General features: G+C 54.3%; 54 protein-coding genes, 4 tRNA genes and 3 rRNA genes (1 of these 61 cut by a window edge). 44 read left to right on the top strand and 17 right to left on the bottom strand.

Annotated elements, in window-relative coordinates; genetic code table 11:
• Positions 1-335: 335 nt before the first annotated feature.
• The 24 genes from O1V65_RS00215 to dkgB all read left to right on the top strand — a co-directional run bounded on the left by O1V65_RS00215 (position 336) and on the right by dkgB (position 21,511).
• A 16S ribosomal RNA gene (locus tag O1V65_RS00215) occupies positions 336-1,878 on the top strand.
• 72 nt (positions 1,879-1,950) lie between these two features.
• Positions 1,951-2,027: transfer RNA gene (locus tag O1V65_RS00220), tRNA-Ile, on the top strand.
• Between the two features lie 133 nt (positions 2,028-2,160).
• Positions 2,161-2,236, top strand: a tRNA-Ala gene (locus tag O1V65_RS00225).
• 228 nt (positions 2,237-2,464) lie between these two features.
• A 23S ribosomal RNA gene (locus tag O1V65_RS00230) occupies positions 2,465-5,370 on the top strand.
• Positions 5,371-5,491: 121 nt separating this feature from the next.
• Positions 5,492-5,607: ribosomal RNA gene (rrf, locus tag O1V65_RS00235) — 5S ribosomal RNA — on the top strand.
• The 16S, 23S and 5S rRNA genes sit together here with 3 tRNA genes alongside, the layout of an rRNA operon.
• Before the next feature lie 91 nt (positions 5,608-5,698).
• Positions 5,699-5,775: transfer RNA gene (locus O1V65_RS00240), tRNA-Asp, on the top strand.
• A 502-nt stretch (positions 5,776-6,277) separates the two neighbouring features.
• Positions 6,278-6,994, top strand: coding sequence for a beta-ketoacyl synthase chain length factor (locus O1V65_RS00245; protein WP_026110430.1), 717 nt, complete (start codon positions 6,278-6,280; stop codon positions 6,992-6,994).
• A complete protein-coding gene (locus O1V65_RS00250) occupies positions 6,970-7,794 on the top strand; it encodes a lysophospholipid acyltransferase family protein (protein WP_017491167.1) in 825 nt (274 codons plus the stop codon). The genes O1V65_RS00245 and O1V65_RS00250 overlap by 25 nt, the downstream gene beginning before the upstream one ends.
• Positions 7,795-7,797: 3 nt before the next feature.
• Positions 7,798-8,055, top strand: coding sequence for a phosphopantetheine-binding protein (locus O1V65_RS00255; protein WP_017491166.1), 258 nt, complete (start codon positions 7,798-7,800; stop codon positions 8,053-8,055).
• Between the two features lie 36 nt (positions 8,056-8,091).
• Complete coding sequence (locus tag O1V65_RS00260; protein ID WP_017491165.1) at positions 8,092-8,346, top strand: acyl carrier protein; 255 nt, start codon at positions 8,092-8,094, stop codon at positions 8,344-8,346.
• 4 nt (positions 8,347-8,350) lie between these two features.
• Positions 8,351-8,932, top strand: coding sequence for a COG4648 family protein (locus O1V65_RS00265; protein ID WP_165429265.1), 582 nt, complete (start codon positions 8,351-8,353; stop codon positions 8,930-8,932).
• Positions 8,899-10,278, top strand: coding sequence for an AMP-binding protein (locus tag O1V65_RS00270; protein WP_084912899.1), 1,380 nt, complete (start codon positions 8,899-8,901; stop codon positions 10,276-10,278). The genes O1V65_RS00265 and O1V65_RS00270 overlap by 34 nt, the downstream gene beginning before the upstream one ends.
• Positions 10,275-10,616 carry an ApeI family dehydratase gene (locus tag O1V65_RS00275; protein ID WP_084912898.1) on the top strand — a complete coding sequence of 114 codons (342 nt, stop codon included), beginning with the start codon at positions 10,275-10,277 and terminating at the stop codon, positions 10,614-10,616. Before O1V65_RS00270 ends, O1V65_RS00275 begins: the two co-directional genes overlap by 4 nt.
• Entirely contained in the window at positions 10,607-12,331 is a 1,725-nt protein-coding gene (locus O1V65_RS00280; RefSeq protein WP_269130071.1) for a glycosyltransferase family 2 protein, read from the top strand. Before O1V65_RS00275 ends, O1V65_RS00280 begins: the two co-directional genes overlap by 10 nt.
• Position 12,332: 1 nt before the next feature.
• Positions 12,333-12,776 carry an acyl-CoA thioesterase gene (locus O1V65_RS00285; RefSeq protein ID WP_026110428.1) on the top strand — a complete coding sequence of 148 codons (444 nt, stop codon included), beginning with the start codon at positions 12,333-12,335 and terminating at the stop codon, positions 12,774-12,776.
• Positions 12,773-13,378: a LolA family protein gene (locus O1V65_RS00290; protein ID WP_017491160.1), complete on the top strand. Its 606-nt coding sequence runs from the start codon at positions 12,773-12,775 to the stop codon at positions 13,376-13,378. The genes O1V65_RS00285 and O1V65_RS00290 overlap by 4 nt, the downstream gene beginning before the upstream one ends.
• Positions 13,350-15,677: an MMPL family transporter gene (locus O1V65_RS00295; RefSeq protein ID WP_017491159.1), complete on the top strand. Its 2,328-nt coding sequence runs from the start codon at positions 13,350-13,352 to the stop codon at positions 15,675-15,677. The genes O1V65_RS00290 and O1V65_RS00295 overlap by 29 nt, the downstream gene beginning before the upstream one ends.
• Complete coding sequence (locus O1V65_RS00300) at positions 15,674-16,252, top strand: DUF3261 domain-containing protein (protein WP_017491158.1); 579 nt, start codon at positions 15,674-15,676, stop codon at positions 16,250-16,252. The genes O1V65_RS00295 and O1V65_RS00300 overlap by 4 nt, the downstream gene beginning before the upstream one ends.
• Positions 16,249-17,421, top strand: a complete 1,173-nt coding sequence (locus tag O1V65_RS00305; RefSeq protein WP_192504077.1) for a beta-ketoacyl-[acyl-carrier-protein] synthase family protein — start codon at positions 16,249-16,251, stop codon at positions 17,419-17,421. Before O1V65_RS00300 ends, O1V65_RS00305 begins: the two co-directional genes overlap by 4 nt.
• Entirely contained in the window at positions 17,418-17,915 is a 498-nt protein-coding gene (locus O1V65_RS00310) for a hotdog family protein (protein ID WP_017491156.1), read from the top strand. Before O1V65_RS00305 ends, O1V65_RS00310 begins: the two co-directional genes overlap by 4 nt.
• Positions 17,912-18,643 (top strand): 3-ketoacyl-ACP reductase FabG2, encoded by a 732-nt coding sequence (locus O1V65_RS00315; RefSeq protein ID WP_017491155.1) that lies wholly within the window; start codon positions 17,912-17,914, stop codon positions 18,641-18,643. Before O1V65_RS00310 ends, O1V65_RS00315 begins: the two co-directional genes overlap by 4 nt.
• On the top strand, positions 18,640-19,872 hold the full coding sequence (locus O1V65_RS00320) for a beta-ketoacyl-ACP synthase (protein WP_017491154.1): 1,233 nt from the start codon (positions 18,640-18,642) through the stop codon (positions 19,870-19,872). The genes O1V65_RS00315 and O1V65_RS00320 overlap by 4 nt, the downstream gene beginning before the upstream one ends.
• 5 nt (positions 19,873-19,877) lie before the next feature.
• On the top strand, positions 19,878-20,570 hold the full coding sequence (locus tag O1V65_RS00325) for a 4'-phosphopantetheinyl transferase family protein (RefSeq protein WP_192504076.1): 693 nt from the start codon (positions 19,878-19,880) through the stop codon (positions 20,568-20,570).
• A 134-nt stretch (positions 20,571-20,704) separates the two neighbouring features.
• On the top strand, positions 20,705-21,511 hold the full coding sequence (dkgB, locus tag O1V65_RS00330; protein ID WP_269130072.1) for a 2,5-didehydrogluconate reductase DkgB: 807 nt from the start codon (positions 20,705-20,707) through the stop codon (positions 21,509-21,511).
• Here dkgB and yafC read toward each other — a convergent pair.
• Positions 21,508-22,407 carry a DNA-binding transcriptional regulator YafC gene (yafC, locus tag O1V65_RS00335; RefSeq protein WP_017491151.1) on the bottom strand — a complete coding sequence of 300 codons (900 nt, stop codon included), beginning with the start codon at positions 22,405-22,407 and terminating at the stop codon, positions 21,508-21,510. The two genes, dkgB and yafC, sit on opposite strands and share 4 nt — an antisense overlap.
• Before the next feature lie 261 nt (positions 22,408-22,668).
• Here yafC and O1V65_RS00340 point away from each other — a divergent pair, with 261 nt between their 5' ends.
• Entirely contained in the window at positions 22,669-23,463 is a 795-nt protein-coding gene (locus tag O1V65_RS00340) for an endonuclease/exonuclease/phosphatase family protein (RefSeq protein WP_017491150.1), read from the top strand.
• A gap of 44 nt (positions 23,464-23,507) precedes the next feature.
• Here the strand turns inward: O1V65_RS00340 and O1V65_RS00345 are convergent, their stop codons facing one another.
• The 3 genes from O1V65_RS00345 to gloB all read right to left on the bottom strand — a co-directional run bounded on the left by O1V65_RS00345 (position 23,508) and on the right by gloB (position 27,713).
• On the bottom strand, positions 23,508-25,019 hold the full coding sequence (locus O1V65_RS00345; protein WP_017491149.1) for a sugar porter family MFS transporter: 1,512 nt from the start codon (positions 25,017-25,019) through the stop codon (positions 23,508-23,510).
• A gap of 489 nt (positions 25,020-25,508) precedes the next feature.
• Positions 25,509-26,888: a murein transglycosylase D gene (gene mltD / locus O1V65_RS00350; protein ID WP_017491148.1), complete on the bottom strand. Its 1,380-nt coding sequence runs from the start codon at positions 26,886-26,888 to the stop codon at positions 25,509-25,511.
• A 69-nt stretch (positions 26,889-26,957) separates the two neighbouring features.
• A complete protein-coding gene (gene gloB / locus O1V65_RS00355) occupies positions 26,958-27,713 on the bottom strand; it encodes a hydroxyacylglutathione hydrolase (RefSeq protein ID WP_017491147.1) in 756 nt (251 codons plus the stop codon).
• 44 nt (positions 27,714-27,757) lie between these two features.
• Between gloB and O1V65_RS00360 the strand changes: the two genes are divergently transcribed.
• A complete protein-coding gene (locus O1V65_RS00360; RefSeq protein ID WP_017491146.1) occupies positions 27,758-28,483 on the top strand; it encodes a methyltransferase domain-containing protein in 726 nt (241 codons plus the stop codon).
• A 17-nt stretch (positions 28,484-28,500) separates the two neighbouring features.
• Here the strand turns inward: O1V65_RS00360 and rnhA are convergent, their stop codons facing one another.
• Positions 28,501-28,968 carry a ribonuclease HI gene (gene rnhA, locus O1V65_RS00365; RefSeq protein WP_017491145.1) on the bottom strand — a complete coding sequence of 156 codons (468 nt, stop codon included), beginning with the start codon at positions 28,966-28,968 and terminating at the stop codon, positions 28,501-28,503.
• Between the two features lie 70 nt (positions 28,969-29,038).
• Here rnhA and dnaQ point away from each other — a divergent pair, with 70 nt between their 5' ends.
• The gene (dnaQ, locus tag O1V65_RS00370) at positions 29,039-29,788 is read left to right on the top strand and encodes a DNA polymerase III subunit epsilon (RefSeq protein WP_017491144.1); all 750 of its coding nucleotides are present in this window, start codon (positions 29,039-29,041) and stop codon (positions 29,786-29,788) included.
• 152 nt (positions 29,789-29,940) lie between these two features.
• A tRNA-Asp gene (locus O1V65_RS00375) sits at positions 29,941-30,017 on the top strand.
• 62 nt (positions 30,018-30,079) lie between these two features.
• On the opposite strand, the gene O1V65_RS00380 is transcribed toward O1V65_RS00375, so the two are convergent.
• Positions 30,080-31,585, bottom strand: coding sequence for an NCS1 family nucleobase:cation symporter-1 (locus O1V65_RS00380; RefSeq protein WP_017491143.1), 1,506 nt, complete (start codon positions 31,583-31,585; stop codon positions 30,080-30,082).
• Positions 31,586-31,762: 177 nt separating this feature from the next.
• On the opposite strand from O1V65_RS00380, the gene O1V65_RS00385 reads away from it, so the two are divergent.
• Genes O1V65_RS00385 through puuE form a run of 3 tightly spaced genes read left to right on the top strand, consistent with a single transcriptional unit; the run spans position 31,763 to position 34,230 of the window.
• Positions 31,763-32,503 (top strand): GntR family transcriptional regulator, encoded by a 741-nt coding sequence (locus O1V65_RS00385; protein ID WP_017491142.1) that lies wholly within the window; start codon positions 31,763-31,765, stop codon positions 32,501-32,503.
• Complete coding sequence (locus O1V65_RS00390; RefSeq protein ID WP_084912892.1) at positions 32,503-33,270, top strand: aspartate/glutamate racemase family protein; 768 nt, start codon at positions 32,503-32,505, stop codon at positions 33,268-33,270. Before O1V65_RS00385 ends, O1V65_RS00390 begins: the two co-directional genes overlap by 1 nt.
• A gap of 18 nt (positions 33,271-33,288) precedes the next feature.
• Entirely contained in the window at positions 33,289-34,230 is a 942-nt protein-coding gene (puuE, locus tag O1V65_RS00395) for an allantoinase PuuE (protein WP_269130073.1), read from the top strand.
• A 160-nt stretch (positions 34,231-34,390) separates the two neighbouring features.
• Here puuE and celB read toward each other — a convergent pair whose 3' ends face one another.
• The 4 genes from celB to O1V65_RS00415 all read right to left on the bottom strand — a co-directional run bounded on the left by celB (position 34,391) and on the right by O1V65_RS00415 (position 37,818).
• Positions 34,391-35,761 carry a PTS cellobiose transporter subunit IIC gene (celB, locus tag O1V65_RS00400; RefSeq protein WP_084912891.1) on the bottom strand — a complete coding sequence of 457 codons (1,371 nt, stop codon included), beginning with the start codon at positions 35,759-35,761 and terminating at the stop codon, positions 34,391-34,393.
• 68 nt (positions 35,762-35,829) lie between these two features.
• Positions 35,830-37,131 (bottom strand): 6-phospho-beta-glucosidase, encoded by a 1,302-nt coding sequence (locus tag O1V65_RS00405; protein WP_017491138.1) that lies wholly within the window; start codon positions 37,129-37,131, stop codon positions 35,830-35,832.
• The gene (locus tag O1V65_RS00410; protein ID WP_017491137.1) at positions 37,124-37,477 is read right to left on the bottom strand and encodes a PTS lactose/cellobiose transporter subunit IIA; all 354 of its coding nucleotides are present in this window, start codon (positions 37,475-37,477) and stop codon (positions 37,124-37,126) included. Before O1V65_RS00410 ends, O1V65_RS00405 begins: the two co-directional genes overlap by 8 nt.
• A 35-nt stretch (positions 37,478-37,512) precedes the next feature.
• Positions 37,513-37,818, bottom strand: coding sequence for a PTS sugar transporter subunit IIB (locus O1V65_RS00415; protein ID WP_026110426.1), 306 nt, complete (start codon positions 37,816-37,818; stop codon positions 37,513-37,515).
• Between the two features lie 434 nt (positions 37,819-38,252).
• On the opposite strand from O1V65_RS00415, the gene O1V65_RS00420 reads away from it, so the two are divergent.
• Positions 38,253-39,395: a MurR/RpiR family transcriptional regulator gene (locus tag O1V65_RS00420; protein ID WP_165429270.1), complete on the top strand. Its 1,143-nt coding sequence runs from the start codon at positions 38,253-38,255 to the stop codon at positions 39,393-39,395.
• A 495-nt stretch (positions 39,396-39,890) separates the two neighbouring features.
• Here O1V65_RS00420 and hpxZ read toward each other — a convergent pair whose 3' ends face one another.
• From hpxZ to O1V65_RS00440, 4 genes are all read right to left on the bottom strand, one after another.
• A complete protein-coding gene (gene hpxZ, locus O1V65_RS00425) occupies positions 39,891-40,274 on the bottom strand; it encodes an oxalurate catabolism protein HpxZ (protein WP_017491133.1) in 384 nt (127 codons plus the stop codon).
• A 30-nt stretch (positions 40,275-40,304) separates the two neighbouring features.
• On the bottom strand, positions 40,305-41,702 hold the full coding sequence (locus O1V65_RS00430; protein ID WP_084912889.1) for an AtzE family amidohydrolase: 1,398 nt from the start codon (positions 41,700-41,702) through the stop codon (positions 40,305-40,307).
• Positions 41,699-41,899: an oxalurate catabolism protein HpxX gene (gene hpxX, locus O1V65_RS00435; RefSeq protein WP_017491131.1), complete on the bottom strand. Its 201-nt coding sequence runs from the start codon at positions 41,897-41,899 to the stop codon at positions 41,699-41,701. The genes O1V65_RS00430 and hpxX overlap by 4 nt, the downstream gene beginning before the upstream one ends.
• Positions 41,900-41,975: 76 nt before the next feature.
• Complete coding sequence (locus tag O1V65_RS00440) at positions 41,976-43,562, bottom strand: gamma-glutamyltransferase family protein (RefSeq protein WP_084912888.1); 1,587 nt, start codon at positions 43,560-43,562, stop codon at positions 41,976-41,978.
• Positions 43,563-43,754: 192 nt separating this feature from the next.
• Here O1V65_RS00440 and O1V65_RS00445 point away from each other — a divergent pair, with 192 nt between their 5' ends.
• The 10 genes from O1V65_RS00445 to O1V65_RS00490 all read left to right on the top strand — a co-directional run bounded on the left by O1V65_RS00445 (position 43,755) and on the right by O1V65_RS00490 (position 52,512).
• Complete coding sequence (locus tag O1V65_RS00445) at positions 43,755-44,594, top strand: MurR/RpiR family transcriptional regulator (RefSeq protein ID WP_017491129.1); 840 nt, start codon at positions 43,755-43,757, stop codon at positions 44,592-44,594.
• A gap of 253 nt (positions 44,595-44,847) precedes the next feature.
• Complete coding sequence (locus O1V65_RS00450) at positions 44,848-45,639, top strand: transporter substrate-binding domain-containing protein (RefSeq protein ID WP_017491128.1); 792 nt, start codon at positions 44,848-44,850, stop codon at positions 45,637-45,639.
• Between the two features lie 41 nt (positions 45,640-45,680).
• Complete coding sequence (locus O1V65_RS00455) at positions 45,681-46,346, top strand: amino acid ABC transporter permease (protein WP_017491127.1); 666 nt, start codon at positions 45,681-45,683, stop codon at positions 46,344-46,346.
• Between the two features lie 2 nt (positions 46,347-46,348).
• Complete coding sequence (locus O1V65_RS00460; protein ID WP_086005807.1) at positions 46,349-46,999, top strand: amino acid ABC transporter permease; 651 nt, start codon at positions 46,349-46,351, stop codon at positions 46,997-46,999.
• A complete protein-coding gene (locus O1V65_RS00465) occupies positions 46,999-47,754 on the top strand; it encodes an amino acid ABC transporter ATP-binding protein (RefSeq protein WP_017491125.1) in 756 nt (251 codons plus the stop codon). Before O1V65_RS00460 ends, O1V65_RS00465 begins: the two co-directional genes overlap by 1 nt.
• A 25-nt stretch (positions 47,755-47,779) precedes the next feature.
• Positions 47,780-49,039 (top strand): pyridoxal-phosphate-dependent aminotransferase family protein, encoded by a 1,260-nt coding sequence (locus O1V65_RS00470; protein ID WP_084912886.1) that lies wholly within the window; start codon positions 47,780-47,782, stop codon positions 49,037-49,039.
• Positions 49,039-50,295 carry an allantoate amidohydrolase gene (hpxK, locus tag O1V65_RS00475; protein WP_017491123.1) on the top strand — a complete coding sequence of 419 codons (1,257 nt, stop codon included), beginning with the start codon at positions 49,039-49,041 and terminating at the stop codon, positions 50,293-50,295. The genes O1V65_RS00470 and hpxK overlap by 1 nt, the downstream gene beginning before the upstream one ends.
• A gap of 28 nt (positions 50,296-50,323) precedes the next feature.
• A complete protein-coding gene (uraD, locus tag O1V65_RS00480) occupies positions 50,324-50,815 on the top strand; it encodes a 2-oxo-4-hydroxy-4-carboxy-5-ureidoimidazoline decarboxylase (RefSeq protein ID WP_269130074.1) in 492 nt (163 codons plus the stop codon).
• A complete protein-coding gene (gene uraH / locus O1V65_RS00485) occupies positions 50,815-51,150 on the top strand; it encodes a hydroxyisourate hydrolase (RefSeq protein ID WP_017491121.1) in 336 nt (111 codons plus the stop codon). Before uraD ends, uraH begins: the two co-directional genes overlap by 1 nt.
• Positions 51,151-51,168: 18 nt before the next feature.
• Complete coding sequence (locus O1V65_RS00490; RefSeq protein ID WP_269130075.1) at positions 51,169-52,512, top strand: nucleobase:cation symporter-2 family protein; 1,344 nt, start codon at positions 51,169-51,171, stop codon at positions 52,510-52,512.
• Here the strand turns inward: O1V65_RS00490 and O1V65_RS00495 are convergent.
• From O1V65_RS00495 to O1V65_RS00505, 3 genes are all read right to left on the bottom strand, one after another.
• Positions 52,469-53,758 carry a glutamine amidotransferase-related protein gene (locus tag O1V65_RS00495; protein WP_269130076.1) on the bottom strand — a complete coding sequence of 430 codons (1,290 nt, stop codon included), beginning with the start codon at positions 53,756-53,758 and terminating at the stop codon, positions 52,469-52,471. The genes O1V65_RS00490 and O1V65_RS00495 overlap by 44 nt on opposite strands.
• 128 nt (positions 53,759-53,886) lie before the next feature.
• The gene (locus tag O1V65_RS00500; protein ID WP_084912882.1) at positions 53,887-54,660 is read right to left on the bottom strand and encodes an amidohydrolase; all 774 of its coding nucleotides are present in this window, start codon (positions 54,658-54,660) and stop codon (positions 53,887-53,889) included.
• Positions 54,648-55,808, bottom strand: coding sequence for a pyridoxal phosphate-dependent aminotransferase (locus O1V65_RS00505; protein WP_017491117.1), 1,161 nt, complete (start codon positions 55,806-55,808; stop codon positions 54,648-54,650). Before O1V65_RS00505 ends, O1V65_RS00500 begins: the two co-directional genes overlap by 13 nt.
• Positions 55,809-56,051: 243 nt before the next feature.
• Here O1V65_RS00505 and O1V65_RS00510 point away from each other — a divergent pair, with 243 nt between their 5' ends.
• Together O1V65_RS00510 and mtnC are read left to right on the top strand one after the other, a co-directional pair.
• On the top strand, positions 56,052-56,666 hold the full coding sequence (locus tag O1V65_RS00510) for a methylthioribulose 1-phosphate dehydratase (RefSeq protein WP_017491116.1): 615 nt from the start codon (positions 56,052-56,054) through the stop codon (positions 56,664-56,666).
• Positions 56,663-56,674 carry the beginning of an acireductone synthase gene (gene mtnC / locus O1V65_RS00515; RefSeq protein ID WP_017491115.1) on the top strand. Its footprint extends 666 nt past the window's final position, so only the first 12 of its 678 coding nucleotides appear in the window; its start codon is at positions 56,663-56,665; its stop codon lies beyond the right edge, outside the window. The genes O1V65_RS00510 and mtnC overlap by 4 nt, the downstream gene beginning before the upstream one ends.

Consider the following 56,674-nt stretch of genomic DNA (forward strand, 5'->3'; position numbering starts at 1 on the left):
TCCCTATAATGCCGCTCCATCGACAGGGAACAACGCAGCAGCAACGCGGTGTGAACGAGTCGGAAAGAATTAAAAATGATGATGACCGCGAAAATAAACGGTTGACATCAAATGAGGAAAGCGTAATATACGCCACCTCGAGTTAGCAAGCGAAAGCGCGTAACTCACTGCTCTTTAACAATTTATCAGACAATCTGTGTGGGCACTCACAAGACGATATCAGCCACCTCGGTGGCAAAAAATATCAAGTCTTAGAGTGACCAAGCAGTAATTCATTATGAATGATGTGAAGTAACTTTGAGCATCGCTGAACTTGTTTCAGCAAATCGAACTTTTAATTGAAGAGTTTGATCATGGCTCAGATTGAACGCTGGCGGCAGGCCTAACACATGCAAGTCGAGCGGTAGCACGGGAGAGCTTGCTCTCTGGGTGACGAGCGGCGGACGGGTGAGTAATGTCTGGGAAACTGCCTGATGGAGGGGGATAACTACTGGAAACGGTAGCTAATACCGCATGATGTCGCAAGACCAAAGTGGGGGACCTTCGGGCCTCACGCCATCGGATGTGCCCAGATGGGATTAGCTAGTAGGTGGGGTAATGGCTCACCTAGGCGACGATCCCTAGCTGGTCTGAGAGGATGACCAGCCACACTGGAACTGAGACACGGTCCAGACTCCTACGGGAGGCAGCAGTGGGGAATATTGCACAATGGGCGCAAGCCTGATGCAGCCATGCCGCGTGTGTGAAGAAGGCCTTAGGGTTGTAAAGCACTTTCAGCGAGGAGGAAGGCGTTGTAGTTAATAGCTGCAACGATTGACGTTACTCGCAGAAGAAGCACCGGCTAACTCCGTGCCAGCAGCCGCGGTAATACGGAGGGTGCAAGCGTTAATCGGAATTACTGGGCGTAAAGCGCACGCAGGCGGTTTGTTAAGTCAGATGTGAAATCCCCGAGCTTAACTTGGGAACTGCATTTGAAACTGGCAAGCTAGAGTCTTGTAGAGGGGGGTAGAATTCCAGGTGTAGCGGTGAAATGCGTAGAGATCTGGAGGAATACCGGTGGCGAAGGCGGCCCCCTGGACAAAGACTGACGCTCAGGTGCGAAAGCGTGGGGAGCAAACAGGATTAGATACCCTGGTAGTCCACGCTGTAAACGATGTCGACTTGGAGGTTGTGCCCTTGAGGCGTGGCTTCCGGAGCTAACGCGTTAAGTCGACCGCCTGGGGAGTACGGCCGCAAGGTTAAAACTCAAATGAATTGACGGGGGCCCGCACAAGCGGTGGAGCATGTGGTTTAATTCGATGCAACGCGAAGAACCTTACCTACTCTTGACATCCAGAGAATTTGCTAGAGATAGCTTAGTGCCTTCGGGAACTCTGAGACAGGTGCTGCATGGCTGTCGTCAGCTCGTGTTGTGAAATGTTGGGTTAAGTCCCGCAACGAGCGCAACCCTTATCCTTTGTTGCCAGCACGTAATGGTGGGAACTCAAAGGAGACTGCCGGTGATAAACCGGAGGAAGGTGGGGATGACGTCAAGTCATCATGGCCCTTACGAGTAGGGCTACACACGTGCTACAATGGCGTATACAAAGAGAAGCGAACTCGCGAGAGCAAGCGGACCTCATAAAGTACGTCGTAGTCCGGATTGGAGTCTGCAACTCGACTCCATGAAGTCGGAATCGCTAGTAATCGTAGATCAGAATGCTACGGTGAATACGTTCCCGGGCCTTGTACACACCGCCCGTCACACCATGGGAGTGGGTTGCAAAAGAAGTAGGTAGCTTAACCTTCGGGAGGGCGCTTACCACTTTGTGATTCATGACTGGGGTGAAGTCGTAACAAGGTAACCGTAGGGGAACCTGCGGTTGGATCACCTCCTTACCTCAAGATACGCATTGTGCAGTGTCCACACAGATTGTCTGATGAAAAAGTAACGAGCAGAAATACCTTTATAGGCTTGTAGCTCAGGTGGTTAGAGCGCACCCCTGATAAGGGTGAGGTCGGTGGTTCAAGTCCACTCAGGCCTACCAATCCTTTCCTTCTCTGCGTTGTCGCCCCACTCGTTTGCACCAAGCAAACGTCGTGTGACTCCGCCTTGATAAGAAAAGCATTGGCTGACTCATCTGAACGATGAGTGATAAAGGTATCTGTTAGTGAATGTATGGGGCTATAGCTCAGCTGGGAGAGCGCCTGCCTTGCACGCAGGAGGTCAGCGGTTCGATCCCGCTTAGCTCCACCATATCCATACGGTTCACACCAATACTTCAGAGTATATTGGCGACAGTATACTGCGAAGTATTTTGCTCTTTAACAATCTGGAACAAGCTGAAAAATTGAAATGATACAGCTGAACATAACTCTCCGTAGAAGTACTGAGTTATGCGCACCTGTATTAGAGTCTCTCAAATAATCGCAGCCTCGAATGTTGTCACTCTTTATGAGTTTATAAGACACCTTCGGGTTGTGAGGTTAAGCGACTAAGCGTACACGGTGGATGCCTAGGCAGTCAGAGGCGATGAAGGGCGTGCTAATCTGCGAAAAGCGTTGGTAAGGTGATATGAACCGTTATACCCGACGATACCCGAATGGGGAAACCCAATGTGATACGTCACATTATCGCATGGTGAATACATAGCCATGCGAGGCGAACCGGGGGAACTGAAACATCTAAGTACCCCGAGGAAAAGAAATCAACCGAGATTCCCCCAGTAGCGGCGAGCGAACGGGGAACAGCCCAGAACCTGAATCAGTTTGTGTGTTAGTGGAAGCGTCTGGAAGGTCGCACGGTACAGGGTGATAGTCCCGTACACAAAAGCGCATGAATTGTGAGTTCGATGAGTAGGGCGGGACACGTGACATCCTGTCTGAATATGGGGGGACCATCCTCCAAGGCTAAATACTCCTGACTGACCGATAGTGAACCAGTACCGTGAGGGAAAGGCGAAAAGAACCCCGGCGAGGGGAGTGAAATAGAACCTGAAACCGTGTACGTACAAGCAGTGGGAGCCTACTTGTTAGGTGACTGCGTACCTTTTGTATAATGGGTCAGCGACTTATATTTTGTAGCAAGGTTAACCGTATAGGGGAGCCGTAGGGAAACCGAGTCTTAACTGGGCGTCAAGTTGCAAGGTATAGACCCGAAACCCGGTGATCTAGCCATGGGCAGGTTGAAGGTTGGGTAACACTAACTGGAGGACCGAACCGACTAATGTTGAAAAATTAGCGGATGACTTGTGGCTGGGGGTGAAAGGCCAATCAAACCGGGAGATAGCTGGTTCTCCCCGAAAGCTATTTAGGTAGCGCCTCGTGAACTCATCTTCGGGGGTAGAGCACTGTTTCGACTAGGGGGCCATCCCGGCTTACCAACTCGATGCAAACTCCGAATACCGAAGAATGTTATCACGGGAGACACACGGCGGGTGCTAACGTCCGTCGTGAAGAGGGAAACAACCCAGACCGCCAGCTAAGGTCCCAAAGTCATGGTTAAGTGGGAAACGATGTGGGAAGGCATAGACAGCCAGGATGTTGGCTTAGAAGCAGCCATCATTTAAAGAAAGCGTAATAGCTCACTGGTCGAGTCGGCCTGCGCGGAAGATGTAACGGGGCTAAACCATGCACCGAAGCTGCGGCAGCGACGCTTAGGCGTTGTTGGGTAGGGGAGCGTTCTGTAAGCCGTAGAAGGTGAACTGTGAGGTTTGCTGGAGGTATCAGAAGTGCGAATGCTGACATAAGTAACGATAATGCGGGTGAAAAACCCGCACGCCGGAAGACCAAGGGTTCCTGTCCAACGTTAATCGGGGCAGGGTGAGTCGACCCCTAAGGCGAGGCTGAAAAGCGTAGTCGATGGGAAACAGGTTAATATTCCTGTACTTGGTGTTACTGCGAAGGGGGGACGGAGAGGGCTAGGCTAGCCGGGCGACGGTTGTCCCGGTTTAAGCGTGTAGGGGTGTAGACCTGGTAAATCCGGTTTACTGTAACCCTGAGGCGTGATGACGAGTCACTACGGTGATGAAGTAGTTGATGCCGCACTTCCAGGAAAAGCCTCTAAGCATCAGGTAACATTAAATCGTACCCCAAACCGACACAGGTGGTCAGGTAGAGAATACTCAGGCGCTTGAGAGAACTCGGGTGAAGGAACTAGGCAAAATGGTGCCGTAACTTCGGGAGAAGGCACGCTGTCGCTAGGTGGAGGAACTTGCTTCCCGAGCCGAAGACAGTCGAAGATACCAGCTGGCTGCAACTGTTTAATAAAAACACAGCACTGTGCAAACACGAAAGTGGACGTATACGGTGTGACGCCTGCCCGGTGCCGGAAGGTTAATTGATGGGGTTATCCGCAAGGAGAAGCTCTTGATCGAAGCCCCGGTAAACGGCGGCCGTAACTATAACGGTCCTAAGGTAGCGAAATTCCTTGTCGGGTAAGTTCCGACCTGCACGAATGGCGTAATGATGGCCAGGCTGTCTCCACCCGAGACTCAGTGAAATTGAACTCGCTGTGAAGATGCAGTGTACCCGCGGCAAGACGGAAAGACCCCGTGAACCTTTACTATAGCTTGACACTGAACATTGAGCCTTGATGTGTAGGATAGGTGGGAGGCTTTGAAGCGTGGACGCCAGTCTGCGTGGAGCCAACCTTGAAATACCACCCTTTAATGTTTGATGTTCTAACTCGGCCCCGTAATCCGGGGTGAGGACAGTGTCTGGTGGGTAGTTTGACTGGGGCGGTCTCCTCCTAAAGAGTAACGGAGGAGCACGAAGGTTAGCTAATCACGGTCGGACATCGTGAGGTTAGTGCAATGGCATAAGCTAGCTTGACTGCGAGAGTGACGGCTCGAGCAGGTACGAAAGTAGGTCATAGTGATCCGGTGGTTCTGAATGGAAGGGCCATCGCTCAACGGATAAAAGGTACTCCGGGGATAACAGGCTGATACCGCCCAAGAGTTCATATCGACGGCGGTGTTTGGCACCTCGATGTCGGCTCATCACATCCTGGGGCTGAAGTAGGTCCCAAGGGTACGGCTGTTCGCCGTTTAAAGTGGTACGCGAGCTGGGTTTAGAACGTCGTGAGACAGTTCGGTCCCTATCTGCCGTGGGCGTTGGAAGATTGAGAGGGGCTGCTCCTAGTACGAGAGGACCGGAGTGGACGCATCACTGGTGTTCGGGTTGTCATGCCAATGGCATTGCCCGGTAGCTAAATGCGGAAAAGATAAGCGCTGAAAGCATCTAAGCGCGAAACTTGCCTCAAGATGAGTCTTCCCTGGGACTTCGAGTCCCCTGAAGGGACGTTTAAGACTAAGACGTTGATAGGCTGGGTGTGTAAGTGCAGCGATGCATTGAGCTAACCAGTACTAATGACCCGAGAGGCTTAACCTTACAACACCGAAGGTGTTTTAGAGAGACGAGACAAAAGTTTCAAGAAATCAGCTTGTTCAAAGATTGGTTCTGATGGCGGCCTGCAGGAATGTGGAAAGCGGTTGGAATGAAACAGAATTTGCCTGGCGGCAGTAGCGCGGTGGTCCCACCTGACCCCATGCCGAACTCAGAAGTGAAACGCCGTAGCGCCGATGGTAGTGTGGGGTCTCCCCATGCGAGAGTAGGGAACTGCCAGGCATCAAATTGGTTCCTTTTTCCCCTGACAAGGAAAAATACAAGGAACAAACTGATAACAGACCGATTGTCTGTTGTGAGTGAAAGAACCGGTGGAGCGGTAGTTCAGTTGGTTAGAATACCTGCCTGTCACGCAGGGGGTCGCGGGTTCGAGCCCCGTCCGTTCCGCCACTAATTGCATAACCCTGAATCGAAAGATTCAGGGTTTTTTGCATTATAAAGCCTAAAAACCTGCTCATTTACCTCTGCATTTCAATAACATCCACCGTATTTACATCTTCAGTCAATGCGCAAGAATAAAAAGTTTTATTTAACTGCCTTCGGGATGATTTTACGAACAATTCCGGGGTGAATTTCATACTGAATTCACCTCATCCCAAGTCAGTAATATGCTGATTGGCTGAAACTTTTAATTTGTTAATATCCTTTTAATAACCTTATGGGGTAATAAACTCAGCCCTTATAAGGAAGGCTAAAAATAGTTTTTTCTTAAGTTTATTTTTAGTATTAATGAGTTCTTAATTAATGCTACATCAATATTTTTTACTTTATCCCTGATAAGATCCTATTTCTTCACTTAATGGCTAGGACAATTCGTAATTGCAGATGCAACTCAGTTTGAAATCAAATAGAGTCTCACTCGATACGAATAAAAATCCGAGAGCTCGATAAAATGAACTACTCATTAACGGTACTTGATTGGTATGCGATAGCGCCAGGTATGAATCATGCCGAGGCCTGGAACGCTTGGGCGTCGTTGCCAGACTTCATGGGTTTCAGCGGTGAAATTGAGAAAAGCCAACGTATCCCGATGATGTCCGCCAGAAGAATGAGTCCCGTTAGCCGCATCGCCGTAGAGGCAGGGCTGGCACTGCTTGAAAAGCATCAGATAGCCCGTGCCGTATTTACCAGCCGCCACGGCGAACTTGAGCGCACCTACAAAATTTTGCAGATATTGGCACAGGAGCAGCAGGTTTCTCCTACCGATTTTTCGATGTCCGTACACAATACGGCGGCAGGCTGGCTGACAATAACAGCTAAAAATCCACTGCCTGTCACTTCACTTGCAGCGGGTAAGGACAGTTTTCAGCAAGGCCTGATTGAGGCGCGCGCGATGCTGTCGGCGGATGAGGGTGAAAAAGTGTTGCTCGTTGATTTCGACGGTGTCGTGCCTGAGCTGTATGGCAACGATTTCGCACAGGAATATGCGCCTTATTGCGTCGCGCTGGTGCTGACGCTGGGCGAGCAATTCACCTGTCGGCGCAGTGGTGAAGCATCAGAGGAGCCGGTCCCTCAAAGTCTGAGTTTCTTAAGGAATTTTTTGCTAAACAATAAAACGTTTTGCATTGCAGGTGAGGTCGGACAATGGCAATGGAACAGGAAGGATTGAGCGCGGACAAAGAAATCATTAAGCCTGCCAGTCTGATAAACCGCATGTGGCGATGGCTGGCGACGGGGCTGTTGCTGATTTTATTTAATATTGGCGGACTCATACTCTCGCTTGGCTGGTTCACGTTGTTAAGGCTGTTTATCCGCAACCCGCAGAGGCTGCATCAACTCACATTGAATAGCATAAAAAATAGCTTTGTTTTATTTCTGAGTCTGTTACGCCATCTCCGCGTGGTGGATTTTAAAATAGAAGGTGCTGAACTTTTTAAGCAGGATAAAGGTTGTCTGGTTATTGCCAACCACCCCAGCCTTTTAGATTACGTTTTGCTCGCTTCTTGCATGCCACGCTGTGATTGCATCGTAAAAGAGTCGCTGCTGATGAATCCCTTTTTTAGAGGCGTTATCAAGTCTGCGGGATATTTGGTCAATTCAGGATCGGAAACGTTGCTCGATGCCTGTGAAGAAAGACTAAAAGCGGGCGGGACAATTCTTATTTTTCCTGAAGGTACTCGATCTATTGAAGGAAAAGAGATTACTTTACAACGTGGTGCTGCCAACATTGCGCTGAGAGCGGGTTGTGACATTCGCGTTGTTTATATTTCGTGCCGACCTCCCATGCTAACAAAACAGGGGCGGTGGTATAGTATTCCGCCGATTAAACCGCAGTTTCTTATTAAGGTTAAAGGCAAAGTTGCGACCCGGGACTTTATCCAAGAGGGCGATGCCTCACCCGCTATGGCTGCCAGGCGTCTTACTCATCATCTGCGTACTGAGTTAATGTTAAAAAATAATGAGAAATAAGTCATGGATCCATTAAGTAATGAAATAAAAGTCCTGATCATCGACACCCTTAACCTTGAAGGGATGACGCCAGAAGAAATAGATGCTGATGCGGCGCTGTTTGGAGACGGATTGGGACTGGATTCTATTGATGCACTGGAATTGGGCCTGGCATTGAAAAATAAATATGGTGTCGTGCTTTCTGCGGAAAGCGAAGAAATGCGTCAGCATTTTTATTCGGTTGAGACGCTCGCAAAATTTATCGCCGGGCAATCGAAATAATTGATTAACAATAACAATGTTGTGTAAGAAGGTTTTATGAGCAAGCTTGAGATTTATCAGCAAATTAGCGGTCTACTGGTCAAATTATTCGAACTCGATGCCGACGATATCAAACCAGAATCCCGACTTTATGAGGACCTGGACCTGGACAGTATTGATGCCGTGGATTTAGTGGTGCATCTGCAAAAGGCCACCGGCAAAAAGATTAAACCTGAGAGCTTCAAATCGGTGAAGACGGTGCAAGACATCGTTGACGCCATCGACGCCTTACTCGATTCAGAAGAACCGTAGTCAGATGCAGGCTGCAGGTCGCCCACGCCTGGCCGCGCTGTTACATGCGGTCACGGTATTAGTCATCATTGCTTATCCGCTGGCCGTATGGCTGGGGTTAAGGAACGGCGGAATGGGTGTTCTGGCCCCTATTCTGATGGTGACGTTTATCCTGCGGCTGCTGACGTTTCGCGGAAAACTGAGCCAACTCACTGCGCTAGGCAGAACGCTGGCCGCCGCTGGATTGCTGTTTGCCGCGGCAAGCTGGTTGTTGCATGAAAGCCAAATGTTACTGTATTACCCGGTAGTGGTGAACACACTGCTGCTGCTTTTATTCGGCTATTCACTGCTATCACCTCCGCCCGTCGTAGAGCGGCTCGCTCGACTCTCTCAGCCAGACTTACCACCGAAGGCCGTGAGCTATACGCGGCGCGTGACGCAGGTCTGGTGTGTTTTCTTTTTTTTAAATGGTGCAATTGCGTTCTACACCTGCCTCAAAGGCGATGTCGCACTGTGGACTTTGTACAACGGCGGGATCAGCTATCTGCTGATCGGCTTATTGATGGGTGTTGAATGGATAGTCAGAAAGCGGGTTCAGCGCGCTTAACGCTGGCGATGGAAAATTGGCTAATGCCGGTTGAAGGCGAAGATCGGTTGATATCCTGGAGTCGTCAACGTGAATGGCGGCAGAGTGATTTTCGTCGCGACGTGTTGGCGCTGATTGGTCATGTACGCGGGCTGCCTGCAAGCCGCTGTGCACTGTGCTTTAACAATAGCTACCATTTTGCCGTCGGCCTGCTCGCGGTGCTTTACTGCGAAAAAACGCCGGTGCTGCCGGGGCATCAGCGCCAGTCGGTGTTAGAAGAACAGATTGCCGAATTTGATGCTTTGTTAACAGACTGCGCTCTGACGCTGCCGTGCCCAACGATCACGCTGCCTGAATGCCTGGATTCAGAAGCGGACTTTCCACTGCCCGATTTCCCTCGCGATGCCTCGCTTATTCTGTTTACCTCCGGCTCGAGCGGCAAACCGCAAAAAATTATTAAAACGCTCAGCTGCCTGCATACCGAAAGCCAATGGCTGGCGAACACCTGGGGTGAGGCGCTCCATCAGGCGCGTTTCGTTGCCACGGTTTCCTCCCAGCATATGTACGGCCTGACGTTTCGCTTTATGCTGCCGCTCACCCTCGGTCTGCCGTTTTACGCTGAAAGTGTTGAGGTGCATGAACAGCTGGTAAACATGGCGCAGCAATATCCTTTAGCGCTCGTGAGCAGTCCCGCGTTTCTCACCAGGCTTGACGCAAAAATAACGCCAGTCAACTGCCTCAAGGTCTTCTCGGCTGGCGGGCCGCTGTCAGCGCAAAGTGCAGAAAAGATTCGGCAGCTTTGCGGCGTTTCTCCTAATGATATTTATGGCACCACAGAGACCGGCATTCTTGCCCACCGTCAGCCACAGGAACCTGAGACACCCTGGCGGTTGTTCGAAGGCGTCAGTCTGCGTGCCAAAAATGAACAAAGTATCCGCGTGTTTTCAGACCTTGTCTCACAGTCGGAAGGTCTCGAACTAGGCGATAATATTGCGTTGATTAACCACGGACGCGAGTTTTACCTGTTGGGCCGTAAAGACCGTATCGTCAAAATCGCCGAGCAGAGACTTTCGCTAACGGAAATTGAGGACCGCTTGATCCAGCTGCCGGTGATAGAAGATGCCTGCGTGCTGGCGATAGAAAAAAAAGGGCGTCCCTACATCGCCGCGGTGGTGGTGTTGAGCCCGTTGGGCCGAACACAGTGGCATGCCTTGCCACAGGCCGAGATGAACATGAGGCTGCGACAGCTGCTGCGCCCATGGCTGGCCCCCGTAGCCTTGCCTCGCTTCTGGCGCGTCCTGCCCGCCGTTCCCCTTAATTCGCAGGGTAAACGTGCCTACGCAGACCTACAGGAATTATTCTTATGATGCAGCCACAGGTGCTGAGTAAACAGCGTCAGGCGGACAGCGTGACGCTTGAACTGAGGCTGCCCGCGACGCTTTTATGGTTCAAGGGGCACTTCCCCGAACAGCCGATTCTGCCCGGCGTGGCTCAACTCAACTGGGTGATGACCTTCGCTCGCGAAGAGCTCCCGCTTGCCGCCCATTTCGCAGGATTTGATGTGATCAAGTTTCAGCAGCCGCTGTTGCCAGAGCAGCAGGTCACGCTGTCTATCCAGTGGTTGCAGGACAAGAATAAGCTGCTGTTCAGTTATCAGGTTGGCGAATTTCAGGCAAGCAGCGGAAAGATAAATCTATGTCCATGAGCCGCGCTTTTCGTCCCTGCATCATTATTCCCTGCTTCAACCATGGTGCGACGATGGCCCGTGTGCTGGAACGTATTCAACCCTTTGGTCTCAACTGCATCCTGGTGGATGACGGGAGTGAGCAGAAAACCGCCGACGAACTCGTTCGGCTGGCGGCTCTTTATCCGTGGGTAACCCTGACTCGATTACCTAAAAATCAGGGCAAGGGCGCGGCGGTGATGGCGGCAATGAAACAGGCGAGGGAACAGGACTACAGCCACGCACTGCAGGTTGACGCCGACGGACAGCATCAGCTCGCCGATATACCGGTCTTGCTCGCTGAAGCCGAGGCTTACCCTGAGTGCCTTATCTCAGGCAGGCCCGTCTACGACAGTTCGGTGCCCAAGGCGCGCCTCTATGGCCGCTATGTCACCCACGTCTGGGTGTGGATAGAAACCCTGTCGCTGTCGCTGAAAGACAGTATGTGCGGCTTTCGCGTTTACCCTCTGGCGGCGTCGCTTGACGTGATGCGCAAAAATGCTCTAGGCGAGCGTATGGATTTTGATACCGAAATTATGGTGAGGCTTTACTGGCAGGGGACCGACAGCCGCTTTATCGCGACGCGCGTGGTTTACCCTGAAGAGGGCCTTTCACATTTTGATGCGTTAAAAGACAACCTGCGTATTTCCTGGATGCACACACGGCTGTTTCTCGGCATGCTGCCACGCATTCCCAGTCTGTTGCGCAGACGGCAAAGTACTCGCGATGAGCCCCACTGGTCGAAGACTCAGGAGCGGAAAGGGCTGTGGGGTATTCGCCTGATGCTTAAGGTGTATCGCCTGCTCGGGCGGGGAGCATTCGCGCTGCTGCTCTATCCTGTGATTGGCTATTTCTGGCTAACTGGCCGCAGGCAGCGGCAGGCTTCGCAGGACTATTTGCGTCGCCTTGCTCGCGTGGCCGAAGCCCGCAGGATAACCCTGCCTTATAAACTCAGCAGTTTTCGGCATTTCATGCGCTTCGGCGACGCGATGTTGAGCAAGCTGGCGACCTGGCAAGGCGACACGCTGTTGGGCCGCGATGCGCTATTGGTTGACGCCGCGCGCTGCGAGGCACAAATCGCCAGTGGGCAGGGTACGCTGATTCTCTGTTCCCACCTGGGCGATATCGAATCCTGCCGCGCACTGGGCGAGCTCAATAAAAACGTGAAAGTGAATGCGCTGGTCTTTACCCAGCATGCTGAAAGATTCAATCAGGTGATGAAAGAGGTTAACCCCGATGCCTGCGTCAACCTGATTCAGGTGACGAACATGGGGCCCGATACTGCCATTCGCTTGAAAGAGTGCCTGGATCGCGGTGAATGGGTGGCTGTCGTCGGCGATCGCACTTCGGCGGGGGGCTATCAGCGCGGCGGACAGCAACGGGTGATATTGAGTGATTTCCTCGGCGCTCCGGCCGCCTTTCCACAGGGCCCGTTCATTCTGGCCTCGGTGCTGCGCGTGCCCGTTTTCCTAATGTTTGGCATCCTGCAGCGGCAACGGCTGAACATCTATTTCGAACCTTTTGCCGACCCCTTGCTGCTCCCGCGTGCGACCCGGCAGCAAAGTTTGCAGAACATTGTCGACAGCTATGCGCAACGTCTCGAGCACTACAGCCTGCTGGCCCCGCATGACTGGTTTAATTTTTATGATTTTTGGCAGCGCCCATCGGGCGTGCCTGCTGACAGAGAGTCTGATTGATATGGCAGAGAGAAAAGACCCGCGTTTATCCGATCCTCGTTTTACTGCGTGCGTAGAGATAACCGTGCCTTTCCATGACGTCGACCCAATGGGTGTGGTCTGGCACGGCAACTATTTTCGCTATCTTGAGGTCGCCCGTGAGGCGCTCCTGAAGCAGTTCGGCTATGGCTATCGCGCTATGGAAGCCTCGGGTTACGTCTGGCCTATTGTCGATACGCGTCTCAAATACATCGGACCGGTCACCTTCGAGCAGAAGATTATCGTGCAGGCCGAGGTACAGGAGTTCGAGAATCGCCTGCGGATTGGCTATCAGATATTTGACGCAGACAGTGGAAAACGCACGACCAGCGGCTACACGCTTCAGGTCGCGGTACAGATCGAAAGTAAAGAGATGTGCTTTGTCTCACCGCCGGTATTATTCGAAAAAATGGGGATCGTCCAATGAGGCGTTTAGTTTTCTTGATGCTTGGGCTCTTCAGCCTAAGCGTGCATGCGGTAACGCTCGACGACCTCCAGCAGCGTTTTAGCCAACAGCCGGTCCTGCGCGCCGAGTTCAGCCAGCAGCGTAGCGTCAGCGGCATGGACCAGAAGCTTAATTCCAGCGGTATCCTGGTCATCTCACGCAATGACGGACTTTGGTGGCAGCAGGAGAAGCCCTTCGCGCTGAGCCTGCTGTTAACCGACAGTCGCATGGTGCAGACGATGGCCGGTCAGCCGCCGCAGACAGTCACTGCGCAGAATAACCCGCAGATGTTTCAATTTAACTCACTGCTGACCGCGTTGTTCCATGCCGATCATCGTGCGCTGGAGCAGAACTTCACGCTGGATTTCAGCGATCGCGGCCAGGGCAATTGGAAATTAGTGCTCACGCCTAAAACATCGCCGTTAAACAGGCTGTTCAAGACCATCACGCTGGAGGGTCAGACCTTCCTCAATAATATCAATATCAACGATATGCAGGGCGATGTGACGCAAATTCGCTTCTTTAATCAACGCACAGAACCTAAGACGCTGACCGATGCCGAGAAGCAGCATTTTTCTTCCTGAACACCATCGTCGGCTGGCGCTAGGCTGGTTGCTTATCTGCCTCGCGTTGGTGGCCGCTCTTTTTTGGCTGCTGCCGCGTAGCCAGATTAACAGCAGCGTATTGGCGCTGTTGCCCAAGCAGCAGCTGGCCGGTGTTCCAGAAGACGTTTCCGACGCGTTTAGCAAGCGGCTCGATCGTCAGCTGATGTGGCTGGTTAAACCGCCTGAAGGCGCGCAGCGTGACAACGCCCTGAACGCATGGCTGCAAAAGCTGCAAAAATTACCGGCATTACAGCAGGTTGAAGGACCGATGGACGACGCAAGTCAACGTCAGTGGGGCCTGTTCTTTTTCAACCACCGTAATGCGCTGATGGACGCCGCCACCCGAGCACGCCTGAGCGCGGGCGCGGCGGCGCAGTCGCAGTGGATACTCGGCCAGGTATATTCGGCCTTCGCGGGCGTCAGCGGTAAAGAGCTGACGGGCGACCCGCTGTTGCTGGTTCGCGCCTCACAAATGGCGCAGCAGCAAAATGGCGCAGGCATGACGCTGGATAACGGCTGGCTGGTGGCTAAAGACACTCAGGGGAAAAGTTGGTACTTACTTCACGCTGAGTTGCGGGCCTCCTCCTATGACATCACTAGCAGTAAACAAATTGTCGGGCAGCTCGACGCCCTGAAAACGCAGTTTGAGGCCCAGTGGCCGGGTGCAAAAGTGCTCGAACGCGGCACGGTTTTTTACAGCAATTATGCCAGCCAGCAGGCGGAGCACGATATCTCTACTCTCGGGGTAGCCTCAGTCGTCGGCGTCTTCCTGCTTATCCTTTTAGTGTTCCGCTCGGTGATCCCGATGTTACTGAGCCTGCTGTCGATTTCAATCGGCGCGCTGGCCGGGGCGGTGATGACGCTGCTGGTGTTCGGCGAAATTCACGTCATGACGCTGGTGCTCAGCACCAGCATTGTCGGTATTTCCGCCGACTATACGCTCTATTTTCTGACTGATCGCCACGTTCACGGCGGGCAGTCAACGCCACTCGAGAGCCTGAAGAAACTGTTTCCGGCGTTATCAATGGCGATGTTGACCACCGTCGCTGCCTATCTGATGCTGCTGATTGCGCCTTTCCCCGGTATGCAGCAGTTGGCGGTGTTTGCCGCTGCCGGTCTCAGCGCGGCCTGCATCACGGTGATGTGCTGGTATCCTTATCTGGCAAAGCGCTTACCGATTGGGCCAACGCCCGGGCTGGGACTTATCCTGTGCTGGCTGCACGCTTGGCGCAGTAATAAAAAGCTGCGCATCGGCCTGCCGTTGGCGGTGCTGATACTGGCGACAATCGGCGGAATTCGGCTGCATGTCGATGATGATATCGGCCAACTTCAGGCACTTCCAGGCGATCTGCTCAAGCAGGAAAGGCAGATTGCAGCGTTGACCGGCCAGTCTAATGAACAGAAATGGCTGGTGGTTTACGGCGACACCGCCGAGCAGACGTTACAGCGGCTCGAGGCGTTGGAACCGCGACTCGCGCAGGCCAAAAAAGAGGGCGCAGTGGCTGGGTATCGCCTGCTCGGACTGCCTTCCATGCAGCGGCAACAGGCAGATTTGGCTCTTTTAACGCAGCGTGCGCCACAGGTGGCAGCGGAGCTTAAGCAGGCGGGTCTTAACGTCTCGGTAGCCAACGTGTCGCCGCAGTGGGTCACGCCCCAAGCATGGCAGCACAGCGTAATCAGTCAGGGCTGGCGGCTACTGTGGCTTTCGCTGCCTGACGGGCGCAGCGCGGCGCTGGTTCCGGTTAACGGCGTCAGCAATGGCGCGGCGATGCAGTCGCTGGCGCAGGCGATGCCCGGCGTGGGTTGGGTGGATCGCAAAACCGAGTTCAGCGGCCTGTTCGAACAGTATCGCGTGATGCTGTCATGGCTGCTTATGTTGGCCGCCGGGGTGATTTGCGCCATCTATCTGTGGCGATTCCGCTGGCCACACGGCCTGATTTGCTGCATTCCGACGCTGTTGTCTCTGGCAATGGGCGTGGCGGCGCTGGGGCTAAGCGGGCACAGTCTCAACCTGTTTTCGCTGCTGGCGCTGATTCTGGTACTCGGGATTGGCATCAATTACACGCTGTTCTTTACCAATCCACGAGGCACGCCGACGACGTCCATGTTTGCCGTCTTTATGGCCGTGGTCACCACACAACTGACCTTCGGCATGCTGGTATTCAGCTCGACGCAGGCAATTAGCAGCTTTGGTATCGTGCTGAGTAGCGGCATTTTGACCGCCTTCGTGCTCTCGCCGCTGACGCTGCCGGGTAAAAAAAGAGGAAGTAATAAATGATTAAGGCCCGATGGCTCTTGATGATAATGGCGCTCATGCTGGCGGGGTGTGCCACGCATCCCACGCCCGACACATTGCCGCAGGCGTGGTTGAAGCCCGGCGTGCGGGTACGTTTACCGTCCCCCCAGTTGAACGAGAAGCTTGAACAGCAGCAGTTGCTGACCGGCACCGTCGACGGCAAACAGCAGTCGCTGCTGGTATTGCTTAACGCTAACGGAAAAACCCTGCAGCTGGCGGGCCTTTCACCCTTAGGCATTCGCCTGTTCAAGGTAGATTACGACGCCGCGGGCATTCATACCGAGCAGACGATAAAAATTTCCCAGCTGCCGCCCGCTAATCAGGTATTGGCCGACATCATGCTGAGCTACTGGCCCGTCGACCGTTGGCAGCCGCTACTGCCCACAGGTTGGAGGCTGGTGGATAACGGCATGACCCGTACTCTCATTGATGATGCGGGTCAGCCGGTGACCCAAATTGATTACCAGAATCAGGGCGGTAAACGTCAGCCTATCGCTATAACTCAGCACGTTTTTCACTATCACATTGCGATTCAGAATGTGGGAGACGGCGCATGATCTATTTCTCCGCGGTGGGTATGGTGAACGCGCTGGGTGGTGAGCTCGACGAGATTGCCAAAAATTTGGCGGCAGGGCGTTCTCCGGGGATGACGCTCCGAGAAGGCTGGCTGACCAGTCAGCAGCCCGTCTGGCTGGGACAGGTTTTAACGCCACTGCCCGCGGTGCCGGATGCGCTGATGCGCCATCGAACCCGTAATAATCAGCTGTTGATGGCGGTCCTGAAGCAGATTAGGCCGCAGGTTGATAGCGCCATTGCCCAGTACGGCAGAGACCGCGTCGCCGTGGTGATGGGTACCAGCACCTCCGGTATTGCCGAAGGTGAAGACGCTATTCAGTTTATTCAGGCTGAAGGTGATTTTCCGGCAGAATATGCCTATCAGCAGCAGGAGTTGGGTGACCCCTCGCAATTCCTGAGTCGTCTGCTCGATCTTGAGGGTGCATCCTATACCCTGTCTACGGCCTGTACTTCCAGCGCCCGCGCCATTATTAGCGGGCAACGCCTGATAGAGGCTGGCCTGGCCGATGTCGCGCTAGTGGGCGGTGCAGACAGCCTTTGCCGCATGCCTGTCAACGGTTTCGCCAGCCTTGAAGCGCTGTCGAGCACGCGCTGTACGCCGTTTGCCGCCGAGAGAGACGGCATTAATATCGGCGAAGGCGCCGCGTTGATTCTGCTGACCCGCGAGCCGGCACCCGTTGCGCTGCTCGGCGTCGGCGAGTCCTCCGATGCCTGGCATATGTCTGCCCCGCATCCGCAGGGGGAAGGAGCCGAGCGGGCGATACGCATGGCGATGGAGCAAGCGAAAATAACAGCTGACAGTCTCGGCTACATTAATCTTCACGGCACGGCAACGGAGCAGAACGATCGGGTTGAGGCGCAGGTTATCCAGCGGCTGTTTGCCGATCGCGTACCCTGCAGTTCTACCAAACATTTGACTGGCCACACGCTGGGAGCGGCGGGTGCGACAGAAGCCGCCCTGAGCTGGCTGATTCTCAGTCGTAATATTGCCCTGCCGCAGCAGGACTTTTCACACTCGGTGGCAGACCCTGCGCTGGGTGAATTCGGCCTGGTGACCCGCGAGCAGACATTGCAAAAAGCGGCCATTCTCTCGAATTCTTTTGCCTTCGGGGGCAATAACGCCAGTATCTTGTTGGGAAAACCACAGTGAATTATTTAGCCGCAGAGCATTACCTGCCTCACGCCGCGCCGATGGTCTTGCTCGAAGAGGTGCTCGAGGTAGGCGAAAACACCGCCTGTTGTCGGGTACGCGTCAGTCCCGAGGGCGTGTTGGCTCCGTTTCTCGACCAGCAGGGGCAGCTTCCAGCGTGGTTTGCCATCGAACTCATGGCGCAAACCGTCGGCGTCTGGAGCGGCTGGCACGGCGAACAGAATGGCAATAAGCCGCGCGTCGGCATGCTGCTTGGCGGGCGTGCAATGAAATGCACAATGGCGACCTTCCCGGCAGGCAGTCTGCTTACGGTCAACGTCACCCTGCTGTTGCAGGACGAAAAACTGGCCAGCTTTGAATGCGAAATATCGATGAACACAGGCCTCGACAATGCGCATCGTGCCGCCACACAGGCCGTTGCGCAGGCGAGGCTAAACACCTATCGACCTGAAACCGAAGAATTAAAAACATTAATAAAGGGGGCAGCGCTATGACGCGTTCAGTGTTGGTCACCGGTGCCAGTAAAGGTATCGGGCAGGCGATAGCCATTCAGTTGGCGAAAGACGGTTTTAATCTGGTCGTGCACTATCACCGCGATTTAGCGGGGGCAGAGCAGACCGCAGCACAGATAACGGCCGCTGGCGGATGCGCAAGAACTCTCAGTTTCAACATCGCAGACAGGCAGCAGTGCCGCGAGGTGATTGAGGCCGATATTGCCGAACATGGCGCCTATTATGGCGTCGTCAACAACGCGGGAATTACGCGCGATGGCGCATTTCCCGCACTAACGGAAAGCGACTGGGACGGGGTGATTCATACCAATCTCGACGGCTTCTACAACGTTCTTCATCCCTGCGTGATGCCGATGATAAGCCTGCGGCAGGGCGGGCGCATCGTCGCTCTCTCTTCGGTCTCCGGTATTACCGGCAATCGTGGTCAGGTCAACTACAGTGCGGCAAAAGCCGGGATAATCGGTGCCTGTAAAGCGTTGTCACTGGAACTGGCAAAGCGAAAAATTACCGTTAACTGCATTGCGCCGGGGCTTATCGACACCGGCATGCTCGACATTCAACCTCAGGCTCTTGAAGCCGCGATGGGCGCCATTCCGCTCAAACGTATGGGCACCGCCGCCGAGGTTGCCGGTCTTGCCAGCTATCTCATGTCGGACATTGCAGGCTACGTCACCCGTCAGGTGATTTCCATCAACGGGGGCATGGTATGAGTATTCATCGCGTTGTGATTACCGGCATGAAGGGCGTGACAGCCTTTGGCAACAGCTGGGAGCAGGTCTCCGCCAGGCTGCTAGAAGGGCGTAATGCCGTCAGGCACATGGACGAGTGGTTGATTTACCAAGGGCTGAACACGCACCTTGCTGCACCCATTGAAGACTTCGTGCTGCCCGACCATTACACCCGTAAGCGCATTCGTTCGATGGGACGCGTCGCGCTACTGTCGACCCGTGCCACCGAATTGGCGCTGGAGCAGGCTGGACTTATCGACGACCCGGTGCTTACCCATGGGCAAACGGGGATAGCCTTTGGATCCTCGACCGGCAGCACTAAGCCAGTCAGCGAATTCGCCACCATGCTTAATGAGCAGCACACCAATAACATCACCGGCACCACCTATGTGCAAATGATGTCGCACACTACCGCGGTCAATGCAGGGCTGTTTTTTGGCCTGAAAGGCCGCGTGATCCCAACCTCGAGCGCCTGTACGTCGGGCAGTCAGGCAATCGGTTATGCCTACGAGTCCATCCGTCATGGCTATCAAACCGTGATGGTCGCAGGGGGAGCCGAGGAGCTATGCCCTTCGGAGGCGGCTGTATTCGACACGCTTTTTGCAACCAGTCAGCAAAATAGCACCCCCAAGCTATCTCCACGGCCTTTCGACAAAATGCGTGACGGGCTGGTGATCGGCGAAGGGGCGGGTGCATTGATCCTCGAGTCGCTGGATCACGCACAGGCGCGCGGCGCGAAAATTTATGCTGAGATCGTCGGCTTTGCGACCAACTGCGATGCGGCGCATATTACCCAGCCGCAGCAGGAAACCATGCAGACTTGTATCGCGCAGGCGATACAGCAGGCGGGGATCCCGTCTTCGGAAATTGGGTATATCAGCGCACACGGCACCGCCACCGATCGCGGTGATATCGCCGAAAGTCACGCCACGGCGGCCATATTTGGCAATAAAACGCCTATCTCCTCGCTAAAAAGCTATTTTGGCCATACGCTCGGTGCCTGTGGCGCGCTGGAGGCGTGGATGTCGCTGGAGATGATGAACGAAGGGCGCTTTTTCCCGACGATTAATCTGAGTGAGCCTGACCCACTCTGTGGCGATCTGGATTACATGATGGGCGAAGCGAGAAGCATTGAGACCGAATTTATTCAGTCCAATAATTTTGCGTTTGGCGGCATTAATACCTCGCTAATTTTCCGCCGCTGGCCTTAAGAGCGATGGTGACCGCTGTCGCGTTCGGTAGGCTCGATGCCCCTCTTGGCCGGGATAGACTTTCGCCTGCATTGCTCGCACAGGCCGGGGGGATGGGGGCAGCACGCGCTGAGACCTTTTTAGCGGGCAGAGCGCTGCTTGCCGAACTGATGTTCAAGGTTTTCAACCGAGCGACGCTGCCGGAAATGACGCTCCTTGCGGGCGGAAAACCGGTTTTTACCGACGCTGTGCAACCCTTTTTCAACCTGAGTCACAGCGCCGATCGGCTGCTGGTGGCCGTTTCCGACCGTGGACCGGTAGGCTGCGATATCGAAATCGACCGCCAAAGGAGAAGCCTGCTGTCCATCGCTCGGCAATATTTCAGTGCTAAAGAAAATGACTGGCTGAATGCCCAATGTAGCCTGCAAACCGCGTTTTGGCAGCTTTGGTGCCAGCGCGAGGCGCTTGTGAAGCAGACGGGGGAAGGGGTTTTGATGATGAACGCCGTGGCGCTTAATCCTGATGCAAAAACCTTTTTGTCCCAATCTACCGCCTTACGACTCTGCCATACCGCTAACGAGGGTTGCCTTGCGGCGCTGGCGCTGCCTGACGCCAATGACGCTATACAGCACTGGGGTGTCAACGCCCAAAATAACCGCCTTGAGATGCTGCCTGCGCTCGACTGGCAACGCTTTTACCCTGCCTCTGAATCCGCGTGATTATTGCATTTTAGTCAAAAGTATTATGGTAATCAGGTTATTTTTATCCATTAACCCAGAGGCCATACTCTCCTCATTCCTGACCCCGTAAGCGAGTTATCGTTTAATAAACACTTAATGAAGAGAGCCTTAAGATGAACATTCCAGCCTTTGGTTTAGGGACATTCCGTTTAAAAGATCAGATTGTAAAAGACTCGGTTTCAACGGCGCTGGCGCTGGGATACCGTGCTGTCGACACCGCCCAAATTTATGACAACGAAGGCGCGGTAGGTGAGGCCATAGCAGAAAGCGGCATCCCACGCGAAGAGATCTTTATCACGACCAAGATTTGGATCGAAAATCTCAGCGCCGGCGCGGTGATTGAAAGCCTGAAAGTCAGCCTCAGTAAGCTTAAAACCGATTACGTCGATCTGACGCTGATCCACTGGCCGTCGCCGAACGGCGCTGTCAGCGTCGCGGAAACGATGCAGGCGCTGGTTGAGGCAAAAAAGCAAGGGCTGACGCACCAGATAGGGATTTCAAACTTTACCGTGGCGTTGATGCAGGAGGCCATCGATGCCGTAGGCGCCGCCGAGATTGCTACCAATCAGATTGAGCTATCGCCATTCCTGCAAAATCAGCAGGTCGTGGATTTCGCGCGCCAGCACAATATCGCGATAACCTCCTACATGACGCTGGCCTATGGTGAGGCGCTGAAGGATGCCACTATCATGCAGATTGCCGAGCAACATGGTGCAACACCGGCACAGGTTGTTTTGGCATGGGCGCTTCAGCTGGGTTATGCGGTGATCCCGTCTTCGACCAAGCGGGCAAACCTAGAAAGCAATTTGCAGGCGCAAACGCTGAAGTTGTCGCCACAAGATATGGCGCAGATTGCCCAGCTTGAACGTCACGGGCGTCTGGTCAGTCCGCAAGGCCTGGCGCCAGAGTGGGATGCTTAATTTGCTTCGACGTGCTGTAGTTTTTCACTCAGGAAGTCGATAAAGCAGCGAATACGCGTGCTGACGGCCTGGTCGCTGTAATAAACTGCGTGCATCGGCATGGCGATGCGCATCACCGCGGGTACCAGCAGCTCAACCAGATCGCCTTTATCAACGTCCTGCTTGATCATAAAGTCTGAAAGACAGGCAATCCCGTTGCCCGTCAGACAAAGCTGGCGCAGGGTCTCACCGCTGCCAGCAGAGATAAATGGCGTAATCGTCAACTGTTGGCCGTCTGCACACAGCAGCGGCCATTTGTTGAGATGCAACACCTCGTTGAATCCCAGGCACCGATGATTGGCGAGATCGTCCACGTTTTTCGGCACACCCCATTTTTCCAAATACGCCGGTGAGGCCAATACGCTTCGATAGCTCAACATCAGTTTGCGGGCGCGCAGGCTTGAGTCTTCCAACTCGCCGATGCGAATCGCGATATCCACCTGCTGATCGATTAAGTTGATATTGCTCTCCGAGGAGAAGAGCGAAAGCGTCATTTTGGGATAGCGCTGAGTGAATTCGGCGACCAGCGGAGTGAGAACGTGAAGCACCACCGGCGTAGCGGCATCCACTCGCAGCAGACCTTGTGGTTCGTTGCGATTCTCCAGCAGGTCATTTTCCGCTGCCGCCATCTCCTGAAGGATTTTTTGAACCCGGGTAAAGTAGCGTTCGCCCTCATGAGTCAGGCTAATTTGACGCGTGGTGCGATTGAGCAACTGAATGTCTAATTTCTGCTCTAGCCGCTTTATCGTCCGACTGACCACCGAATTATCCTGCCCGAGATGCTCGGCGGCCCTGCTAAAACTGCCGCTCTCGACCACCGTCACAAAGACCATCAGCTCTTCTGAACTCGCTTTCATTGTTGCATCCCGGACATAAATTTCTAAATATTCTGGTTATTTAAGCACAGGGCCAGCGGGCTTGCTATCAAATGTCGGATCAGGTTATTGATGTTTTTTAAGCTCAAGATGTATACCAATGTAAACAAATTGGGTCTTCCTTAAGTGGGGCGTATACTGGGAAATACCGCTGAAGGGAAATTTTCCGCACAGCAGATTCACGATGGATATCGCCAGTTTCCAATTATCTTGAGGGATTCTGGGTAGAAATGGGTTAACAGTGTGCCGAAAAAAACGTATGCAATGAGGTATGTTGCCGGTCAGCCGGTTGAGCAAATCTTCCCAGGTGTATTGCCACATCCTGGACCCGATCTGCCACCCGGCGCGGCACTCACCAATTCGAACGTCTTGCGCATCATGGTATGGAACATCTTTAAACAGCAGCGCGCTGACTGGCTTTCTGTACTGCAGGGCTTCGGTAAAGACGCGCAGTTGGTCCTGCTGCAAGAGGCGCAGACGACTCCTGAACTTATCCGTTTTGCCACGTCTAATTTTCTGGCTGCCGATCAGGTACCCGCCTTTGTTTTACCACAGCATCCTTCTGGGGTGATGACGCTGGCCGCCGCGCATCCGGTGTATTGCTGTCCGCTGCGCGAACGGGAGCCGCTGCTTCGTCTGTCAAAGTCTGCGTTAATCACCGTGTACCCCTTAACGGATGGTCGCCTGTTAATGGTAGTCAACATTCACGCGGTGAATTTCAGCATTGGTGTCGACGTTTACAGTAAGCAGCTCGACCCTATCGGCGAACAGATTGCCAACCATAAAGGTCCGGTGGTGATGGCGGGGGATTTCAATGCGTGGAGCCGCCAGCGCATTAATGCGTTGTACGGTTTTGCGAGCAATATCTCGCTTCAGGAGGTTCGTTTCCCTGCGGACCTGCGTCGCCGGGCGTTTGGCCGCCCGCTCGATTTTATCTTCTACCGCGGGTTGAGCGTGACACAGGCTCAGGTGCTGGAGACGCGGGCTTCCGATCATAATCCACTGCTGGTGGACTTTTTAGCGCAGCAGCACCCCTGAAGAAAATTTGCCCCGGCAAGCGCAAGGCTCGACCGGGGCAGGCGTTAAGCGATTTTATCGACCTGCTTTACGGCCTTGGGCTGTTTGCTCCGCTGGCGCGGGTAGAAGCGGCCCTCTTTCAGTGAAGTCTCTATCTCTTCCAGCGAGCGCCCCTTTGTTTCCGGAACCATAAAGAAGATAAACAGGAAGCCCAACAGGTTGAGCAGCGCATAGAACCACATTGCCCCGCCGATGCCTAAGATGTTGACCAGTGAAAGTGCGGTGGCGGTGAGAAGCAGATTCGAGCCCCATAGCGTTGCCGCGTGCAGGCTGGTCGCCTTTTCCCTGATGCTCATCGGATAGACCTCTGAACCCAGAAGCCAGCCAATAACCTGGATCCCGCCCGAGTTAAACACCATAAACGCAAACAGACAGGTCACTATCAACCAGCCATATTGCTGGCCATGACTATCCAGCATAAACATCAGGCCAAGCAGAAACAGGCTGATGATGGCACCCGGCATCATCCACAGAGTCAGGGTACGACGGCCCACGTGGTCGACCACGAGCTTACCGATAATCGTCAGCACCAGATAAATCACCGCCACACCCAGCGCCGAATGCAGCGCCGCGCCTCGGCTAAAGCCTGCATCGGTCAGGAAGGTGGGCGTGTAGTAGATCATCATCTCGATGCCCGAAAGCTGAGTAAAAGCCGCTACGCCTAAACCGGCAAACAGGGCAGGGCGCATCCACGGCTGTTTGAGGTCTTTCCAGCCTGCGACGGCTTTACGTTCGACTTTATCGTGTACTTTTTGAATATTTCGCAGTTCATGGCGCACTTCGCGATCGGTTTCACGCACCATGTTCAACGCAACACGCGCTTCTTTGATACGTTTCTGACCGACCAACCAGCGTGGGCTCTCAGGCAGTGGCAGCATACCGACCAGCAAAATCAGCGCCGGGATAGCCGCGACCGAGAACATCACGCGCCATGACCAGATATCCTGCATAAACGCGCCGACCAGGCCAGCGGTGAGAATGCCGATACCGATAGAAATATTGAAAAAGGTCACCAGTCGCCCCCGTTTTTCGGGCGGGGCAAGCTCAGCGATATACACCGGCACTATCTGTGAGGCTCCGCCGACGGCAAATCCGAGCACGATACGCGCCACTCCCAGCCAAAACGCCGAGGCGGAAAGGCCCGAGCCGATTACGCCAATGGCGAAAATACCGGCGACGGTCATCACCGTATAGCGGCGGCCTATAGAGCTCGAGAGTTTACCGCAGCACAGTGCGCCGATAACTGCCCCCACGAGTATGGCGCTGGTCACCCATTCCTGAGCGTGGCTCGACAGGGAAAAGTCGTGCGTGATTTGTAGCAGCGCGCCCGAAATAATCCCGGTGTCGTATCCGTAGAGGAACCCGGCGATGGCGGCTATGCCCGTTGCGGTAAGGAGAAACGCATCTGCGCTGAGAAAACTGTTGTTATCACTATTTTCAACCGTAGCCGGAGCGCTATTTTCGCTCCCTCGCGTCTCTGAGAGTGTTTCAATTTTTTCTTCATTTATCTGCGTCATAAGTACCTTGTTTATTAGTTTGATTTCAGTGTTTCAAATACGTCCTTGCAAAAGAGTGAAAGGGGAAAAATAGGTGGCCAATCAGGATAGAAATTGGTGAGAAATAGAGGCCGATAACGCTATCTCTCCCCCTTGCCCTGCGTGCTGGCATCAGGCGTGCCAAAGGGTTTGGTCTGTTTCTCACTGTGTAATATCTATAACAGCTAATTTCAATGTTGTCATATTTTGTGATGCAAATCACATTTTTTTGGGCAATTACAGGTCGAAGGACTAACAGTTGCGCTTTCAATAAAATTATATTCTGTGAGGTTTGTTGATGATTTTTGTTATTTTAAAATGCATAAGCCTAATAGGATTTGTTATTTATCTTTGGCGGGAGTGATTTGGGGTAAATAGTTTTTTACCCGATGGGTGATATTAACGGCGCTATACTCAAGGCATAAAAAAAGCACCCGAAGGTGCTTTTTTCTTAACGACTACAGTGCGGTATCAACTTTCAGGACTCTGCTTGCCGCTGACGTAGAGCGTCAGCTTCTCGCCTGGTTGAAGGTTGTCCATGCCCGCATTCCAGCGCATCACATCTTTGATGTTCACGCCGTTACGTCGAGCAATACTGGCCAACGAATCGCCTTTACGTACCTGATACGTAATACTGCTGTTGCTACCACTCACGCCGCTGTCTGCCACTTGCAGGGTTTGCCCAACTTTTAGCACGCTCGCCGAGCGTAAATTGTTCCAACGCTGTAAATCACTGGACTTCACATTCAGTCTAGCTGCAATCCCTGACAGGCTGTCGCCGGAGCGGACCTTGTAAGAAGCTGCACCAGACGTGCTGTTGCTGGCCAATCTCGTTTCCTGTACTGCGTTGATGTCTTCATCAGCCAGGGAATCTTTGAGCTGGTCGGCATGCGCCTTTGGTAACACAATGTAATGTGGGCCGTTAGGGGCCGTAACATTACGTTTATAGCCGGTATTGAAGGATTTAAGCTTAGTCAGTGACATGCCCGCCATCTCAGCCGCCTGAGTTAACTGCATCTGTTGGCCTACTTCGACACGCGCCAGAGCACGGTCTTCGTCAGGCTTCGGTAAGCTAATTCCGTATTTTTTACTGTGCTTAAGAATATCGCTAAGCGCTAACATCTTCGGTACGTAAATCGACGTCTCACGCGGGAGAGCCAATGACCAGAAGTCTGTTGGGCGACCTTTCGCTTTATTCTGTTTTATCGCTTGCATCACGCGACCTTCACCGCTGTTATACGCTGCAACGGTCAGTAACCAGTCGCCGCCAAACATCTTGTTCAGGTTTTGCATCATATCAAGCGCTGCGGTTGTCGATGCCACAACATCACGGCGACCGTCATACCACTGGTTATCTTTCAAACCATAATTGCGACCCGTACTTGGCACAATCTGCCATAACCCAGCGGCATTAGCTGCTGAAGTTGCTTTGGGGTCAAAAGCGCTCTCCACTATGGGTAGCAGTACTAGTTCCATCGGCATATTACGTTTCTTAATCTGCTCTGTGATCCAGTACATGTACGGCTCTGCCCGTAATGTTACATCGTGGAGATAGCTCTTATTTTTTAAATATTTTAGTTTTTGCTCACGGATCCGGGGATTATCCGGAACCTTCATCTTCAGCTCGTCGCCAATGAAGTTCCACAGATTCTTTTGCGCATTGGGGTCACTCGAACCTAACCACTGCGCCGACGTCGACTGCCCATCGTCTGTGTACTCTCCTGCTTCACTTTGACTTGCCGAAGACAAACTCTGTGCGTGCTGTTCTGGTATTTTGCCGTCCTGCCTGGACGCCTGACAACCAGCTAGCAACAACACGGAGGCGATGATGATTATCGCATTAGCCTTCATGTGTGTGTCATAGTTGCTTAAAAGACGAGCAATACTACTTTGCCTCGTCAAAAAAGACAACTAAAAGGTTCAGAAGCTATCTTTGAGATGCCTCAAAAGCGCAAAAACCTGCCAGTCAGTCGTAATGCTTTCGTTAATGTTTAAATTGTTTTGTAAATCAACGTCATGACAACGTAAAAACAGGTTGATTTTACGTTCTAAACCGAGCGTTGTAGGGAGGGATGATTGCCCCTTTTTACGCTTATCTAGCACCGTTTCTTCATGGGCTGAGATATCAGAATCGTCGGGAAGAATTGAGCGTGCAAACTTAAGGTTTGAGACTGTATATTCGTGCGCGCAGCAGACAAGCGTTTCGTCCGGAAGTTCGGCTAAGCGTTGAAACGACTGGTACATTTGCTCGGCGGTTCCTTCGAAGAGGCGTCCACACCCTGCCGAAAACATCGTATCACCGCAGAAAAGATAAGGTGCGCTATAGTATGAAATGTGACCTAAAGTGTGCCCGGGCGTAGCAAAAATAGCCCAGTTTACCCCCCCGATTTCGACCTCGTCGCCGTTTTTAAGAATTATCTGAGCGCCTTTGCTCAAAGTTTCTTCGGGGCCGTACACTGTTACAGCGGGAAATCGCTCAATTATCGCCCTCACGCCGCCGACATGGTCGTGATGATGGTGGGTCAGCATGATAGCCGTTGGAGTCAGATGACGTTTTCCGAGTGCCTCAAGCACCGGCTCGGCCTCACCGGGATCCACTATCACACAATGACCATTTTGGTCATCAAGTAACCAAATGTAGTTGTCCTGCAGGGCCGGAATACTGATAAGATTCATGACAAACTCCTGTTTAGCAAATGCCTGAAAGTTGAAAACAAAACATGAAGTCAGCACATATCCGCAAAAAGCTCGTGGTGCCTTCATCCTGGGATGACATTCCCCGTGGTGATTACTACCGTGCCGCGCTTGAAAGACAACTGCAACCCTGGTGGAGCAAGTTGTATGGCTTTCATTTGCTTAAAATTGGCAATTTGAGTACTGAAATCAACAGCGAAGATTGTCCCATCTCGCATCAGGTCAACGTTGCGCCCGACGGGCAAGGGCTGCACGTGCTCGGTGACCCTTACTATCTGCCGTTTGAACAGAAGTCAGTCGATGCCTGTCTGCTGTGCCACACGTTGAATTATGCCACCGATCCGCATCGTATACTGCGCGAGGTAGATAGAGTTTTAATAGACGATGGCTGGCTGGTGTTGAGCGGATTTGCGCCGCTTAGCGTGATAGGGCTCGGAAAGTGCGTTCCCTTCCTGCGTAAAAAGCAGCCTTACATTAGCCGCATGTTTAGTCAGACAAGGCTCATCGACTGGCTGAGTTTGCTCAACTATGAAGTGATGTTTAAATCACGGTTTCAGGTATTGCCCTGGCACCGGCACGGCGGGGAACTGCTCAGTGCGCATCTTCCGGCGCTCGGTTGTATGACGGTTATCGTGGCACGTAAACGCACGCTGCCGCTGCTGCCCACCGCTAAAAAAGTGCAGGCACGCCGACAGTCGATTGCCCAACCCGTCGGCGCAAACAAGTCCTACCGCGAAGAGCATGACGACTAGCCCTTGCGCGGTGCAGACTATTTCTCTGGCTGATAACCTACGTCTTCGAGCGTAGGATTTCCGGCGGCAAGACGTGCCAGCTCGTCACAGCGTTCGTTCTCAGGATGGCCCGCGTGGCCCTTGACCCACATCCAGTTCAGGGTGTGCGTCTGAATCGCGGCATCCAGCCGTTGCCATAAATCGACGTTTTTCACCGGTTTCTTGTCAGCGGTTTTCCAGCCACGTTTCTTCCAGTTGTGGATCCACTGGGTTATTCCCTGGCGAACATACTGGCTGTCGGTGCTGAGCGTCACGTCGCAGGGGGCGGTTAGCGCTTCGAGTGCGACGATAGCGGCCATCAGCTCCATGCGGTTGTTGGTTGTCAGTCGATAACCCGCACTAAAGGGTTTTTCATGCTCTTTGTAGCGCAATATTGCGCCGTAACCACCGGGTCCCGGATTGCCGAGGCAAGATCCGTCGGTGAAAATTTCTACCTGTTTGCGCATCTCTGGTAGACTCTTCCATCAGAATATAAAAGCCAAGTCTGACATAAACGAGCGCTATGAGCACTGCAATATGCTAACAACACCTACCAGACAGATTGTTCTCGATACCGAAACCACCGGTATGAATAAGCTGGGCGTCCACTTCGAAGGGCATCGTATCATTGAAATCGGCGCCGTCGAGGTCATCAACCGACGCCTGACCGGCAGAAATTTCCACGTCTATTTGAAGCCGGACAGACTGATCGATCCCGAAGCCTTCAACGTTCACGGCATCAGCGACGAATTTCTTGCCGACAAGCCAACGTTCGCCGACATTGCCGACGACTTCCTGGACTACATTCGCGGCGGTGAGCTGGTCATCCATAACGCGAACTTTGACATCGGCTTCATGGACTACGAGTTCGGCATGCTGGGGCGCGATATCCCCAAAACCGAAACGTTTTGCAAGATTACCGACAGCCTGCAGATGGCACGCAAGCTGTTTCCCGGCAAGCGTAACAACCTCGATGCGCTGAGTGACCGCTATCTGATAGACAACAGCAAGCGAACGCTGCACGGCGCATTGCTTGACTCCGAAATTCTCGCCGAAGTCTATCTGATGATGACCGGTGGGCAGACGTTGATGAAGTTTTCCCACGAAGGCGAGCAGAATACCGGCGCTGACGGGTTGGATATTCAGCCTATCCTGCGACCGGCCTCGGGTTTGAAGGTGTTGTTTGCCAGCGATGAAGAATTGAGCGCGCATGAATCGCGTCTCGATCTGGTGATGAAGAAGGGCGGAAGCTGTTTGTGGCGACCGGCGCCACCGGAAACTGAGTGAAAATAAAGCATCCCTGGCGTGAAAAACAGCGTGATGAGGAAATACTGAGCAAATAGAATTATTTGTCAGAAAAAGCATTGACGGAATCAGCGACCAACCGTAATATTCGCCTCGTTCCAGTGACATGGAGCGGCAGTAAGCAGTAAAAAAGTGGAGCGGTAGTTCAGTTGGTTAGAATACCTGCCTGTCACGCAGGGGGTCGCGGGTTCGAGCCCCGTCCGTTCCGCCACTATTCAGAAGCCCTGATTCAGTAATGAATCAGGGCTTCGCTGCTTTATATCCCTTCAGAAATTATTCTTTGCCCAGCTCGGCCTTCATATAGTTCATTGAGGTGCTGGTCGCACGGTCATGACGCGCAATAAAGCGATAGAATCCACCCGACAGAAATGCGCCGATAAACCAGCTGAAGTTGGCCACGCCGTGCAGGCTCGGCGTAAAGCTAATCAGCAGACCAATTAACACCGCAGGAACCAGCGCCCCGATAGCCTTGGGATTAAAGCCGTTGCGATACCAGTAGCGACCCGAAGGCGTCGCGTTGAACAGCGCATCCACGTCCATATGACCGCGTTTGATCAGGTAGTAATCCGCCAGCAGAATACCGAATAACGGCCCGATAAACGCGCCCAGTACGTCGAGCGTGTAGTGAATCAGCTCTGGTGACTGGAACAGGTTCCACGGCGTTAACAGCACGGAACCCACGGCAGCAATCATCCCACCGGTGCGGAAACTGATTTTTTGCGGCGAGCAGTTGGAGAAGTCGAAGGCCGGAGAAACGAAGTTGGCGACGATATTAATGCCGATAGTGGCAATAATCATGGTCAGTAGGCCCAACGCCACGGCAACGCTGTTACCGACGCGGCTTACGGTTTCGATAGGGTCGGTTATCATGGTGCCGAACAGCGACTGGGTGCCGGAAACAATCACCACGGTAACGATAGAGAACAACAGGAAGTTAAACGGCAGCCCCCAACGATTGCCGCGACGGATCTCGCTCATGTTTTTGCCGTAGCGAGAAAAGTCACCGAAATTCAGCAGCGGGCCGGAGAAGTAAGAGACGACCAGCGCGGTAGCCGTGATCATTTCCCAGGTCTGCTGACCGACGCTCAGAGATTTACTGGCCAGCGTAAAGGAGATGTTGCTCAGACCCGTTTTGTACACAATCCATCCGGCCAGCATAAGCATTACCACGTAAACGGCCGGACCCGCGACATCAATAAAGCGTTTGATTGCGCTCATGCCATGCCAGAACACCATCGCCTGCAGGACCCACATCACGCCAAAACAGATCCAGCCCAGCGCCGAAAGACCCAGCCAGTGCGGCTGCGTTAGCGGATTAAGGCCAGGGAAGAACTTCAGCAGAACCAGCATCAGCGCGCTGGCAGCCAGATAGGTTTGAATGCCGTACCAGGCAAAGGCGATAAGCCCACGGATCACCGCCGGAATATTGGCGCCGAAAACGCCAAACGCCTGACGGCAGATAACGGCGTAAGGCACGCCCGCCTGCTGGCTTGGCTTGGCGACCAGATTGGCGCAAAGCTGCACGATACAGATGCCACAAAGCAGGCAAATCAACACCTGCCAGCTTGCCAGCCCCAGTGTGAAGAAGCTTGCTGCGACCACGTAGCCGCCCATGCTGTGCACGTCAGACATCCAGAAAGAAAAGATGTTGTACCAGCTCCAGTTCTGGTCCCGCGTCGGAGCCAGATCGTCATTGCACAGCCTCGGGCTGTAGTGGGGCTTGATGATTCCGGCGCTATTCTCCGGGGCAGCAGCAGAGGTGTTTCCCTTGTTTGGCATAGATCGTGCTCCTGTCATAAACAACATTTGGAAGAAGGGAGGCCGGCGTCCGGCGATCCAAAAAATTAATCATTCAAATGTTCAGTGCAGGAATTAGGCCAAATTTCATTTTTTGTATACAAAAAAATATTTTCATGTATACGATTAAGTATCTGTTCGGTATACGGAGTAGTGATAATGACCAGCTGGAACGGCCTGAATACGGCTTATTTTACTGAGGATAAGGACGACCACATTTACAACGCGTTGGTGCGTTCTATCGTTGAACACCAGCTTTTGCCCGGTAACAAACTGCCCGAAGAAGCCCTGGCCGAGGCGTTTTCCGTGAGCCGTACCGGTATTCGTCGCGTGCTTCAGCGCCTTGCCGCAGTGCAACTGGTGACGCTGTTGCCCAAACGTGGTGCGCACGTGACCGTGCCAGACGCCGAAGAGTCGCGCAGCGTATTCACCACGCGTAAAATTTTAGAGTGCGCCAATATGAGTGAAGTGGTGGCGCATTGTCAGTCGACGCATCTGGCAGCGATGAAAAAGTTGGTCAACGAAGAGAAGGTTGCACACGAGGAGCGTAACGGCCCGGCGGCGATCCGTCTGTCTGCGGCGTTTCACGTTCAGTTGCAGGCCATTTCAGGCAATAAAGTGCTGACCGAAACGGTTTCACAGCTGACCCTACGTTCCTCGCTGGCTATCGCTGCCTGGGGCGCGCCGTGGCAGCAGGGATGCCGTTGCCACGATCATGACTTTCTGCTGTCGTTGCTTAAAAAACGTGACGCAGTTGCGCTGGCCGAGAAAATGGCTCAGCATTTTGACAATATTGTCGCCAGCCTGCGTTTCGAGAACAGCGAAGGTCCGACGCCGGATTTCGCCCAGATGTTTTCAGGCATTGTGGACCGGCAGGTGCAGGGCGAGGAAGCGCAATAATGGCTGAATCATTATCTCGCGATACGCGTTCATCGCTGTGTATACAATTAATCAATCCCAATACCAGCCTCGGCATGACGGAAATAATGGCAGCCACCGCGCGTCAGGTTGCTTCACCGGGTACAGAAATTCTTGCCGTATGTCCTGATGAAGGTGCGCCTTCCATTGAAGGGCATTTCGACGAAGCGATTGCCACGCTTGGCGTTTTACAACAGGTGAAAGCAGGGCGTAATGCGGGCGTCGACGGACATATCATTGCCTGCTTCGGTGACCCTGGCCTGCTTGCCGCCCGTGAGCTGGCTCGCGCGCCGGTGGTCGGCATTGCTGAAGCCGCGATGCACATGGCTACGCTGGTGGCGACCCGCTTCTCGATAGTAACCACCTTGCCCCGGACGCTGGTTATTGCACGCCATTTACTGCATCAGTACGGCTTTGAGCGCCACTGCGCCGCACTGCACTCTATTGATTTACCAGTGCTTTCGCTTGACGACGGCAGCGGATTGGCGCAGCAGAAGGTACGCGAGCAGTGCATTAAGTCGAAACAGACTGACGGCAGCGGCGCTATCGTGCTCGGCTGCGGCGGCATGGCTGATTTGGCGCAGGAGCTGACCCTCGAGCTGGGTATTCCGGTTATCGATGGCGTCAGCGCCGCAGTGCGTCTGATTGAGTCATTAAACGCTCTGCGCCTAACAACCAGCAAGCACGGTGACCTCGATTATCCTTTGCCCAAGCCACTCTCCGGGCGCTTTAAAGATCTGAACAACTAGCGACAAGCAGGGAACACAATGTCTGATATCGATTATGGTTTTACCCGCGATTACCCACGTGACTTGATAGGTTACGCTGGCCGTCCTCCTCATGCCAACTGGCCGAACAACGCCCGCATTGCCGTACAGTTTGTGCTTAATTATGAAGAAGGTGGCGAAAATAACGTCCTTCACGGCGACGCAGGTTCCGAGCAGTTCCTCTCCGATATTATCGGCGCAGCCAGTTTCCCTGACCGCCATATGTCGATGGATTCGCTGTATGAATACGGCTCGCGTGCAGGGTTCTGGCGCATCCACCAGGAGTTCCAAAAGCGCGGCCTGCCGTTAACCGTTTTTGGCGTGGCGATGGCGTTGGCGCGCAATCCTGAGGTGGTTGAGGCTATTAAGCAGGCAGATTATGACGTGGTGAGCCACGGCTGGCGCTGGACTCATTATCAGGACATGAGCGTGCAGCAAGAGGCTGAGTATATGCGTAAGGCCATCGATATTCTTGGAGACCTGTTTGGCACTCAGCCGCTCGGCTGGTACACCGGGCGCGACAGCCCGAATACCCGCAGGCTAGTGGTTGAACAAGGGGGCTTGCAGTACGACAGCGACTATTATGGCGATGACCTGCCGTTTTGGACGCCGGTCAAGCTTGATTCAGGCGAGGTGAAGCAGCATCTGGTTATCCCTTACACGCTCGAGGCTAATGATATGCGTTTCGCCTCAGCGCAGGGGTTTAACACCGGTGAACAGTTTTACACTTACCTGAAAGACAGCTTTGACGTGCTTTATGCCGAGGGAGAAACCTCGCCGAAAATGATGTCAATTGGCATGCACTGCCGTATTCTGGGCCGCCCGGGACGTTTTCGCGCGCTGCAGCGCTTCCTGGATTACGTGCAGTCACACGATCGCGTGTGGATCTGTAAACGTCAGGAGATCGCCGACCATTGGGCAAAGCATCACCCTGCGAAATAAATCCTTAAGTCTCTGCTAATATCGGTTTAACGCGCACAGCCTGACGGGGGAACTCCTCGACAGGCTGTGCGCTTATAACCTGAGTTTTTCAATAGAACGCCTGTGGCCACAATGATCTGCTCGTTCGAGGCCGCTGAACGACCTCGAACTTTAGATAGCCTTAACTGACCGACACCTTGCCGTTCACCTCGGCGCTGGCCTGTTCAGCCTGTGAACTGATGTACTGCTGCTCTTCGCGATACTTTTGTTTGTCCCAAAGTCGGAAGAACGGATAGTAAATCGCCATCGAAATCGCCAGATTCACAAACTGTATTACTGTCCCCGAGATATGACCGCCGGTGGCCAGATACCCGCTAATAAAAATCGGCGTGGTGAACGGCAGCGCGATACCTACCGGTGGCGTCACCAGTCCCGTCGCCATTGCGCTATAGGTGACAATAACCAGCACCACCGGTGTCAGAATAAACGGCAGGAAGAAATACGGGTTCATTACTAGCGGAATGCCGAACACCATCGGTTCACTGATATTAAACAGGCAACCCGGTGCGGCGATGCGACCCAGCTGTTTCATCTGCGCGCTTCGGCTGCGGATCAGCATAAATATTACCAGCCCCAGCAGTGCGCCGGTTCCGCCCGGGGCTATCCATAAATCGTAAAACTGCTGCGTAATGATGTGCGGGATTGGCTGATTATTCTGAAACGCCGTCAGGTTTTCAGACATGTTAGACAGCCAAATGGGTTGAATAAACACCAGTACAATCGCGTCACCGTGCAGGCCGAGTGTCCACAGCAGGCCGATTAAGATCACCGAGAAAATCATGCCCGGCAATGTGCCGCCAATGTGGTGCATCGGAATGCCGATAAGGGTGGCAATCATGGTATTGATGTCGCCGAACGGCGTGGCTTCGACGATAAGGCGCAACGCGAGCACCACCGCCAGGACGCAAAAGCCCGGCACCAGACTGAGGAAAGACTTGGCAACCGCCGGAGGCACCCCTTCAGGCATGGTGATCACCAGGTCACGGTTGTGAACGAAGCGATAAATCTCGGTCGAAAGCAGGGCGATAATGATGGCGACAAACAGCCCCTGACTGCCGATAAAGTTCATGGGCAGTACGCCTTTCACCATCATCGCCTCAGCGCCTACCACCGGGGTGAACAGCGTATGTTGAGGGATGGTCAGTAAGAATGCGACCAGTGAAACCGCGCCGGTGCTTAACGGATCGAGGCCGCGGTATTTTTCTGCCAGACGGTAGGCAATCCCGAAGCTCGAAATGATCGCCATAATATCGTAGGTGGCTTTTACCGGATAAAGCAGTTTATCGCGCCACGCCGCACCGAATAATTCCCCCATAAAATTGGCATAGCTGGGGAAAGGTAAATAGGCGAAGATAAGAAAGAACGAACCAATCAGCATGAAAGGCATATTAAGTATAATGCCGTCACGTACGGATAATATGTGTTTCTGTCCGGCTATTTTTAATGCTGCCGGTAATACGTAGCGTTCTATAATATTATTAATATTAGCCATAACCCCCCCTGTTTTACCCGTTCTATTTCAGTCATCATGCAGTCAGAAATTTATAGGGTAATGTTTCATTAGTTAAACTGCGGTAAATAGCGGCGATTCTGTGTCAGGATTTCTTCGAGCATTTCTTCGGCAATATTGGCATTGCCAATTAAGGGATTCGTCACCAGCGCCAATATCGCGCTTTTCCTACAGCCTTTAACGGCGGCTTCAATGGTGAGGCGTTCAAAGTCTTTAACCTGCTGCGTCAATCCGTTCATGGCTTCTGGCAGCGGGCCAAAAGAAAGAGGATGTGCGCCCTGTGCGTTAATCACGCAGTTGGTTTCTACGACGGCATCATAAGGAAGTCCAGCGATGGCGCCTTTATTTGTAGTGTTGACTACTAATACTTTGCCTGAGTTGGTGTGGATCGCCCGAATAAGCTCCACCGCAACCTCGGAATAAAAAGCACCGCCACGGAAATTAAGCTGGGTGGGTTTTTCGGCCAGGTCAGGACTGGCGTACAGCGTGAACAACTCGGCCTCGACCTTCATCACCTGTTCGGCGCGGGTGCCGCGCTCGGCGGCCGCTTCGAACTCTTCAGCCAGCATTGCGTCAGTTTGGTAGAAATAGCGATGATACGGGCAAGGGATCGCGCCCAGTGCGCGCAGAAACGCCGGTGGCCAAGGGGTATCCTTGATATTGTTCATAGTCAGGGTTTCGCCGTTGCACAGGCGTTCGATAACGGACTCGGTGACGTCTTTGCCTTTGAGCGCGACTTGATGGACCCACACCATGTGGTTTAATCCGGCAAAACGTAGCTCAACGTCCTCATATGGCGCCTGTAGCATATTGGCAATCATATGATGCATGTTCACCGGCACGTTACACAGGCCGATAACATTGGCCTTACTGTGGCGGCTGACCGCCTCGGTGACGATGCCTGCCGGATTGGTGAAGTTGATTATCCAGGCATCCGGAGCCAGCCTCTCGACTGTCTTTGCCACCTCGAGCATCACGGGAATCGTGCGCAGCGCTTTGGCGAAACCGCCTACGCCGGTAGTTTCCTGCCCCAGCATATTAAATTTTAGCCCAAGACGTTCGTCGGCGGCCCTGGCGGAAAGCTGGCCTACGCGAAGTTGGGTTAGCACAAAGCTTGAATCGCGAATGGCGTCATCCAGCGAGAAGTGCACGGAGACCTTGACCTGTTCCAGCCCGTTGCGTTTTAACATGCGTCGAGTGAGGTCGGCGATAATCTGCACTTTCTCGCGACCCGCCTCGACGTCGACCAACGCCAACTCGCTCAGGCCTATTTCGCTGTGGTGTTGAATGAGTCCGTCAACCAGCTCTGGCGTATAGCTGCTTCCACCGCCGATTACACTAATCTTAGTCATTACATTCTCCTTGCGGGTTACGGCGATAGAGCTCAATCATATCGCTGGCTAATTCCTGAATAAGCATGGCGTTCATTAAATGATCCTGTGCGTGCACCAGAATTAAACTCACCGGTATTTTTCCAGACCCTTCATCCAGACCAATTAATTCGGTTTGTATTTTGTGGGCAGAGGAAATAAATAATTTCGCCTCCTCGACCAAATTAATTGCTGCACTAATATCGCCGCTTCTCGCTATTCTCAGCGCAGACAGCAGCGAACTTCGCGCACTGCCGGCCTGAACCAGCAGTTCCATTAGCTTATTTTCTAAATCCACGCTTTCGACGTTGATGATGTCAAGATCCATAGGGCTCCTGATTGCTTAACTTAAAGAGTTGATCTTCAGGAAATAAGGCTCAATGCCCGATCAAGAACTTTATCCCCGCGCAGGGTGCCGTAATCCATCATGTTAATAACCTCGACCTGTTTTCCTTGCGCAGCCGCAATATCTGACAGACGAGCGTGTTCGTATTTAACCTGTGGCCCTAACAGTACGATATCGGCCAAAGAAATAATCTTTTCAAAATCGGCAACCGGTACGGCTTCAATATCAATGGTTAATTGTCGTTTATTGGCTTCGGTTTTCATTCGCTGAACCAGCATGCTGGTAGACATACCGGCAGCGCAGCATAGAAATATTTTTTGCATCATCTGGATTCCCTGTTTGGAGCCTGAGTGGCTGTGGAAATATAAAACGCCAGCCTCGACATGAAGTAAATAGGCTAAATCATAGGTTTTAATTATGGATTTCAATTAAATATAATAAAAACAAACAGATAATGATTTTTTGTTGGTGAAATTTTTTTTCATGAATGTGATCTGACCCTAAATATGCTCAAAGTGGTTAAATGTTTTCTTAATAAATTGCTTATTTTTCTTATAGTTAATTAAAATGTTGTGATGTCTCTCTCATCCTGAAGTTAGATAAGTGAATTTATTTGAAAATTATTTTCATTTTGCTAGGCTGAGGAATAAATAACCGTGCTGAGGGAAGATCTCGGCTGTGTGAAATTCACGACGTTCTGGTAGGCTGAGTTAAAAGCAACCTGTTGGGTCGATGATCAGAAAAGGGCAACTCAGCTGTGGATATTGTTTATCAAATTCAATTCTTGCAGGGGACATTCAGCCGACAGGAAAAGAAAGTCGTCAAGGTTATCCTGGATAATCCGTCGTTTGCCTCCGATGCCACTCTTGAACAGCTGGCTTCGAGGGCGGGTGTGAGTACAGAGACCATCGCGCACTTTGCCAAATCGCTCGGCTGTCAGGACATTAACGATTTCATGACCCACATGCGCGCACAAACGGCGACGCAACGTCCTGACACCAGCGTGTCGAAGCCGGTGCCGGGCGGGACCGATATTGCCTTTGCTTCGGCAACGCTCCTCGGCAAGCTGCCCGGCGTCAGTCCAGAAATCATGCAACGTTTCGCTAAATCTATCGGTTATGAAGATATTGGCGACATTATTTATCAGATTCGTGCGCAGCAAAATCAGTTTAGCCAGCAAGAGAGCAAGGTTGCTCAAGCTATTCTTGACGACGTCGCCTTCGCTTCGTCGGCAACCATTGAGCAGCTGGCCTCCCAGGCCGGGGTGAGTCCGGCAACCATAACCCGTTTTGCCAAATCGATGGGCTGTGATGACATTCGCGACCTGCGCATGAAGCTGGCCCATGCCAGCGCCGTGGGTTCGCGTTATATGGCCGCGCAGTCCGAAAAAACCAGCGGTTTCGGTTCGGCGACGTGGCAGCAAAGGCTCAATCAACGGGAGCAGCGCATACATTTTCAGCTGCAACGCTTTGATGAAAAAGCCTTTATCCACGCTGTGTCACTGATTTCTGATGCGGTTAAAGGCATATATATTTTCAACACAGAGAGTCGTTGTACATTTTTCGCCAGCGAGCTGCTAAACGGTCTGCTGCGGGCGGGACGTCCAGCTTATGCGTTTCAAGACGTCGAGCTTATGCGCATCAGCGCCTCAGGTTTGTCGTCTCAACACGCGGTACTGATGCTTTCGGTGAGTCAGGAGAGTGAGGTTCTGGCCGAGATTGCCAAAACGGCCGTTGATCGCGGTGCAAAGGTTGTCGCCATCTCGCCGGATAACTCCCCGCTGGCCGCCCAGGCCACGACATTGTTGTCTCTGGGGGATGAACCTTCCGCTTCGCTGAATGCTCAGGCAATGATGTTAGGGGGGGATCTGCTGTTAGATCTAATGGGGGAGGGCTTTTAATTTCAATTAGGATTAGGCTTTTAATTGCAAATTTTTGGGGAAGGTCAAAGTCTCTTGGGTCAAAGTAAGGCCAAAGGCACGCGCCTTGGCGCTGGCCCAGACCAGCCAAGGGGCCTTCCCAGGCCAAGACCCCTTGGCACCCCACGCCGCTTCGCGGTTCCCCGTCTCGGTTCCGAGCCAAACGCGTCTCGCCACCCGTCGCCCGGCGCTGTCCCGAATCCGCCAACCCCCCTCTCAAACAAAAACCGGCAACCTTGAGGTCAAATCCACGCTCGGTCTAACGGCGGGATTTTTTTGTTTGTTCTTTGCTGCATCAGCAGCGGTAAATCTTATGTCTTTTCTGCGCCAGATTCACATGGGCGAGTTCAGGACGGCGCGGAAAGGTAAATGCCCCTTGAAGCTTTCAAACCGGAAAAGCGTCTCGGAGTTAATTGTCCTTAAAAGCAGGTCCAGGGCAGCCGCCCACAAAAGCGGCTTTAGGGGCAGCCTCCCCGCTTACACCATTAGGCTGACATGCGCCGCCACTATCTTCCAGCCGCTCGGCATCTTGATCCAGGTCTGCATCTGGCGACCAATCTTGTCGGTACCTTTACGGCGAAACTCGGTGCTGGCGATCGCCATATCGTCACCGTAGGTGGTGATCACGGTGTTTTGCAGGTCGCGATCCAGTCCCTGAGCAGGGCGAGAAGCGCGGAACTCACGAATCTGATCGATACCGTAGAGGTTTTCTCCCGCTCCGTAGCGCACGGTGCGTGGGTCGTGCCAAAACAGCTCGTCCAACACCACCGTATCATTGGTAATCAGCGCCTGTTCGTAGCGATAGAACGCCGCATTCACTTCAGCCAGAATCGCCGGACGATCGATATTTTCACTTTTCATCTATTTCTCGATTTTCAAAAAATGTCTGTTTTAGCCAATCAGCGAGCTCTTGACGCTGACGATCCCCTGTTGTTCCAACGCCCATGCTGCACGCAGGCACAGATCTTCACGCCACGGCGGAGCGATAAGCTGTAGACCGATCGGCAGGCCGCTCGCTGTCGTCAGCGGCACGGAAACTACCGGCAGGCCGAGGAACGAAATAGGCTGGGTCAGCATGCCCATGCTGGCGCGGGTGGGCAACGATGTGCCGTTGATTTCAATCGATTCCTGTCCGATAAGGGTGGCCGGGCACGGGGTAGAAGGGGCGATGAGGATGTCCCAGTGTTCAAATATCGGTAGCACCTGCTGCTGAAACTGATGACGGAAGCGCTGGGCCTGCACGTACCAGGCGGCAGGGATCATCGCGCCAGCCAGCAGACGCTCGCGCGACAGCGGCTCGAACTGTTCCGGGATCTTGCGCAACTGGGGCAAATACTGGTTTCCGCCCTCGGAGGCGGTAAGGATGAACGCCGCCGAACGGGCCAGCTCGGCCTGCGGCATCTCGACTTCTTCCTGCGCCTCAAGCGCCTGAGCGACCCGTTTCACCGCCTCTTTGGCATTGTCGTCACACCAGGTACTGAAAAAGCCGCCAAGTACGGCGGTGCGCAGCCCCTGTTGGCCGCGTGTCAGCTGTGAAAAGGTCTCGACCGTCGGTTTGTGGGCCTGAAACGCATCGGCGCTGTCATATCCTTGCAGCGCATCGTACACCAGTGACAAATCGCTGCTGCTGCGCGCCATCGGGCCTAAATGATCGAGGCTCGCGACAAAGGGCTGACTGCCGCGTCGCGACAGCCGGCCAAAGGTGGGTTTCAGTCCTAAAATGCCGCTCAGGGAAGAGGGGACGCGGATAGAACCGTTGGTGTCGCTGCCCAAAGTGAATTGCACCAGGCCTGCCGCTACGGCGGCGGCGGATCCGCCCGAAGAACCGCCCGCTACGCGTTCGAGGTCGCGTGGGTTACGGGTCGCCCCGTAGTGGCTGTTTTCCGTCGTGAAGCCGTAGGCGTAGGCGTCCATGTTTAGCATGCCGGAGAGCAGTGCGCCGTTTTGTGCAAGGCGGGCGACGGTCCAAGCGTCTTCTTTGGCCACTGGATTGCTGCTGTTCAGGCTGGCACCGGCCAGCGTCACCTCGCCGGTCACGTCGAGCAGATTTTTTACTGCGTAAGGCACCGCAGCCAGTGGCGGCAGCTCAGCGCCGCTGGCCCGCAGTTTATCAACCTTCGCCGCCTCACTCAGCATGCGTTCGTGCGTGATATGGGTATAGGCATTAATCGCCGGATTGGCTTTCTCGATGTTTTCGAGCGTCTGACGGGCAATTTCGGTGGCAGATACGTCGCCGCTCTTCAGAGCCTGCTGGATGTCGTCGATGCCCGCTTCGTGTAAAGGTTTCATGCGTGATAGACCCCGGCAATCTCGAGGCGCGGGTCAAGCGGAAGGTCCATCAACGGCTGAGCCATCTGTGCGATGCGGCTAAACTGCGTCAACAATTCCTGACGACGGGCGTCGTCGAGGTCCAAGGCCAATATAGCCTCCATCTGGCTCACATAGGCAGCCCAATCGGCGGGTGGCACAGAAGATGTGGTTTTCATAAATTCTCCTCTATTTAATCACCTCCCTCAGAGCGGGGAAGGGCTAAGGTGAGGGAGCCGCGGCTCCCTCTCAATGTCAGAATCCTGCCGCGCTGCCGTTACTGCGCGGGTCGGATGCGCCTTCGAACATGCCGTTGGTGTGACGCACAATGGCACCGGCGTGACCCACCGCCTCGCTGAACTCGGGCAGCATCTCGACGTCATGGCCGCGCTGGCGCAGACCGGCCAGCGTCGCGTGGCTGAAGCGGCTTTCCAGCTTCAGTGAGTCGGAGCTTTGTCCCCAGGTGCGGCCCAGCAGCCAGCGTGGACCGCTGATCGACTCTTGCAGGGATTTTTTCTGAATAACGTGGCGGATAAACACCGCCGCCTGCGTTTGCGGCTGACCGTCACCGCCCATCGAGCCATAGACCATGGTACGTCCGTCGTAGAGCCGTGCCGCCGCAGGGTTCAGGGTGTGGAACGGCTGTTTGCCGGGTGCCAGCGCCAGCAAGTGGTCGGCATCAAGGCTGAAAGAGGCCCCTCGGTTTTGCCACATGACGCCACTGTCTGGCAGCACAACGCCGCTGCCAAACTCGTGATAAATGCTCTGAATAAACGACACGGCCAGCCCGCTGCTGTCCATCACGCCCAGCCAGACGGTATCGCCGGGGCCTTTACCTTTGCCCCAGTCGGCGGCGCGATGCGGATTGATTCGCGTGGCCAGGGCATCAAGATAGGCCGGATCCAACAGCGCCTGCGCGTCCTGTGTCATGATGCGCGGGTCGGTAATGAAGCGGTCGCGAAGACCAAACGCCAGCTTGGTGGCTTCGACGATGCTGTGAATGGTTGCGCCCTCATCCATCGCCTCAAGATTGAGACGGTCCGTAAGGCCAAGAATCGCCAATGACACCAGACCCTGGGTCGGCGGCGTCAGGTTGTAGATTTCGCCTTTGCTGTGCTTGAGCTTCAGCGGCGTGCGGCGCTGCGGGCGATACGCGGCCAGATCCTCGTGCGTGATTGGCATGCCGAGCTTTTGCATATCGGCGGCCATGCTGTCGGCAAGTTCACCGCGGTAGAAGCTGTCGAGTCCTTCTTCTGCCAGCTGTAGCAGCGTTGAGGCGAGTCGCGGCTGAGTAAAGCGATGACCACACTGCGGCACATGGCCGTTCGGCAGAAACACCTCGGCGAACGAGGGCATAGACTCCATCTCGTGGCGCTTGCTGTGTGTCGCCGCCTCCTGCGAGGCCGTGACCGGAAAGCCGTCGGCCGCGTAGCGAATGGCATCGCGCAGCAACCGCGAAAGCGGCTTCTGCTCACCGCCTAACTCGTTAGAGACGTTCAGCGCTTCCTGCCAGCCACCCACCGTACCCGCGACGGTTAAAGCGGCCTTCGGACCACGATGGGGTATGTGGCTCTCCCCGGCATAGAAATCGAGCGACGCCAGCGAACCGGCGGCCCCGCTGGCGTCGATAGCGACCGGATTGCCCTGCGGCGGCACAATGAGCCAGAAGCCGTCGCCGCCCAGACCGTTCATATGCGGATAGACCACGGCAATCGTCGCGGCGGCGGCCACCATCGCTTCAATGGCATTACCTCCCTCGCGCAAGACCGCCAGTGCGCTCTGACTGGCAAGATGGTGAGGGGTGACCGCCATACCGAGCGGTGCGCTGTTACTGTTAATCATGCCGTGATCCTTTGTCCAAAAAATTGATACCTGGTTTTCAATAAGCAAGAGCTGTTCCAGATCGTCTGCTTATGGATAAAGTTTTCTAAATCTGTGAGCAAAAGCAGAAAGTGAAACGAGTGAAATTTATTTGCCTAAGGAATTGTAGGTCATGATATCTTCGGCTGAAACGTTGGTTACAGGAAACAACACATGAAACAGATCGACGAACGCCTGCGCGGTTATTACGCCGAGCTTACGCCACAGGAACAGCGGGTTGCGGATTTTATATTCGATCACATCGATGACCTGATGAGCTACAACAGCGCCGAGCTGGCGCGCCTCAGCGGCGTCTCGAAGGCGACGGTCAGCCGACTGTTCAAACGTCTCGGTTATCCCAGCTACCGCGATATGCGCGATGAGGTGAGAACCCTGCGCCAGAGCGGGATGCCGTTGACCGACAGCCGTGACGCGGTGCAGGGCAATACGCTGCTGTCGCGCCATTACAAGCAGGAAATGGCTAACCTGACTCAATGGATCAATCAGATTGACGGCAGCCAGTTTACCGCGGTGATTACCGCACTGAGCAATGCGCGACAGGTTCGCCTGCTGGGGATGCGTAACAGCTATCCGGTGGCATTACACCTGCGCCAGCAGCTATTGCAGGTGCGAAATCAGGTGACGTTAATGCCGCAGCCGGGCCAGACCCTGGCCGAAGAGCTGGTCGACCTCACCCCGCAGGACGTCGTGGTGTTTATCGCCTTCCGCCGTCGCCCGCGCGCAACCCGTGCGATTCTGACTCAGCTGCAACAGCTAAATGTCCCGGTATTACTGATTTGCGAGCCGCAGGCACAGTCGCTTATCCCACTGGCGCGCTGGCATCTGGCCGCTTCTCTCGACAGTGTCTCAGCCTTCGACTCCTATTCGGCGGCGATGAGTCTGGCCAATCTGCTCAGCAATGCTTTATTGCATGAAATGCTGGCTTCAGGTCGGCAGCGTATTCACCAAATTACCGACCTGTACAACGATCTCGACGAGCTTGAGCAGCGCTAATCTCATCAAAACAAAGCCCTGAATTGGTGCTTTTGCACGTTTTAGGTGCGAAGGATTTTTTCAGGTGCGCCGCTTTTGCCCTGCTTTGGGGCGATAAATTCGCCCGCTGCTTTGTTTATCTCTCCCGCTAATCCTTTATGAATCGAGGCATTGCCAATATGTCTCGCCTGTTTCTGCTTTTTGGCACATTAGTTGCAGAATGCATGGCATAAGAATCTATCGTTTCATAAACTATTAACCCGGGGAGTCTCAAATGAAAATGAACAAACGGTTGTTGGCGTGGGTAGGTGCGGCGATGCTGATGATTCAGGCACCGTTGGTTTTGGCCGATCAATTGCAGGATATTCAGCAACGTGGCGTGCTACGTGTGGCTATCCCACAGGACTTCCCACCCTTTGGTTCTATCGGCACTGATATGCAGCCTCAGGGTTACGATATCGATATGGCGCACTATCTGGCCGACAAGATGAAACTTAAGTTGCAACTGGTGCCGGTCTCCAGCGCCAACCGCGTTCCTTACCTGCAAACCGATAAAGTTGATCTGGTCATTTCCAGCCTTGGTAAGAACCCTGAGCGCGAGAAAGTGATCGACTTCAGCAAGGCCTATGCACCGTTCTTCCTCGGCGTATTTGGGGCTAAAGGCGATGCCCTGAGCGACGTGAAACAGCTTTCCGGTAAGTCTATCGGCGTGACCCGTGGTGCGGTGGAAGATCTGGTGCTGACCGATATCGCCCCGAAAGATGCAAAAATCGAACGTTATGAAGATAACAACACCACGCTGTCGGCCTATCTGTCGGGTCAGGTGGAATTCATTGCTACCGGTAACCTAGTGGTGGCTGCCATCGCGCGTCAAAACCCGCAGAAAGCGCCAGAGTCCAAGGTGTTGCTGAAAGATTCTCCTTGCTTCATCGGTATGCGTAAGGACGAGCCAGCACTGAAAGCTAAGGTCAACGCACTGATCGACGAAGCGCTGAAAGACAAAACGTTGGACGGCCTGTCTCAAAAATGGATGAAGGCTCCGCTGCCTGCCAATCTGGGTGCCTGATTCACAATGAAAAAAGTTAGCGCGCGCAACGGAGAAATTTCATGACGTATCAGCTTAATTTCCCTGCATTATGGCCCTATCTGCCGCAGCTGTTGGCCGGTTTGTGGACCACCATTGAGCTGACCTTCATGGCGACTGTCGGCGGTATTGCTCTCGGTATCGCCGGTGCGGCCATTCGCTGTGGAAACAACGCGACGCTGCGCCGCATTTGGGGCATCTATGTTGAAGCCATTCGCAATACGCCCTTCGTGGTTCAGCTGTTCTTTATCGTGTTTGGTTTGCCGAGCCTGGGGTTGAAGCTGACCGCAGGCGAGGCCGCGCTGCTGGCGATGCTGATTAACCTCGGGGCGTACAGCACCGAGATAGTCCGCGCCGGTATTCAGGCGACGCCGAAAGGCCAGTGGGAAGCCAGTCGTGTGCTGGGCTTAAGCCGCAGCCAGACCTTCTTCCGCGTCATTCTACCGCCGTCATTAAAACGAATTTACCCTGCGCTGGTCAGCCAGTGCATTATCGTGATGCTCGGATCGTCGGTGGTTTCGCAGGTTTCCTATCAGGAACTGACCTTTGTCGCGAGCCTGATTCAGTCGCGCACTTTCCTGAGCTTTGAAACCTATTTCGTCTGTACGCTGTTCTATCTGGCGCTGTCGATAGTGATGCGCCAGCTGTTGCTGCTCGCCGGACGCCGCTTCTTTGGGAGCCACAGCTGATGATGACTTTTACCGACTGGGACATCCTGCGCAATCTGCTGCTCGCCGCGCGCTGGACCCTTTTACTTTCGCTGGTGGCCTTCTTTGGCGGCACGGTCGTCACTATTCCACTGGTGTTGATGCGCCTGACTCGCCGTCGCTGGATGGCGAACGTAGTGCGCGTCTACGTCGAGATTTTTCAGGGTACCCCGCTGCTGATGCAGCTGTTTCTGGCGTTCTTTGGCCTCGGACTGTTCGGCATCAACGTCAGTCCCTGGACCGCCGCTGCCTTTGCGCTAACCTTTTACTCTAGCGCTTATCTGGCCGATATCTGGTCCGGCAGTATCGAAGCTTTGCCTAAAGGGCAATGGGAAGCCTGCCGCTGCCTCGGTCTGAGTTTCGGCCAGACGCTTTGGCGCGTTATCGCCCCTCAGGCACTGCGCATCGCCGTTGCGCCGACCGTAGGTTTTCTGGTGCAGGTCATCAAAGGCACCGCACTGGCCTCGATCATTGGTTTTGTCGAGCTGACCAAGGCCGGAACCATGCTTAACAACGTGACCTACGAACCGTTCAAAGTCTTTGGATTAGTCGCCTGCGGCTACTTCCTGATGTGCTATCCACTCTCTCTTTACAGTCATTATCTGGAAAGAACATTGCTTGGAGATAAAAAGTAATGCCGCTGATCACCATTAATCAGGTTCAAAAATATTATGGTCAGAACCATGTACTGAAAGGCGTGGATCTGGATATCGAAGGTGGAGAAGTTATCTGCATCATCGGCCGCAGCGGTTCGGGCAAAAGTACGCTGCTGCGCTGTATGAACGGTCTTGAAGCCTATCAGGAAGGGAGCATCAAGCTGGGCGGCATGACCATCACCAACCGCGACTCTCAGGCGCGTGAAATTAGCCGTTCGGTTGGCATGGTGTTTCAGAACTTCAACCTGTTCCCACATATGACCGCGCTGGAAAACGTTATGCTCGCACCGCGCCGCGTGTTGGGTAAAAGCGCCGCCGAATGTCGCGAGCTGGCGATTCAGATGCTGAGTAAAGTCGGACTGGCAGATCGCGTAGATTACTATCCCGCCAACCTGTCCGGTGGCCAACAGCAGCGCGTCGCCATTGCCCGTGCGTTGGCGATGAATCCAAAAGTTTTACTGTGTGACGAAATCACGTCTGCCCTCGATCCCGAGCTGGTCGGGGAAGTATTGAAAGTGTTGGAACAGCTGGCGGCAGAAGGGATGACGCTGGTGTTGGTGACACACGAAATGAACTTCGCGCGTGAGGTCGGTGATCGGGTGGTGTTTATGCACCAGGGCACCGTGTGGGAGCAGGGTGAGAGTCGCGCACTGTTCGCCAATCCGCAAACGCCAGAATTCAAACAGTTTATCGCGTCGGTGCGTGGACTCAACGAAACCCCGGCAGTAGTCTAAAAGTCATTGATTAAAAAGGATAATTATCTTGGACATCTCAACCTTCGGTCAAATCAACCCGCCTAACCGTCTGCTGATGGGCCCAGGCCCAATCAACGCCGATCCGCGCGTGCTGCGCGCGATGTCGAGCCAGCTCATCGGCCAGTACGATCCGGCGATGACCGGCTACATGAATGAAGTCATGGCGCTGTACCGCGCGGTATATAAGACCCGCAATCAGTGGACCTTCCTGATCGACGGTACCTCGCGTGCCGGTATTGAAGCCGTGCTGCTGTCGGGCATTCGTCCGGGCGACAAGGTGTTGGTGCCGGTATTTGGTCGCTTTGGTCATCTGCTGTGCGAAATTGCCCGCCGCTGTCGCGCCGAAGTGCACACCATCGAAGTACCGTGGGGTGAAGTCTTTGATCCACAACAGGTTGAAGACGCCGTCAAGTCGGTCAAACCGCGCTGGCTGCTGACCGTACAGGGTGATACCTCGACCACCATGCTGCAACCGCTGGAACAGCTGGGCGACATCTGCCGTCGCCACGGCGTACTGTTCTACTGCGATGCAACGGCATCCTTTGCCGGCAACGTGCTTGAAACCGACGCCTGGGGCCTCGATGCGGTGTCTGCGGGTCTGCAAAAATGCCTCGGTGGCCCATCCGGCAGCTCGCCAGTGACTATCAGCCCGAAATTTGAAGAACAGATCCGCCGCCGTAAATGTATCGAAGAAGGGATCCGCACCGCCGACCACGCCGACGGTGACGAAGAGATGATCTACTCCAACTATTTCGATCTCGGCATGATCATGGACTACTGGGGACCTGAGCGCCTCAACCACCACACCGAAGCGACCAGCATGCTGTTTGCTGCCCGCGAATGTGCTCGCGTCATTCTGGAAGAAGGTCTGGACAACACCATCGCTCGTCACAAGCTGCACGGCGACGCGCTGCTGGCCGGTATTCAGGGCATGGGACTGGAAGTGTTCGGCGACCTGAACCACCGCATGAACAACGTGCTTGGCGTCGTTATTCCGCCGGGCGTGCACGGTGAGCAGGTGCGTCAGACCATGCTTCTCGATTTTGGTATCGAGATAGGCACCTCGTTTGGCCCGCTGAGCGGCAAAATCTGGCGCATTGGCACCATGGGCTACAACGCTCGCAAAGACTGTGTGATGCAAACGCTGGTGGCGCTCGAGGCGGTACTAAATCGTCTGGGCTTCGCGTCGAAATACGGTGCCGGTTCTCAGGCCGCATGGGACCACTATGCCGCCGTGACAAACGGTGTGGTAGGAGGCCAGTAATGATAGCAGCCATCCCATTGAGTACAGAGGCAGAGCAGGCGGCGCTCAGAGTGATGGCGCGCTGCGATAGACTCGCAGAACTGAGTGAAACACCGGGCGAACTGACCCGGGTTTACCTCTCCGCACAGCATATTCAGGCCAACCGTCTGGTGGGCGAATGGATGGCGGCAGTGGGGATGACGACCTGGCAGGACAGCGTCGGCAATATCTGTGGCCGCTATGAAGGTCTTGACCCGCAGGCGCCAGCGCTGCTGCTCGGTTCCCATCTCGACAGCGTGCGTAATGCGGGGCGCTACGACGGCCCACTCGGCGTATTAACCGCTATCGAAGTCGTGGCTCATCTGCATTCACAAGGGATCCGCCTGCCGATGGCGGTGGAGATTGTCGGTTTCGCCGATGAAGAAGGTACCCGTTTTGGCATCACGCTGCTTGGCAGCCGGGGTTTGACCGGCACCTGGCCGCAGGACTGGCTGCAACGCACTGACGCACACGGCATTTCCGTGGCCGAAGCTATGCTCGGCCTCGGGCTGAATCCAGCCGATATTCTGGCGGCGCAGCGCGACGTTAACGATTTCTGTGCCTACCTCGAGCTGCACATCGAGCAGGGTCCTTGCCTGCAGTCTGCTGATTTGCCGTTGGGCGTCGTGACGGCGATCAACGGCGCTCGTCGTCTTAACTGCGGCTTCGTCGGCCACGCCGGCCACGCCGGAACCGTGCCGATGGGGCACCGTCAGGACGCCTTGGCCGCCGCTGCCGAATGGATGGTCGCCATCGAAACGATGACCGCTGCACGTGGCGATAATCTGGTGGCAACCGTTGGAAAGATAGAGAGTTTTCCGGGAGCGGTTAACGTTATTCCGGGCGAGGTCAGACTGTCGCTCGACGTGCGCGGTCCTGAAGATAACGCGCTCGGCGTGCTGCTTGCTGATCTGCTGGGCAAGGCCAATGAGATTGCTGCCCGACGCGGTCTGCGCTTTGACGCCGAGCAGTTCTACGGTATTCAGGCCACCGCCTGCGACCCTGCGTTACAGCAGCGTTTGGCGCAGAGCGTTGAGGCATTGCAGGGGCAGTCGATGCTGCTGCCGAGCGGTGCGGGGCATGACGCCATCGCAATTGCCGAACGCTGGCCGGTCGCGATGCTGTTTGTTCGTTGTAAAGACGGTATCAGCCATCATCCCGACGAATCGGTGACCGTGGAAGACGTAGCCTATGCGACGCAGGCGTATATCGACACGGTTTTAGGTTTTGCTCAGTAAAAAATCAGCAATTAATCAGGGACTGAAGATGACCTTAGAGCAATTTAATGCACTGTCGGCGCACGCAGCGCGTGAAGCGCTGACCCCCTGCGTGAGTATCCCGCAGTGGGTGAATGCAGTGACTGACGCACGACCGTTTCACACCGTCGATGAGGCGGTGAGTTTTGCTACCCAGGCGAGTCACGGCTGGCAGGCAGAGGCTATCAGCAGCGCGTTGGCCCAGCATCCGCGCATCGGCGAACGCTTGCAGGGCGACAGCAGAGAGGCGGCGCTGTCGCGCGCCGAGCAGGCCTCTTTGGGCCTCGAACAACAGACCACGCAGGCACTGCTGGAAGGCAATCAGCAATATGAACAACGCTTTAACCGCGTTTTTCTGATCCGTGCCAAAGGCAGAACACCGGACGAAATTCTCGCGCATCTGCATCGTCGTTTAAAGAATAACGATGAGCAGGAGCTGAAAGAGACGGCTGAACAATTACAGCAGATAACCCTGCTGCGCTTTAAGGAGTTATTTAACTGATGACCAAGATAACGACCCATATTCTGGATACTTCATTAGGTAAACCCGCCGCGAACGTGCGGGTGTGGTTGGAAAAAATCGACGGTCAGCAGGCGTTAAAAATCAATGAGACGGCGACCGACGCGGACGGTCGTGTGGCGGGCTTAACCCCTGAGGGCGTCGAGGCAGGGAACTACCGACTCTATGCCGACGTGGGCGCGTATTTCTCCGCCAACGGGCGTGAGACGCTGTACAACCTGGCGATTGTTGACGTCATTATTTCGGCCGAGCAGGCGCACTACCATCTGCCTATCCTCCTCAGCCCGTATTCTTATTCAACTTATCGCGGGAGCTGACCGCCGGGAGTTGCCAAAATGAATAACGTTTCCAAACCGACCGTCTCAGCGGCCGCGCCGGAAGACGCGCGTTTGCCACTGGGAAAAACCTTTGCCTACGGCCTACAGCATATTCTGACCATGTACGGCGGTATCATTGCGCCGCCGCTTATCATCGGCAGTGCAGCCGGTCTGGGGGCGACGCAAATAGGCATGCTTATCACCGCCGCGCTGTTTGTGAGCGGGATGGCGACGTTGCTGCAAACGTTGGGTATTCCTGGCTTTGGCGCACGTCTGCCGCTGGTGCAGGGGGTGTCATTTGCCGGTGTTTCTACCATGGTGACCATTGTCACCGGAGGGGGCGGGTTACCGGAAGTGTTTGGTGCCGTTATCGTTTCTTCGCTGATTGGCCTGATAATTGCGCCGTATTTCGCGCAGATTATTCGTTTCTTCCCACCGGTGGTTACCGGAACGGTGGTGACGGTGATTGGACTGTCGCTGATGCCGGTCGCGGTGCGCTGGGCAATGGGCGGTAATGCCCATGCGGCAGATTGGGGCTCAACCGGCAACATTGGGCTGGCGGCCTTTACCCTGGCGATTATCCTGCTGCTCAACCGTTTTGGCAGCCAGACTATCGGACGCATTTCGGTACTGATGGCGATGTTACTCTCGACCGTGGTAGCGATTTTTCTCGGCAAAACCCATTTCTCGACGCTGGGGCATAGCTTGACGCTGGCGATACCCTCGCCGTTTGCCTATGGTTTGCCGACGTTTAACGTGGCCGCGATTTTGTCGATGCTGTTGATTGTACTGGTATTGCTGACTGAAACTACCGCCGGTTTAGTGGCCGTTGGCGAGATAGTCGGTTCTCCGGTCGATTCCAAACGCATCGCCAAAGGGCTGCGCGCCGATATGCTGAGCAGCGCGCTGTCGCCGGTGTTCAATTCATTTCCACAGAGTTCTTTTGCGCAGAACATCGGCCTGGTGGCGTTAACCGGCGTGAAGAGCCGTTTCGTGGTGGCGGCGGGGGGCGTTATTCTTATCGCACTCGGGCTGTTGCCGAGCCTGGGCACCGTTGTCGCGTCGATCCCTTCGCCAGTACTCGGTGGGGCGGGCGTAGTGCTGTTTGGATCGGTAGCCGCCAGCGGCATCCGCACCCTGTCGAAGGTGGAATATAAGGACAATATGAATCTGGTGGTGGTGGCGACGTCGATAGCCTTCGGGATGATCCCTATCGTGATGCCGAGCTTTTACGATCACTTCCCGGGCTGGGTACAAACGTTGCTGCACTCGGGGATCAGCGCTGCCTGCCTGGCAGCGGTGACCCTGAATGCGCTGTTCAACCCATTAAGAAATACGGATGCTTTAACCGCACACTCTTAGTTAACGCATCGTGGCTTATCTCCCGTTCTCTGTTGCATTGGCGCACTTGCTGTAGAAATGCCATCAACAGAGGATGGGGGCGCTCACGGCGTGACTGCAACTCGGGATTCCCCTGTACGCCAACGAAAAACGGGTGGTCGTCCAGCTCGATGCATTCCGCCGACAGGCCCGACTCATCGGTACCGGTCACCTGCAATCCTGTGCAAGAAAGTCGGTCGAGCAATTTTGGACTCAGCCGCCAGCGCTGGTTGTAGCGAATCTGCGCCTCTCTTCCCATCATCTTCGCCATCCTGCTGCCAGATTGGAACAGCACCCTGTGATTGCCCCTGCGCACCGGCTCCTTCTCCAGCGGCAGGATTGACTGTAGCGCTCTGAGTGAAGACGGGCCGGGCATGGCAACCGTTTCTTCGCCGAGCACCTTCTGCCCCAGCGCGGTGACCATCATGTGCATGCCGCTGTTAATGCCCAGCACCGGCGTCTGGTTGTCCATAGCCCATTTCACGACGGTGAGCTGGCTTAGGGTGTTGGCGTTAATGTTCTCGGCACCCTGAACGCTGAGGCCAGGCAGCAACGTACCATCGACGTCATAGAGCGTGCTGTCGAGCTGGCTGCCGACCAGCGTCGGGGGAATGAAGACAATCTCAATGTTCATTGCCAGTGCATCGGCGGCGTCTCCCAGTGCAGCGAGCATCGCCGGATAGCTGTCGCGGTGCTCGGCTGCATCGCCCAAAACGGCGAGTCTGAGTTGATTTCCGGCACGCATCACCGGCTGAGTGACTGCGCCTAATACCCAACGCCCGAAGCGATCGCGGGTCCAGCCGTTGCTGCGAATTTTGCCGTTTTCGCAGTCTTCAAGCTGATAGCGATCCTGGTTTTTGACCACCTGCAGGGACTCGATAGCGATCCCTTTTTCGGCGATCGTCCGGATCATTTGTGCATAGCAAGGGGAGGACAAAGGCTGATTCAATGGAACGACGATATCCTCCTTAACTGCCCGATTTATCAGCGATTCTAACTCAAATTCTGCACCCGCTCCGCGACCCGTCAAGCGTTCCAGCCAGAGTAAGCCACTGGTAATCTGCTGCCCCTGTGGGGAAATGTACTGGCGAGAATTAATGAAACGCTGGTTGTCGAATCTGACCGGCAGGTGACACAGCGGCAACGCGCGCAACTCAGCAAGTATCGCGGCCAGCGCACCGTAATAAACAGGTTCAGGCGTGGAGTGTGCAATAAACGTGATAGTCATCAGTTACCCTCTGTCAGATGTTTTAGCAGGGGAGACTGGATGCAAGAATTGCACCAGCTATCGGTACAGTGATATGAGTTTACATTAATGGCTCTGTGAGAGCCTGAACTCCCACAGAGCTAAGGCCGTTAGTCGTGACGCAGGAAGCTGTCGGCGTCGAGCCATGCCGGGAAAGCTTCGCGATATTCCTGAAGCGCCTCCAGAGACAGTTCGGCTTCGATTATCATCGCTGCACCGGGTTCAGCACGGGCCAGCTCTTCACCCTGAGGACTGATAATCAGGCTGTCACCGCTGTAGTGATGGCCATTATCATCGTCGCCGACGCGGTTGCAGCCTGCGACGTAAGCCTGATTCTCGATGGCGCGGGCGGTCAGCAGCGCCTGCCAGTGATGCGTACGGCGTGCAGGCCAGTTGGCGACGTAAAGCGCCAGGTCATAATCCTGAGTATTGCGTGACCATACCGGGAATCGCAGGTCGTAACACACCTGCGGAAGAATGCGCCATCCGCGCCATTCGACCACTTCGCGACGTGTGCCCGCGACGTAATAATTGTGCTCACCCGCCATGCGGAACAGGTGCCGCTTATCGTAGAAATGCACCTTACCCTGCGGCTCGACCAGCAGAAAACGGTTCACCGCGCCCTTCGGCGTAGACAACGCAACGCTGCCACCTATCATGGCGTTCAGATTGCGCGCCCACTTGTGCAGCCACTCGACGACGCGAGATTCAGGCAGAGCGCGCTCGGGAGCCTGCATGGCAAAACCGGTGGTGAACATTTCCGGCAGGATAATCAGGTCACGATTAATCAACGGCCCCAGCAGTGAGTCAAAATGGCTCAGGTTGGCTTCACCGTCCAGCCAGACCAGCGGCTGTTGTAATACCGACAGTTTTAAAGTTGACACAGGCGCTCCGCAGCGGCGTCCAGCGTGGCTTCTTTCTTGGCGAAGCACAGGCGGATCAGTTTATGTGGGAAAGGATCGGCGCAGAATACCGAAAGCGGTATTGCAGCCACACCCACATGTTCAACCAACCACTGACAGAATGCAACGTCATCCAAATCAGAGACTTCACTGTAATCGACCAGCAGGAAATAGGTGCCTTCGCTTGGCAATACCTTGAGGCGGCTTTTTGCCAGCCCCTGTGCCAGACGGTCGCGTTTGGCCTGATAAAACTCTGGCAGCGCCTGCCAGTGTTCTGGGTGCTCGCGCAGCATGTCCGCTAAGGCAAGCTGTACCGGCGTGGTGATGGCGAAGGTCAGGAACTGGTGAATCTTGCGCAGCTCGGCGCTAATGGCCGCCGGCGCCTGGCAATAGCCCACGCGCCAACCGGTCATGTGGAAGGTCTTGCCGAAGGACGACACGGTGATGGCGCGCTGGCGCAACTGGGGGTGGCGCAATACGCTGGCGTGGCCGTCTTTGGCGAAGCAGATGTGCTCGTAGACTTCATCGCTTATTACGAAAATATTGCGCTCGGCGACTATCTGCCACAGGCGCTCGACGTCTTGTTCGCTCCAGGCGGTGGCGGTCGGGTTGTGTGGAGTATTAATGATGATAACTTTGGTGCGGTCGGTAATCTGGTCGGCAAGCTTTGACCAATCGACCCTAAACTCTGGCGGCAGAAGCTGGATACGCTTGCTCACGCCGCCTGCCAGCTGAACGGCGGGTGCGTAACAGTCATAGCTTGGATCAAAGCTGATCACTTCATCACCCGGCGATACCAGTGCTGTTATCGCGATGTACAGGGCCTCGGTTGCGCCAGAGGTAATGGTGATGTCCGTTTCGGCGTCAGGACGGTAGCCGTAGGCCTGCTCGGTTTTATCGACAATAGCGTTACGCAATGCGGCGGTGCCGGTCATTGGCGCGTACTGGTTCGAGCCTTCCGCCACGTGCACGCTCAGGCGTTGACGCAGGTACTCTGGCCCATCAAAATCGGGAAAACCCTGAGACAGGTTGATAGCGTTGTGTTTTTGCGCCAGCGCACTCATCTGCGAGAAAATATTGGTGCCTAACGCCGGGAGTTTACTCTGTGGGATCAGTGCTACAGTACTCATGGATTTTCTTGCTCCAGTCGCCTTGAAAGCGATAAAAATCGTAATGTGGTGAGGTTTGCCGATAGCAAAATTGTCGATACCTATTGGTTGATACTACCGCACGATGATAATATTTGGCAATCGAGACGCTTAGATGTTTAAACGGCTAAATAGCGCAATCATCTAGCTCAGAGCGAAACAGAATAATCAGTCAGAAAGCGCGGCACGGACCCCCTCATAAACGCACGGTTTTCAGGAAAAATAATGACCGAAAATAATCCTCTTGATGCTCTACTTGCGGCCTGCCACTGGATTGGTGAAAAAGGCTGGTGCCCGGCTACCGGCGGCAATATGTCCGTGCGCGACGGTGACAGCCACTGCCTTATTACTGAATCGGGTAAGGACAAAGGGCAACTGACCGCCGATGATTTTCTGCAGGTAGAGATTGCCACCAACCACGTGCCGAGCGGCAGAATACCCTCTGCTGAAACCGGTTTGCATACGCTGATTTACGGACTGTATCCTGAAGTGGGTGCGGTATTGCACACCCACTCGGTAAACTCGACCGTGCTGTCTCGCGTTGAGCACAGCAACGGCCTGGTGTTGCAGGGGTATGAAATGCAGAAGTCGCTGGCGGGTCAGCGTACGCACCTCGACGAGGTGGTTATTCCCATTTTCGACAATAGTCAGGATATTCCTGCGCTGGCCGCAGAGATAGCTCAATGGGCCCAGTCACATCCGCTACACTATGGTTTTCTGGTCCGCGGACACGGCCTGACCTGCTGGGGCAAAAATGTCGCCGAGGCGCGCCGTCATCTGGAGGGACTGGAGTTTTTATTCCAGTGTGAACTGCAACTTCGCCTGTTGGAGGCCAAATGATCCGTGCC

It is taken from the genome of Rouxiella badensis (assembly GCF_026967515.2).
In the GTDB taxonomy this organism is placed as follows: domain Bacteria; phylum Pseudomonadota; class Gammaproteobacteria; order Enterobacterales; family Enterobacteriaceae; genus Rouxiella; species Rouxiella badensis.

Coding starts and splice junctions, on each gene's coding strand:
- O1V65_RS00245 (WP_026110430.1), top strand. CDS start 6,278: ATGAACTACTCATTAACGGTACTTGATTGGTATGCGATAGCGCCAGGT.
- O1V65_RS00250 (WP_017491167.1), top strand. CDS start 6,970: ATGGCAATGGAACAGGAAGGATTGAGCGCGGACAAAGAAATCATTAAG.
- O1V65_RS00255 (WP_017491166.1), top strand. CDS start 7,798: ATGGATCCATTAAGTAATGAAATAAAAGTCCTGATCATCGACACCCTT.
- O1V65_RS00260 (WP_017491165.1), top strand. CDS start 8,092: ATGAGCAAGCTTGAGATTTATCAGCAAATTAGCGGTCTACTGGTCAAA.
- O1V65_RS00265 (WP_165429265.1), top strand. CDS start 8,351: ATGCAGGCTGCAGGTCGCCCACGCCTGGCCGCGCTGTTACATGCGGTC.
- O1V65_RS00270 (WP_084912899.1), top strand. CDS start 8,899: ATGGATAGTCAGAAAGCGGGTTCAGCGCGCTTAACGCTGGCGATGGAA.
- O1V65_RS00275 (WP_084912898.1), top strand. CDS start 10,275: ATGATGCAGCCACAGGTGCTGAGTAAACAGCGTCAGGCGGACAGCGTG.
- O1V65_RS00280 (WP_269130071.1), top strand. CDS start 10,607: ATGTCCATGAGCCGCGCTTTTCGTCCCTGCATCATTATTCCCTGCTTC.
- O1V65_RS00285 (WP_026110428.1), top strand. CDS start 12,333: ATGGCAGAGAGAAAAGACCCGCGTTTATCCGATCCTCGTTTTACTGCG.
- O1V65_RS00290 (WP_017491160.1), top strand. CDS start 12,773: ATGAGGCGTTTAGTTTTCTTGATGCTTGGGCTCTTCAGCCTAAGCGTG.
- O1V65_RS00295 (WP_017491159.1), top strand. CDS start 13,350: ATGCCGAGAAGCAGCATTTTTCTTCCTGAACACCATCGTCGGCTGGCG.
- O1V65_RS00300 (WP_017491158.1), top strand. CDS start 15,674: ATGATTAAGGCCCGATGGCTCTTGATGATAATGGCGCTCATGCTGGCG.
- O1V65_RS00305 (WP_192504077.1), top strand. CDS start 16,249: ATGATCTATTTCTCCGCGGTGGGTATGGTGAACGCGCTGGGTGGTGAG.
- O1V65_RS00315 (WP_017491155.1), top strand. CDS start 17,912: ATGACGCGTTCAGTGTTGGTCACCGGTGCCAGTAAAGGTATCGGGCAG.
- O1V65_RS00320 (WP_017491154.1), top strand. CDS start 18,640: ATGAGTATTCATCGCGTTGTGATTACCGGCATGAAGGGCGTGACAGCC.
- O1V65_RS00325 (WP_192504076.1), top strand. CDS start 19,878: ATGGTGACCGCTGTCGCGTTCGGTAGGCTCGATGCCCCTCTTGGCCGG.
- dkgB (WP_269130072.1), top strand. CDS start 20,705: ATGAACATTCCAGCCTTTGGTTTAGGGACATTCCGTTTAAAAGATCAG.
- yafC (WP_017491151.1), bottom strand. CDS start 22,407: ATGAAAGCGAGTTCAGAAGAGCTGATGGTCTTTGTGACGGTGGTCGAG.
- O1V65_RS00345 (WP_017491149.1), bottom strand. CDS start 25,019: ATGACGCAGATAAATGAAGAAAAAATTGAAACACTCTCAGAGACGCGA.
- mltD (WP_017491148.1), bottom strand. CDS start 26,888: ATGAAGGCTAATGCGATAATCATCATCGCCTCCGTGTTGTTGCTAGCT.
- gloB (WP_017491147.1), bottom strand. CDS start 27,713: ATGAATCTTATCAGTATTCCGGCCCTGCAGGACAACTACATTTGGTTA.
- O1V65_RS00360 (WP_017491146.1), top strand. CDS start 27,758: ATGAAGTCAGCACATATCCGCAAAAAGCTCGTGGTGCCTTCATCCTGG.
- rnhA (WP_017491145.1), bottom strand. CDS start 28,968: ATGCGCAAACAGGTAGAAATTTTCACCGACGGATCTTGCCTCGGCAAT.
- dnaQ (WP_017491144.1), top strand. CDS start 29,039: ATGCTAACAACACCTACCAGACAGATTGTTCTCGATACCGAAACCACC.
- O1V65_RS00380 (WP_017491143.1), bottom strand. CDS start 31,585: ATGCCAAACAAGGGAAACACCTCTGCTGCTGCCCCGGAGAATAGCGCC.
- O1V65_RS00385 (WP_017491142.1), top strand. CDS start 31,763: ATGACCAGCTGGAACGGCCTGAATACGGCTTATTTTACTGAGGATAAG.
- O1V65_RS00390 (WP_084912892.1), top strand. CDS start 32,503: ATGGCTGAATCATTATCTCGCGATACGCGTTCATCGCTGTGTATACAA.
- puuE (WP_269130073.1), top strand. CDS start 33,289: ATGTCTGATATCGATTATGGTTTTACCCGCGATTACCCACGTGACTTG.
- celB (WP_084912891.1), bottom strand. CDS start 35,761: ATGGCTAATATTAATAATATTATAGAACGCTACGTATTACCGGCAGCA.
- O1V65_RS00405 (WP_017491138.1), bottom strand. CDS start 37,131: ATGACTAAGATTAGTGTAATCGGCGGTGGAAGCAGCTATACGCCAGAG.
- O1V65_RS00410 (WP_017491137.1), bottom strand. CDS start 37,477: ATGGATCTTGACATCATCAACGTCGAAAGCGTGGATTTAGAAAATAAG.
- O1V65_RS00415 (WP_026110426.1), bottom strand. CDS start 37,818: ATGCAAAAAATATTTCTATGCTGCGCTGCCGGTATGTCTACCAGCATG.
- hpxZ (WP_017491133.1), bottom strand. CDS start 40,274: ATGAAAAGTGAAAATATCGATCGTCCGGCGATTCTGGCTGAAGTGAAT.
- O1V65_RS00430 (WP_084912889.1), bottom strand. CDS start 41,702: ATGAAACCTTTACACGAAGCGGGCATCGACGACATCCAGCAGGCTCTG.
- hpxX (WP_017491131.1), bottom strand. CDS start 41,899: ATGAAAACCACATCTTCTGTGCCACCCGCCGATTGGGCTGCCTATGTG.
- O1V65_RS00440 (WP_084912888.1), bottom strand. CDS start 43,562: ATGATTAACAGTAACAGCGCACCGCTCGGTATGGCGGTCACCCCTCAC.
- O1V65_RS00445 (WP_017491129.1), top strand. CDS start 43,755: ATGAAACAGATCGACGAACGCCTGCGCGGTTATTACGCCGAGCTTACG.
- O1V65_RS00450 (WP_017491128.1), top strand. CDS start 44,848: ATGAAAATGAACAAACGGTTGTTGGCGTGGGTAGGTGCGGCGATGCTG.
- O1V65_RS00455 (WP_017491127.1), top strand. CDS start 45,681: ATGACGTATCAGCTTAATTTCCCTGCATTATGGCCCTATCTGCCGCAG.
- O1V65_RS00460 (WP_086005807.1), top strand. CDS start 46,349: ATGACTTTTACCGACTGGGACATCCTGCGCAATCTGCTGCTCGCCGCG.
- O1V65_RS00465 (WP_017491125.1), top strand. CDS start 46,999: ATGCCGCTGATCACCATTAATCAGGTTCAAAAATATTATGGTCAGAAC.
- hpxK (WP_017491123.1), top strand. CDS start 49,039: ATGATAGCAGCCATCCCATTGAGTACAGAGGCAGAGCAGGCGGCGCTC.
- uraD (WP_269130074.1), top strand. CDS start 50,324: ATGACCTTAGAGCAATTTAATGCACTGTCGGCGCACGCAGCGCGTGAA.
- uraH (WP_017491121.1), top strand. CDS start 50,815: ATGACCAAGATAACGACCCATATTCTGGATACTTCATTAGGTAAACCC.
- O1V65_RS00490 (WP_269130075.1), top strand. CDS start 51,169: ATGAATAACGTTTCCAAACCGACCGTCTCAGCGGCCGCGCCGGAAGAC.
- O1V65_RS00495 (WP_269130076.1), bottom strand. CDS start 53,758: ATGACTATCACGTTTATTGCACACTCCACGCCTGAACCTGTTTATTAC.
- O1V65_RS00505 (WP_017491117.1), bottom strand. CDS start 55,808: ATGAGTACTGTAGCACTGATCCCACAGAGTAAACTCCCGGCGTTAGGC.
- O1V65_RS00510 (WP_017491116.1), top strand. CDS start 56,052: ATGACCGAAAATAATCCTCTTGATGCTCTACTTGCGGCCTGCCACTGG.